Annotated in this window: 47 protein-coding genes; 31 read left to right on the top strand and 16 right to left on the bottom strand. The window is 45.9% G+C overall.

Annotated features, from left to right (window positions below; translation table 11 throughout):
* From F8H35_RS06775 to F8H35_RS06740, 8 genes are all read left to right on the top strand, one after another.
* On the top strand, positions 1-1,187 hold a 1,187-nt coding region (locus F8H35_RS06775; RefSeq protein ID WP_472572786.1), incomplete at its 5' end, for an ankyrin repeat domain-containing protein.
* Between the two features lie 211 nt (positions 1,188-1,398).
* Entirely contained in the window at positions 1,399-1,605 is a 207-nt protein-coding gene (locus F8H35_RS06770; protein ID WP_472572785.1) for a hypothetical protein, read from the top strand.
* Between the two features lie 10 nt (positions 1,606-1,615).
* A complete protein-coding gene (locus F8H35_RS06765; protein ID WP_472572784.1) occupies positions 1,616-2,485 on the top strand; it encodes a hypothetical protein in 870 nt (289 codons plus the stop codon).
* Positions 2,467-3,141 carry a hypothetical protein gene (locus tag F8H35_RS06760; RefSeq protein ID WP_472572783.1) on the top strand — a complete coding sequence of 225 codons (675 nt, stop codon included), beginning with the start codon at positions 2,467-2,469 and terminating at the stop codon, positions 3,139-3,141. Before F8H35_RS06765 ends, F8H35_RS06760 begins: the two co-directional genes overlap by 19 nt.
* A 29-nt stretch (positions 3,142-3,170) precedes the next feature.
* Entirely contained in the window at positions 3,171-3,566 is a 396-nt protein-coding gene (locus F8H35_RS06755; protein ID WP_472572782.1) for a gamma-glutamylcyclotransferase family protein, read from the top strand.
* 18 nt (positions 3,567-3,584) lie between these two features.
* Positions 3,585-3,875, top strand: coding sequence for a hypothetical protein (locus F8H35_RS06750; protein WP_472572781.1), 291 nt, complete (start codon positions 3,585-3,587; stop codon positions 3,873-3,875).
* Positions 3,863-5,845, top strand: coding sequence for a helicase HerA domain-containing protein (locus F8H35_RS06745; protein WP_472572780.1), 1,983 nt, complete (start codon positions 3,863-3,865; stop codon positions 5,843-5,845). The genes F8H35_RS06750 and F8H35_RS06745 overlap by 13 nt, the downstream gene beginning before the upstream one ends.
* A gap of 11 nt (positions 5,846-5,856) precedes the next feature.
* On the top strand, positions 5,857-6,402 hold the full coding sequence (locus F8H35_RS06740) for a hypothetical protein (RefSeq protein WP_472572779.1): 546 nt from the start codon (positions 5,857-5,859) through the stop codon (positions 6,400-6,402).
* 12 nt (positions 6,403-6,414) lie between these two features.
* Here the strand turns inward: F8H35_RS06740 and F8H35_RS06735 are convergent, their stop codons facing one another.
* Positions 6,415-8,118 carry a proline--tRNA ligase gene (locus F8H35_RS06735; protein ID WP_472572778.1) on the bottom strand — a complete coding sequence of 568 codons (1,704 nt, stop codon included), beginning with the start codon at positions 8,116-8,118 and terminating at the stop codon, positions 6,415-6,417.
* Positions 8,119-8,168: 50 nt separating this feature from the next.
* Here F8H35_RS06735 and F8H35_RS06730 point away from each other — a divergent pair, with 50 nt between their 5' ends.
* The 7 genes from F8H35_RS06730 (at position 8,169) to dxs (ending at position 15,908) form a co-directional block, all read left to right on the top strand.
* A complete protein-coding gene (locus F8H35_RS06730; RefSeq protein WP_472572777.1) occupies positions 8,169-9,242 on the top strand; it encodes a glycosyltransferase family 4 protein in 1,074 nt (357 codons plus the stop codon).
* Positions 9,235-10,659: a chromosomal replication initiator protein DnaA gene (gene dnaA, locus F8H35_RS06725; protein ID WP_472572776.1), complete on the top strand. Its 1,425-nt coding sequence runs from the start codon at positions 9,235-9,237 to the stop codon at positions 10,657-10,659. Before F8H35_RS06730 ends, dnaA begins: the two co-directional genes overlap by 8 nt.
* A 237-nt stretch (positions 10,660-10,896) precedes the next feature.
* Positions 10,897-11,991, top strand: coding sequence for a DNA polymerase III subunit beta (gene dnaN, locus F8H35_RS06720; RefSeq protein ID WP_472572775.1), 1,095 nt, complete (start codon positions 10,897-10,899; stop codon positions 11,989-11,991).
* Positions 11,991-12,512: a CDP-diacylglycerol--glycerol-3-phosphate 3-phosphatidyltransferase gene (gene pgsA / locus F8H35_RS06715; protein WP_472572774.1), complete on the top strand. Its 522-nt coding sequence runs from the start codon at positions 11,991-11,993 to the stop codon at positions 12,510-12,512. The genes dnaN and pgsA overlap by 1 nt, the downstream gene beginning before the upstream one ends.
* A 1-nt stretch (position 12,513) precedes the next feature.
* Positions 12,514-13,104 (top strand): glycerol-3-phosphate 1-O-acyltransferase PlsY, encoded by a 591-nt coding sequence (gene plsY, locus F8H35_RS06710; protein ID WP_472572773.1) that lies wholly within the window; start codon positions 12,514-12,516, stop codon positions 13,102-13,104.
* A gap of 9 nt (positions 13,105-13,113) precedes the next feature.
* A complete protein-coding gene (locus F8H35_RS06705) occupies positions 13,114-13,998 on the top strand; it encodes a polyprenyl synthetase family protein (protein WP_472572772.1) in 885 nt (294 codons plus the stop codon).
* Positions 13,999-14,042: 44 nt separating this feature from the next.
* Positions 14,043-15,908, top strand: coding sequence for a 1-deoxy-D-xylulose-5-phosphate synthase (dxs, locus tag F8H35_RS06700; RefSeq protein ID WP_472572771.1), 1,866 nt, complete (start codon positions 14,043-14,045; stop codon positions 15,906-15,908).
* An 80-nt stretch (positions 15,909-15,988) separates the two neighbouring features.
* Here the strand turns inward: dxs and F8H35_RS06695 are convergent, their stop codons facing one another.
* From F8H35_RS06695 to F8H35_RS06685, 3 genes are read right to left on the bottom strand one after another with little or no spacing between them, the layout of a single operon-like run.
* The gene (locus F8H35_RS06695; RefSeq protein WP_472572770.1) at positions 15,989-19,102 is read right to left on the bottom strand and encodes an efflux RND transporter permease subunit; all 3,114 of its coding nucleotides are present in this window, start codon (positions 19,100-19,102) and stop codon (positions 15,989-15,991) included.
* Entirely contained in the window at positions 19,095-20,282 is a 1,188-nt protein-coding gene (locus tag F8H35_RS06690) for an efflux RND transporter periplasmic adaptor subunit (RefSeq protein ID WP_472572769.1), read from the bottom strand. Before F8H35_RS06690 ends, F8H35_RS06695 begins: the two co-directional genes overlap by 8 nt.
* Positions 20,266-21,558 carry a TolC family protein gene (locus tag F8H35_RS06685; RefSeq protein WP_472572768.1) on the bottom strand — a complete coding sequence of 431 codons (1,293 nt, stop codon included), beginning with the start codon at positions 21,556-21,558 and terminating at the stop codon, positions 20,266-20,268. Before F8H35_RS06685 ends, F8H35_RS06690 begins: the two co-directional genes overlap by 17 nt.
* A 105-nt stretch (positions 21,559-21,663) precedes the next feature.
* Here F8H35_RS06685 and F8H35_RS06680 point away from each other — a divergent pair, with 105 nt between their 5' ends.
* The 6 genes from F8H35_RS06680 (at position 21,664) to mazF (ending at position 24,695) form a co-directional block, all read left to right on the top strand.
* On the top strand, positions 21,664-22,440 hold the full coding sequence (locus tag F8H35_RS06680; RefSeq protein WP_472572767.1) for a sulfite exporter TauE/SafE family protein: 777 nt from the start codon (positions 21,664-21,666) through the stop codon (positions 22,438-22,440).
* 12 nt (positions 22,441-22,452) lie between these two features.
* The gene (locus F8H35_RS06675) at positions 22,453-22,833 is read left to right on the top strand and encodes a rhodanese-like domain-containing protein (RefSeq protein ID WP_472572766.1); all 381 of its coding nucleotides are present in this window, start codon (positions 22,453-22,455) and stop codon (positions 22,831-22,833) included.
* Positions 22,833-23,183 carry an ArsR/SmtB family transcription factor gene (locus F8H35_RS06670; protein ID WP_472572765.1) on the top strand — a complete coding sequence of 117 codons (351 nt, stop codon included), beginning with the start codon at positions 22,833-22,835 and terminating at the stop codon, positions 23,181-23,183. Before F8H35_RS06675 ends, F8H35_RS06670 begins: the two co-directional genes overlap by 1 nt.
* Before the next feature lie 32 nt (positions 23,184-23,215).
* Complete coding sequence (locus tag F8H35_RS06665) at positions 23,216-23,884, top strand: carbonic anhydrase (RefSeq protein ID WP_472572764.1); 669 nt, start codon at positions 23,216-23,218, stop codon at positions 23,882-23,884.
* A 243-nt stretch (positions 23,885-24,127) separates the two neighbouring features.
* Positions 24,128-24,364: an AbrB/MazE/SpoVT family DNA-binding domain-containing protein gene (locus F8H35_RS06660; protein WP_472572763.1), complete on the top strand. Its 237-nt coding sequence runs from the start codon at positions 24,128-24,130 to the stop codon at positions 24,362-24,364.
* On the top strand, positions 24,345-24,695 hold the full coding sequence (gene mazF / locus F8H35_RS06655; protein ID WP_472572762.1) for an endoribonuclease MazF: 351 nt from the start codon (positions 24,345-24,347) through the stop codon (positions 24,693-24,695). Before F8H35_RS06660 ends, mazF begins: the two co-directional genes overlap by 20 nt.
* Before the next feature lie 40 nt (positions 24,696-24,735).
* Here mazF and F8H35_RS06650 read toward each other — a convergent pair whose 3' ends face one another.
* On the bottom strand, positions 24,736-25,710 hold the full coding sequence (locus tag F8H35_RS06650; protein ID WP_472572761.1) for an SDR family NAD(P)-dependent oxidoreductase: 975 nt from the start codon (positions 25,708-25,710) through the stop codon (positions 24,736-24,738).
* Positions 25,711-25,786: 76 nt separating this feature from the next.
* Between F8H35_RS06650 and smc the strand changes: the two genes are divergently transcribed.
* The 3 genes from smc to F8H35_RS06635 all read left to right on the top strand — a co-directional run bounded on the left by smc (position 25,787) and on the right by F8H35_RS06635 (position 32,719).
* Positions 25,787-29,281, top strand: coding sequence for a chromosome segregation protein SMC (smc, locus tag F8H35_RS06645; protein ID WP_472572760.1), 3,495 nt, complete (start codon positions 25,787-25,789; stop codon positions 29,279-29,281).
* 81 nt (positions 29,282-29,362) lie between these two features.
* Positions 29,363-31,483: a catalase/peroxidase HPI gene (gene katG, locus F8H35_RS06640; RefSeq protein WP_472572759.1), complete on the top strand. Its 2,121-nt coding sequence runs from the start codon at positions 29,363-29,365 to the stop codon at positions 31,481-31,483.
* Positions 31,484-31,498: 15 nt separating this feature from the next.
* Complete coding sequence (locus F8H35_RS06635; RefSeq protein WP_472572758.1) at positions 31,499-32,719, top strand: Nramp family divalent metal transporter; 1,221 nt, start codon at positions 31,499-31,501, stop codon at positions 32,717-32,719.
* On the opposite strand, the gene F8H35_RS06630 is transcribed toward F8H35_RS06635, so the two are convergent.
* The 5 genes from F8H35_RS06630 to F8H35_RS06610 form a co-directional block, all read right to left on the bottom strand.
* Positions 32,704-33,234, bottom strand: a complete 531-nt coding sequence (locus tag F8H35_RS06630; RefSeq protein ID WP_472572757.1) for a 2-oxoacid:acceptor oxidoreductase family protein — start codon at positions 33,232-33,234, stop codon at positions 32,704-32,706. The two genes, F8H35_RS06635 and F8H35_RS06630, sit on opposite strands and share 16 nt — an antisense overlap.
* The gene (locus F8H35_RS06625; protein ID WP_472572756.1) at positions 33,231-35,021 is read right to left on the bottom strand and encodes a thiamine pyrophosphate-dependent enzyme; all 1,791 of its coding nucleotides are present in this window, start codon (positions 35,019-35,021) and stop codon (positions 33,231-33,233) included. Before F8H35_RS06625 ends, F8H35_RS06630 begins: the two co-directional genes overlap by 4 nt.
* Before the next feature lie 63 nt (positions 35,022-35,084).
* On the bottom strand, positions 35,085-35,669 hold the full coding sequence (gene hisB / locus F8H35_RS06620) for an imidazoleglycerol-phosphate dehydratase HisB (RefSeq protein ID WP_472572755.1): 585 nt from the start codon (positions 35,667-35,669) through the stop codon (positions 35,085-35,087).
* 3 nt (positions 35,670-35,672) lie between these two features.
* Positions 35,673-36,749 carry a prephenate dehydratase gene (gene pheA / locus F8H35_RS06615; RefSeq protein WP_472572754.1) on the bottom strand — a complete coding sequence of 359 codons (1,077 nt, stop codon included), beginning with the start codon at positions 36,747-36,749 and terminating at the stop codon, positions 35,673-35,675.
* Positions 36,703-36,852 carry a hypothetical protein gene (locus F8H35_RS06610; protein ID WP_472572753.1) on the bottom strand — a complete coding sequence of 50 codons (150 nt, stop codon included), beginning with the start codon at positions 36,850-36,852 and terminating at the stop codon, positions 36,703-36,705. Before F8H35_RS06610 ends, pheA begins: the two co-directional genes overlap by 47 nt.
* Before the next feature lie 81 nt (positions 36,853-36,933).
* On the opposite strand from F8H35_RS06610, the gene F8H35_RS06605 reads away from it, so the two are divergent.
* Genes F8H35_RS06605 through F8H35_RS06590 form a run of 4 tightly spaced genes read left to right on the top strand, consistent with a single transcriptional unit; the run spans position 36,934 to position 38,011 of the window.
* Positions 36,934-37,218, top strand: coding sequence for a type II toxin-antitoxin system RelE/ParE family toxin (locus F8H35_RS06605; RefSeq protein WP_472572752.1), 285 nt, complete (start codon positions 36,934-36,936; stop codon positions 37,216-37,218).
* A 17-nt stretch (positions 37,219-37,235) separates the two neighbouring features.
* Complete coding sequence (locus F8H35_RS06600; protein WP_472572751.1) at positions 37,236-37,550, top strand: HigA family addiction module antitoxin; 315 nt, start codon at positions 37,236-37,238, stop codon at positions 37,548-37,550.
* Between the two features lie 47 nt (positions 37,551-37,597).
* Positions 37,598-37,792 carry an FmdB family zinc ribbon protein gene (locus tag F8H35_RS06595; protein ID WP_472572750.1) on the top strand — a complete coding sequence of 65 codons (195 nt, stop codon included), beginning with the start codon at positions 37,598-37,600 and terminating at the stop codon, positions 37,790-37,792.
* A gap of 54 nt (positions 37,793-37,846) precedes the next feature.
* Positions 37,847-38,011, top strand: coding sequence for a bacterioferritin-associated ferredoxin (locus tag F8H35_RS06590; protein ID WP_472572749.1), 165 nt, complete (start codon positions 37,847-37,849; stop codon positions 38,009-38,011).
* A 37-nt stretch (positions 38,012-38,048) separates the two neighbouring features.
* Here the strand turns inward: F8H35_RS06590 and F8H35_RS06585 are convergent, their stop codons facing one another.
* Genes F8H35_RS06585 through F8H35_RS06565 form a run of 5 tightly spaced genes read right to left on the bottom strand, consistent with a single transcriptional unit; the run spans position 38,049 to position 40,357 of the window.
* On the bottom strand, positions 38,049-38,285 hold the full coding sequence (locus F8H35_RS06585; RefSeq protein ID WP_472572748.1) for a hypothetical protein: 237 nt from the start codon (positions 38,283-38,285) through the stop codon (positions 38,049-38,051).
* Positions 38,275-39,030, bottom strand: a complete 756-nt coding sequence (gene trmD / locus F8H35_RS06580) for a tRNA (guanosine(37)-N1)-methyltransferase TrmD (RefSeq protein WP_472572747.1) — start codon at positions 39,028-39,030, stop codon at positions 38,275-38,277. The genes F8H35_RS06585 and trmD overlap by 11 nt, the downstream gene beginning before the upstream one ends.
* Positions 39,031-39,603, bottom strand: coding sequence for a ribosome maturation factor RimM (gene rimM, locus F8H35_RS06575; RefSeq protein WP_472572746.1), 573 nt, complete (start codon positions 39,601-39,603; stop codon positions 39,031-39,033).
* Complete coding sequence (gene ruvX, locus F8H35_RS06570; RefSeq protein ID WP_472572745.1) at positions 39,600-40,148, bottom strand: Holliday junction resolvase RuvX; 549 nt, start codon at positions 40,146-40,148, stop codon at positions 39,600-39,602. The genes rimM and ruvX overlap by 4 nt, the downstream gene beginning before the upstream one ends.
* A 2-nt stretch (positions 40,149-40,150) precedes the next feature.
* On the bottom strand, positions 40,151-40,357 hold the full coding sequence (locus tag F8H35_RS06565) for a ubiquitin family protein (protein ID WP_472572744.1): 207 nt from the start codon (positions 40,355-40,357) through the stop codon (positions 40,151-40,153).
* Positions 40,358-40,377: 20 nt separating this feature from the next.
* Here F8H35_RS06565 and F8H35_RS06560 point away from each other — a divergent pair, with 20 nt between their 5' ends.
* Genes F8H35_RS06560 through gatA form a run of 3 tightly spaced genes read left to right on the top strand, consistent with a single transcriptional unit; the run spans position 40,378 to position 42,461 of the window.
* On the top strand, positions 40,378-40,701 hold the full coding sequence (locus F8H35_RS06560) for a cyclic-phosphate processing receiver domain-containing protein (RefSeq protein ID WP_472572743.1): 324 nt from the start codon (positions 40,378-40,380) through the stop codon (positions 40,699-40,701).
* Positions 40,698-40,988, top strand: coding sequence for an Asp-tRNA(Asn)/Glu-tRNA(Gln) amidotransferase subunit GatC (gene gatC, locus F8H35_RS06555; RefSeq protein WP_472572742.1), 291 nt, complete (start codon positions 40,698-40,700; stop codon positions 40,986-40,988). Before F8H35_RS06560 ends, gatC begins: the two co-directional genes overlap by 4 nt.
* A 9-nt stretch (positions 40,989-40,997) precedes the next feature.
* Positions 40,998-42,461: an Asp-tRNA(Asn)/Glu-tRNA(Gln) amidotransferase subunit GatA gene (gene gatA, locus F8H35_RS06550; protein WP_472572741.1), complete on the top strand. Its 1,464-nt coding sequence runs from the start codon at positions 40,998-41,000 to the stop codon at positions 42,459-42,461.
* On the opposite strand, the gene F8H35_RS06545 is transcribed toward gatA, so the two are convergent.
* Positions 42,458-42,631: a hypothetical protein gene (locus F8H35_RS06545; RefSeq protein ID WP_472572740.1), complete on the bottom strand. Its 174-nt coding sequence runs from the start codon at positions 42,629-42,631 to the stop codon at positions 42,458-42,460. The two genes, gatA and F8H35_RS06545, sit on opposite strands and share 4 nt — an antisense overlap.
* Positions 42,632-42,709: the final 78 nt, after the last annotated feature.

Genomic DNA, 42,709 nt, shown 5'->3' with positions numbered 1-42,709 from the left:
TTTCTGAAGTATTAAAAAGGGCTGTTGTTTCAGGAGATATTTCAACAGTCAAAAAGTTAACTGAAAATGGAAGGTATACAACGGTCAAAAATTCAAACGGAAACTCTCTCCTACACATTGCTGCCCTCTGTGGAAATTACGAAGTATCTGTTGAAATCATCAAAAACTTTCAGGAAAAAGTTTCAAATGGAAAAATTGACCGGAAAAGGCTTATGAGCATTCTTAAAAACAGGAACGGAAAAACTCCCCTTCACCTTGCCGCTGAAAGAGGAAACGTAGCTTTCATAAAAGCTCTGAAAGAAACCGATGAGAAGCTGTGGGAGCTCCTCAAAAAAATCGGCGATAATTTCGGAAATCTCCCGGTTCACACCGCTGCTGCAGAAGGGCAGGTTCAAGTCCTTGAGCTTTTCAAAGACCAGATAAACGAGAAAAACGGAGAGGGAAATACTCCGCTCCACAAAGCTGTAGAGAGAAACAGAAAAGAAGCTGTTGAGTTCCTGCTCCTCTCTGGAGCCAACCCTGATGTTGAAAACGAGCATGGCCTCAAACCGATAGACCTCGCCCGTTTTTTAGGGTTTGAGGAAATCACCGATTTTTTTCTAAACCACGAAAACAATTGGTTGGAAGAGGTCTTAAAAGGGCTCGTTGAGATGGCTACAGCAAGGGACGAACTCTGGGTTCCCTGTGGAACCTGTATTCCGAAAGAGGGAGAGATAAGAAGAACAGAGCTGATAGTTAAGAAAATCCTTGAAAAAGAGGAATTAACACCTGAAGATTGGGAAGATATTACAGGAACTCTCTATCACCTTCTCCTTAAATGCTCCGGCGGAGACGCTTTAAAGGAAGAAGATCCGGAAATTGAAGGAATTTTAGAACTTATAGCTCCAAAACTTGATGAAGCCGATGCAGTACCCTCAGAACTTCCCCTTGTCTTAACCCTGCTATTCCCTGGAAAGTTTGAAGAGCTTATGAGAGAAGACTTTAACTACCTCTACAGTGAATCGGAAGACGAGGACTTTAGAAAAGAAGCCCTGAGGATACTGAGGGAGCTCCTCATCCACGGGAAGCTGGAGCTATCAGCGGAGCTCTACAGACTCCCTGAAGAAAGAATAGAGAGACTTCCCGCCGAAATCATTTTAGGAGGAGTAGAAAGGCTAAAAAGAATCCAGATTTCCGGAAGAGATTGAGCCCTTAAGAGAGCTAATAACAGAAGCCCTGAGGGAGTTCCTGCTATCTGAAAAGGGAGTTCTTCTTGAGGAGAACCTTAAAAGGCTGATTCACGGGCTTGTTGAACTACCTCTACTTTTAGAACCCTCTAAAGAAAACTTTGAAGTAGGACTTCTCCTGAAAGAGCTCTTCCTCAAATACAGAGACCAGATAACCGCTTACTTTGAAAGGGTGGTTGACCCGGAGCTCCCCGAAAACGCAAGACCGCAGCTCCTCTATGTTGTAAGGGCCCTCGTCAGATTCTTAGAAGGGTGCGGAAAAGGGTTTGAAGGAATCTACAGTGAAATCTCGTTTGTTCCTGAAAAGTACGGATTGAGTAAGGATGAGTTCAAAGAACTTTTTACCGAAACTGCCGAAAGATACATCCCGTTTGAGTAAGGAGGTAAAGATGCCACTTGACGAATATGAGAAGTTTTTGCTCAATCAGGTAAAAAAAGAGCTTAAGAAAACGCCAAACTGGGTTTCATTTAAAGCTTTAGATCTTCTAAAACAAATAACATGGAGGTTGATAACAGGCGATATAACTATTGACGACGAAGACTCAATCAGAAGGTTTGAAGAGGTTGCCCTTGAGCTGATCAAGAAACAGCAGAACAGAAATAGGTTTGTGAAACACGGCGGTTTCTGGCAGGAGGGCTACAACACTGAAGAAGGTGTAGGTGGTGGCGAGGAGTTCTTCTACGCAGTGAGAATCCCAACTGCCCAGATAACCTCTTTCCTCTCAACTGTTTACCTTCTATCACCGAAGCCAAACGAGAAGATAAAAGAGGCAATCAACAGAGGTTTCAGGTTCAACGGGATAATCTACATAAGTTACGGCTGCAGGCCGGGAATAGCAGAAGGGTGGTATTCCTCTGGAGATGAGAGGCTGAGAGACCTCTTTAGAGTCTTAACAGAAGAAACACTTGCTCCGCAATACCTATCAACGTTTTACAGGGAAGACGAGAGGTTACTCCCTCTCTTCTCTTTCATCGTAAAAACCTACCTCATCTACAAGAACAGATACCTGGTAAACAGGTTTATTAGGGAAGGGGAGCTCCCGCCGGAAATCTCCCAACTTGTAAAGAACAGAAAGCTCAAAGAGTTTATCTACGAGTTGAGAAATCAGTCAGTTTCCATAGATGAAGATAAGTGGTTTGACCTTAAAAGGCTTTACAGGGAACTAACGGAACAGTTCAAAAAAGCCGGTTTTGACCCGGAAGAGTTTAAAGAACCAGACTTTTTAAAGGAGGAAGAGAAATGGTTGGCGGAAGATTAAAAGAAACCCGTTTCCACGACGTTTACCTGCCACTGAGGAAAGACTTAAAGGTGGTCTTCTGGGCTCCCCACGCCGCAGCACCAAAGAGGGAGTTCTACACGGGAACGATAGTGAGGGAGCTCCACAGGAGAGTAGGAACTGCCGGTATAGTTGCACAGGTTTCAAGGGCTGTTGCAGACCTTAACAGACCGGCAGACCACACGGGAGTTGACTGCAGCTGCCCTGAAAACTACCAGAGAGAGGCCGTAGAAGAGTTCTTCAACCAGCTGAAAGGAGTTCTAAAAGAGCTCGGAGTTTTGGGAGAGGACGGAAAAGTCATGGAAAAGACGCTCCTCTTTGGGATTCACGGCGTTAAAGACGAAAAAGGCTATGGGATGATACTTGGGACGAGGCACGGAACCCTCTGCCCCGTAGAGCTGAGAGACAGAATTAAGAGAAAGTTGGAAGTTCTCCTTGAAGCCGGAGGTATAGACCTTAATCAGAACCCTATCGGCTGCGAAGTTCCCGGATATCAGGGACATCCGTTCTTAGAGGAAGTGAAAGAGCGGTTCGGAGAGAAGTTAAACGTTATCCAACTGGAAATATCTAAAACCCTCAGAACGAAATACACAGACCAGGTAATAACAGCCCTCTCAATGGTTTCCCTGGCCCTTTAGGGCCGGGACTTTTTAAAAGGAGGGAGAGGATGAAAACCTTTACAGTAGCCGTTTACGGAACTCTAAAGAGAGGTTTTTACAACCACAGCTTTTTAAAAAACTCTCAGTTTTTGGGAACGGGAATTTCCCACAAAAAATTTATCTTAGGACACTACAGCTACCCGGCAGTTGTTCCGGGAGAGGAGGGAGCTCCCGTAGAAGTTGAAATCTACCGGGTAGATGAGAAGACGCTGAAAAACTTAGACTACTTAGAAGGGTATCCGAGCTTTTACACAAGGTCTTTAGAGAAGTTCAGACTGAATGGAGAGGAGATTGAGGCCTTTATCTATCACCTGCCCCGTGAGAGGGAGTTTTTCATCTGGAAAAGGCCAGAGAGCGACACGCCCTACCGCTGGACCGAGAAGGGCTGGGTTCCAGTTGAATAAAATTTAAGGGAAGAGGAAATGGCAAAGAGGAAGAAAAAGGAGAGACTTGAGGAGGGAGCTCCCGCCGCAGTAAGGATAGAAGGAGGCTTCACTTACGAAGAGCTTGAAAAGATAGTTAATAGCCCCCCGCCGAAAAAGGTCATAGAGGCGTATGAGAAGTATATAAAACCTGTCCAGGAAAAATTTGCAGAATCAGACAGAAAGATGATGATGAAAATGTTTGGAGCAAAGAGTATGGAAGAACTTGAAAAGAAACTGGCCAAATTGAGAGAACAGATTAAAGACCTAAGGGAGGAATGGGAAGAATGAGAACCCTCAACGGAGACAACATCTACACAGAAGTAGAGAGAATTGTAGGAGAGGCGGAAAAGAGCATAAAGATAGCCTCTGCGTGGCTTAAAGGCTCACTTGTAAGAAGGCTCCTTGAGAACGTTGACACAGAAAAAGGAATAGAGATTGAGGTTATCTTAAGAGGGTCGGAGCTCCGCGATCTCCTCATAACAGACGAAATTGTCTTCAAAACGATAAGGGAAAAGGGAGGAAGAATTTATCTCAACAACCGTCTCCACGCAAAGTTCATAGTTGTAGACGATCAAAAGGCCGTTGTAGGCTCTGCCAACTTCACAGAGGCCGGAATGTCTGAATACTCAAAGGGAAACATAGAAGTAGCCGTCTACTACGACACATCAGACGGAGAGGAGGTAAAAGAGCTTACAGACTACTTTGAGAAGATAAAAGAAGACCCTGGAACTGTTATCTTCTCAGACGACCTCATCGGCTTTGCGCTGAACCCTGTAAAGTCAAACTCCTTTGAGTTTATCCTTTTAGACCCTGAAATCACAGAACAGAGTTACGTTGAGGTAAGGGACGGAGAAAGGAAAATCTTAGGAAAGATAGAGAGCATCTACTCATACGACATGGGATTCTTTGCAAACCCCTTTTCTGGAAGTGAGTCTCAGGTATTTGGATCTTTAGACCAGTTTAAACTCCTATTCTCAGGAAGGAAGGATAACAGCTGGAAAAAGGCCGCTACCTACTCATACCTCAACGAGAACGGAGATAGGGTAAGGATAGCAGTTGCTCAGGTTGTTGGAGAGATAAACGGCCAGAAGCTCCAGACACCTCTAAAACCCTTTGACGTTGGAAACGGAATATACAGAGCTTCAAAAGAGACTCTAAGTAACGTAATGAAAAAGGACTTCTCAGGAAAAGAGATGAAAACACCAATAGAAATTGGAAATTTAGAGGGAAACAGCAACATAACGGTTTTTATAGACCTTGAAGAAGTAATCACAAAACACATGGCAGTTCTCGGAACAACAGGCTCTGGAAAGAGCCACTTCACAAAACTCTTCATAAAGAGAGCCGTTGAAACAGAAAATCCGCCGGAAGTTTTCATCTTAGACCCCCACGGCGAGTATAAACAGGGATTAATAGACTTAGGAGTAAACCCGAAACTCATTAAAGAAGTAGAAATTTCAGACATCCTCTTCCCCATTTACCCTGAAGAAGTTGAGGAGCTGATAAAAGAGCTGGGATACAGCCATTTAATCTCCGGCAACAGCAGAACAGCCAAGAAAAACAGAAACATAATAACCAAGTGGGTAAAGCCCGATATAGGGAGCTCCGGCTTTAAAACAGGAGACCTTAAAGGACTTCTCTCTCAGATAGAAGACGAAGATGGGAACAACCCGCTAACCTCAGACACCTACGTTACCAAAACCCTATCAGGAAAGTGGGAAAATCAGGAAGACGTTGCCAAAGATTTAGAGGAGCTTCTTAACCCCAACGAAGAACCGAAGCCCTTAATTTTCATACTGAACCTGAATAAAATAACAGACCCGCAGACAAGGGTAAACCTTGCAGGCCTTTTCATGCAGGAGCTCTTCTTCAAAAACAGAAAAGACAGAAAGAGAAGGCTCTTAATCCTTGAGGAAGCCCACAACTTCGCCCCTGAAAAGAGCTACGGAGATGTTTCAGCAGACAAAAAGAACTTAGCCCTTAACACCGCAAGGAAAATCGCAGCAGAGGGAAGGAAGTTCAACTTAGGCCTCGTAGTAATAACACAGAGACCGGCCCAGGTCAGCAAATACGTTCTGGCCCAAACAAACACACAGGCAATGTTCAGAATAATCAACGTCAACGATCTGCAGGCAGTAGAAACCTTTGTAGAGTTTGCCGGCAGAGACATAACCTCTCTACTGCCAACGCTCCAGACCGGCAGCGGAGTAATCAGCGGCTTAGCAGTTCCATTTCCCGTTTTAACAGAAATAAACTAAGGAGGAAAAGCATGAGAGAGTCAGAATTCAGGAGAGAAATTGCTGAGTTTTTAGAGAAGGAACTCCCAAACTACAGAGTTAGAGAACATCAGAATTTACTCTATCAGGTAGTGGTAAATGAGAGATTTGAGTTTGAACCAAACACACCGTTAAACCCGAGAAGAGGAAATCACGCATTCCAGGCAGATATAGTAATTGTTAGAGAAAACAACAATCTTCCTTTAGTTGTTCTTGAAACAAAATATAAAAGCTTGAGTTCTCACGAGGTCATAACCTATTCTACAAAGGCGATTAAACATAAAGAGATATACCCGTATATCAGATACGGCCTGGTCCTCGGAGGAAAGGAGTTCATAGACAAAAGGTTCTTTACACACAACATAGGTTTTGATTTCGCCATAGCAATAAGCGAGTTGTCTGAAAAAGAACTTAACAAACTGATTTCAGCTGTAAAAGACCAGATTGAAAGCGCAGAAACTCTAATAAAAATTTTCTCAAGGAGACAACCTGAAGTCAGATTTTTCAACTCAAAACTGATTGTAGAGACGGTCCGGTAGGTGGGCCGCTTTTTATCTATTTAACAACCCTTTAAGCTCTGAAACGGTATCTTCAATCTTGACTTCTTTCCTCTTGCCGGTCTTTCTCTCTTTCAGCTCAACAAGGCCGTCTTTAACGCCTTTGCCGACGATTATCTGGTATGGAATACCTATCAGGTCTGCATCTTTGAACTTAAAGCCGGGGCGGGCGTTTCTGTCGTCTATAAGAACGTCAAAGCCAGCCTCTTTCAGTTCTTCATAAATCCTCTCGGCAACTTCTCTAATCTCGTCGTTTTTAACGTTTACAGGGATAACGATAACCTCAAAGGGAGCTATCTCAACAGGCCAGATTATTCCGTTTTCGTCGTGGTTCTGCTCAACTGCTGCGGCCATAACTCTGGTTACGCCTATCCCGTAGCAACCCATAATCATAGGTTTTTCCTGGCCGTTCTCATCAACAAAGAGAGCCCCCATCGCCTCGCTGTATTTCGTTCCGAGCTTGAAGATGTGACCAACCTCAATGCCTCTTTTTTCAATGAGGGGAGCTCCACACTTCGGGCATGGGTCTCCACCCCTCACCTCTGCAACGTCTATAAACTCCTTAACTTCAAAGTCTCTTCCCCAATTAACGTTCTTCAGGTGGTAGTCCTTTTCTCCCGCTCCAGCTACGAAATTAACCATTGGGATAACGGAGTAATCTGCGTAAACAGGAATCTTCAAGCCGATTGGAGAGAGGAAACCTTTAGGCTGGCCGGTGAACCTCTCTATCTCCTCGTCTGTTGCAAGGCGAACCTCTTTACCTCTGAAAAACTGCTTCAGCTTTGTCTCCTCAACTTCCCTATCTCCCCTTATTGCAACTGCAACGGGCTGGCCGTCAACTATGTAAACAAGGAGTTTTAAAATGTTTTCCGGGGGAGCTCCCAAGAACCCTGAAACCTCCTCAATCCTCTTAACGTTTGGGGTGTGAACCTTCTCAACAGGCTTAAAGAGCTCCTCTCTATTTTTAGGAACTTCAGGTTTTAACTGCTCGGCCTTCTCTGTACTTGCAGCGTATCCGCACTTCTCGCAGTAGACCAGCTTTCCCTCTCCCGTATCTGCTATAACCATAAACTCGTGGGAGAACTTTCCGCCAATTTCTCCAGTGTCTGCCTCAACGGCCTTAAACTCAAGCCCCATTCTCTTAAATATCCGGGAGTAGGTCTCATACATGTTCCAGTATTCTCTCTCTGCGTCCTCGTCTGTTGCGTGGAATGAGTAAGCGTCTTTCATTATGAACTCCCTGGCCCTCATAAGGCCGAAACGGGGTCTTATCTCGTCCCTGAATTTCCTCCCAATCTGGTAGAGGTTCAGCGGAAGGTCTTTGTAGGAGCGAACCTCTTTCCTAACAAGGTCTGTTATTACCTCTTCTGCCGTTGGAGCTAAGGAGTAGTCCCTCTCGTGGCGGTCTTTAAACTTTATCATCTCTTTGCCGTAAACGTCCCACCTTCCGCTCTCAAGCCACAGCTCCGCCGGGTGCATAATGGGGAGGATCACTTCCTGAGCTCCGGCCCTGTCCATCTCTTCCCTGATAATCCTCTCTATCTTTCTTATAACAAGAGCTCCAAGTGGAAGAATATCGTAAAGTCCAGAGGCAACTTTCCTTATAAACCCAGCCCTTATTAAGAGCTTGTGGCTGGGAATTTCCGCATCTGCAGGGCTCTCTTTCTTCGTAGGTATAAATGCCCTTGAAAACCTCATGGCTCCTCCAAAATTTTGACTCTGCGGAAAATTAAGTTAACCGGTGAGTCATGAGAATTCTACACGTTGACACAGAGAGAGGATGGCGGGGAGGAGAGCAACAGCTCTTCTACCTGGTTAAGGGCCTGAAAAAGAAGGGATTTAAACAGGCAGTAGCCTGCAGAACTGGAGACGAGCTTGAAAAGAGGTGTAGAGAAGCGGGAGTAGAAGTTATACCTCTCAAAGGGAACCAGTCATCAGACTGTTTAAGAGTTGCCGCTGTTGGAAAGAATTTTGACATTATCCACGCCCACTCTGCAAAGGCACACACAATTTCGGCACTCTCTAAAAAGTTCAACAGGAAACCGGTTGTCTACACGAGGAGAGTTGACTACCTGCCGAAGAAAAACCCAATTACAAAGCTCAAATACAGGCTCACAGACAGGGTTGTTGCAATTTCTGAAGCCGTCAGGGAAATTTTAGAGAGGGAGCTCCCCTTTTTGAATGGAAAAGTCTCGGTAATCCATTCCGCTGTAGATGTTGAAGAGATAAACAGAGGGCTTAACCTGAAAAAAGTTAGAGAAATCAAGGAAGAACTTGGTGGAAAGCCTCTAATTGGAACACTTGCAGCCTTAACAGAACAGAAGGACATTCCGAATCTCATTGGCGCAGCAGAAACAATTTTAAGGGAGCTCCCGTCTGCAAAGTTCGTAGTTTTCGGAGAGGGAAAGTTAAGGAAACAGTTAGAGAAGCTGATTGAAGAAAGGAGATTAAAAGGGAAGCTCATCCTCTACGGATTCGTTAAAGACGTTCCAAACTACACAAAGGCTTTAGACCTGTTTGTTCTACCCTCAAGGAACGAGGGATTGGGGAGCTCCCTTCTCATAGCAATGGCCTTAAAAATTCCGGTAGTTGCAACTGCCGTTGGTGGAACGGTAGAGGCTGTAAAGGACGGAGAAACGGGAATTTTAGTCCCCCCAGAAAACCCAAAAGCCCTGTCTGAGGGAATCTTAAAGCTCATAAAAGACAGAGAGCTGAGAGAGAGGTTAACTGAAAACGCATTCTCTCTTATCCTTAAGAAGTTTTCAGTTTCTGCAATGGTAGACTCTTACGTAGAGCTCTACCGGGAGGTAAAGGGTGGCTGAAGCTTTCAAGGCCTTTTTGGGGGAGATAAAGAAGAGGGTAAAGCCGGGGCTCTACAAAAACCTCTTTAAAGACCTGAAGCTGATAGAACTCACCGGCGAAAACCTGAAGCTCAAAACCAGAGATAAAGTTGTTAAGAGCCTTCTTGAGAAGCAGTATCTGAAACTCCTTGAAGAGGCGGCAGAGAAGACCTTTAAGAAAAAGCTGAAGGTGGAGCTCCTCTCCCCCGAAGAGGCAGAAACTCCCAAACAGCCAGACCTCTTCCAGCTGTTAGAGAAGAAAAAGAGAGAACTCCCTCAGGAAACTCCAAAGATAAACTCAAACCTCAACCCGAAATACACCTTTGAAAACTTCGTTGTGGGCTCAAGCAACCAGTTTGCCCATGCTGCCGCTTTAGCAGTGGCAGAGAACCCCGGAAAGGCCTACAACCCTTTATTTATCTACGGTGGCGTAGGACTTGGAAAGACCCACCTGATGCAGGCAATAGGAAACTACATTCTGAAGAAAGACCCAAACAGAAAAGTTGTCTACACAACAACGGAAACATTCATGAATCAGCTGATAGAGGCGTTAAAATCCGACAACATCCACAAGTTCAGAGAGCAGTATAGAAGCGTTGACGTTCTCCTCATAGACGACATCCAGTTCATAGGTGGTAAGGAGAGAACACAGATTGAGTTCTTCCACACATTCAACGCCCTCTACGATGCAGGAAAGCAGGTTGTTCTAACCAGCGATAGACCTCCAAAGGACATACCAACCCTTACAGAGAGGCTCAGAAGCCGTTTTGAGTGGGGGCTCATAGCAGACATCCAGCCGCCGGACTTTGAAACGAGGGTAGCAATTCTGAAGAGAAAGGCAGAAGAGGAGGGAATAGAGGTAAGCGACAAGGTCATAAAGCTCCTTGCAACGATGATAAAGTCAAACATAAGGCAGCTTGAGGGAGCTCTGGTAAAGCTTAAGGCAAAAGCCACTTTAGAGGGAAGACCTATAAATGAGAAACTTGTAAAGGAGCTCTTCCTTCCTGAAGACGACAGGGAGAGAAAAGAGAGAAAAATTAAAGAGATTTCGCTGAAAATCATAAAAGAGATGGTTGGAAAGGAGTTTGAAGTAAGTGTGGAGCTCTTAGACAGCCCCAGCCGGAAAAAGCAGGTAGCCCTTGCAAGGCAGGTGGCAATGTTTATGGCCAAGAAGGTGGGAAACTACCCCTACACACAGATAGCAGCCGCCTTTAAGAGGGACGACCACACAACAGTCATCCACGCTGTAAGGAAGGTTGAGGAGCTCCTCAAAGAGGACGAGGAGCTGAAGAAGAGGTTAGACAGGTTAGAACTTGAGATAAAAGAAGCGGTAGATAGGTCAACCCGAGTTATCCACACCGGTGTGGATAACTATGTGGATAATTATGTGGATAACTGAAAAGGTGTGGATAACTCACGGGAACGTTGAAAAGTTATCCACAGGAAAAAGTTATCCACACCAGTTATCCACAGGAAAATCGGCAAGTTATCCACACTATGTGGATAACTTTTTGGGCTTAAGCCAAAGAGAGGCAAGAACTTTTATCTTAAGTGCACAAAAAAAGTGCACTCTTATTATTACTACGGTATATATAGTAATTACTGTATATATACTCTATATAGGGAGGAGTAAATAATGAAAATTAGGGTCAGCAAATTGAAAGCTCGGGATGCGGTCAAACTGGCTTCATCTGCCGCCGACAGGAGGGGAACCATCCCCATTCTCTCTAACATCCTTTTTGAGGCTGAGGATAATACTTTAAGGCTGACTGCCACGAACCTTGAGATAGGAGTTTCCACAGTTATAGACTGTGAAGTTGAAGAGGGAGGGAAAGTAACAGTCAACGCTAACAAGGCAGCAAAGCTCTTTTCTTCACTTACAGGAGATGAGATAGACATTGAGACTTCCGACTCTAAACTTACTGTGAAATCTGCCAACTCAAGGTTTTCACTTGCCACCCTTCCACCAGATGAGTTTCCCGAGATAGAGCTCCCCTCTTCCTACCCAATAACCCTTCCCTCAGAGGAGATAGACAGGGCGATTAAGAAAGTCTCCTACGCAGCCAGCAGGGATGAAACCAGATACGTTTTAACAGGAGTTCTTCTCCGCTCCCTCGGAGACCGTCTCCACGCAGTTGCCACCGACGGCCACAGATTGGCCCTCTACGAGGTTTTAGTTCCTTCTGAAGGGTTCAGTGCCATTATTCCGAAAAAATCTCTCAGCGAGCTTAAGAAGGTCCTCAGAGAGGGTGAGGAGGTCTCTGTTGCGGAGCAGGGAAACAAGCTCTACTTCAACAGTGGAGATACGGTTATGTGGACATCCCTCATAGAGGGGGAGTATCCCGACTACACTGTGGTTATTCCAGAGGATAATCCCATTACAATGTCTGCCGATAGGGAGGAGCTCCTCTCAGCCCTGAAAGAGGTTTCAATCATCTTTGACAAAGATGAGATTATGGCTGTTCGTTTTAATCTTGAAGATGGAAGGCTCACCCTTCAGGCGAGGAACGTTGAGGGAGAATCCCCTGAAGAGGCAGAAGTAACAATTCCCGTTGACTATTCAGGGGAGTCCTTCTCCATCAACTTCAACATTATCCACATGATTGAGTCCATCAGCTCCTTTGACGGAGAAACCATTACAATGAAGTTCGGCGAAGAGCTAACGCCCGTTCTTATAGCCAGTGAAGATGAGCCTCAGCTCAAAAACGTTGTGATGCCGATGAAGGTCTGATGGGAAGGGTAAAGACGGTTCCAAACTTCCTCACCCTTTTAAGAATTCTTCTGTTGCCGTTTATCGTTGTTTTCATAGTTAAGGGCCATTTCCTTCTGGCCCTGTTGCTTTTCATAGTTTCGGCCGTTACAGACTTTTTAGACGGCTACATAGCCAGAAAACAGAGGTCTGTGACAAGCCTTGGAATTCTCTTAGATCCGGTTGCAGACAAGCTCCTTACCTCTTCAACTCTCATCTCACTTGCCTACGTGAAGCTCTGCGATCCCTACTCCGTTATAACCATAGTTGGGCGGGAGGAGGCCGTTACGGGAATGAGGGCTATTGCAGCTTCCCGGGGGCTTGTTATTCCGGCCTCTAAAGGAGGGAAGCTGAAAACCGTTCTCATAATGGCTTCTGTTATTCTGCTCCTTTCCGGGTTTAAGAGTATTGGGGAGCTCCTTCTGATACTTTCTGCCTTTGTTGCCCTATATACGGGCTTTGACTACTTCGTTAAGTTCCTGAAAGAGCTTAAGGAGCAGTAGTATGGATGTGAGCTTTATTCTTCTAACAACAGTTCTTCCATTCCTCTTCGGTTCAATTCCCTTCGGTTACGTTATTGGAAAGCTGAAAGGGGTTGACGTTCGGCAGCACGGAAGTGGAAATATAGGGGCTACAAACGTTTCAAGGGTTCTGGGAAAAAAGTATGGGGCTCTGGTTCTTCTTTTAGATGCGCTGAAGGGAGCTTTCCCCGTTCTAACGGTTAAACTTGCCGGTCTGCCTGAAGAGTATCAGGTTCTTTCAGGGCTTTTTGCCGTTTTAGGTCACTGTTTTTCACCCTTTCTTAAGTTTAGAGGTGGAAAAGGAGTTGCAACAGGCCTTGGCGCTTTTATCGTAATCTCTCCAAAAATTACACTTCTTGCCTTTTTTATATTCCTTGTGGTTTTCTTTCTTACCCGCTACGTTTCACTCTCATCAATAACTGCAGCCCTAACATACCCTCTCCTCTACAGGTTCCTTGAGAAACCTTCGGAGCTCTCCTTCATACTGGTTTCCCTAACAGCTCTTGTTATAGTTGTGAAACACCACTCAAACATAAAAAGGCTTTTAAAGGGAGAGGAGAAGAAATACAGGTAGAGGTTAAAAATGGAGCTTAAGAGCTACCTGAAAGAGAGGAAAGAACTGATAGACAGGGAGATTCTCAAGTTCCTTCCGCCGGAGCCAGAGTTTGGAAAGAAGCTCTACGAGGCGGTTAGATACTCCTTAACCGTTGGAGGTAAAAGGTTAAGGCCAATCCTCTGTATGGCAGGGTGTGAAATAGTTGGAGGAAAAGTAGAAGATGCCGTTACTCCTGCCTGCGCCATAGAGATGATACACACCTACTCACTCATCCACGACGACCTTCCTGCAATGGACAACGACACATTAAGGCGTGGCCACCCTACAACCTGGGTCAAGTTTGGAGAGGCAGTTGCAATTCTTGCCGGAGATGCACTTTTAAACAGGGCTTTTGAAGTTCTATCCGAATGGGACTTTAACTGTGAGAGAAAAGTTCAGGTTATCTCTGAAATAGCTAAGGCTTCCGGAATGCTGGGAATGGTCTTAGGCCAGCAGTGTGATTTAGACGCAGAGGGAAGGAGCGACGTTACTTTAGAGGAGCTCCTCTTCATCCACAGACACAAAACGGGGAGGCTCATAACGGCTTCCGTCGTTTCTGGTGGAATTACAGGTGGAGGAAGTGGAGAAGAGATTGAGGCCTTAAGGAGGTATGGAAACCACATAGGCCTTGCCTTCCAGATAGTAGACGACGTTTTAGACGTTGTGGGAGATCAGGAAAAGCTCGGAAAGAACGTTGGCTCAGACGTTGAAAAGGGAAAAGTTACCTTTGTTACATTCTTCGGTGTAGAGGGAGCAAGGAAGAGGGCTGAAGAAGAGATAGAGAGAGCCGTCGGCTCCCTTAAAATCTTTCCCGAAGATAAGAGGGAGCCTTTAGAGGCCATAGCCCGTTTTATCGTTGAGAGGAAGTATTAAATTAAGTTTATTAAGGAGCTTAAGAAAAGCCGGAGGGAAACTTTTTGATTTTAGATAGAGTAAACACGCCGGAAGACGTTAAGAAGCTCTCTGAGGAGGAACTTAAACAGCTGGCCGAGGAGCTCCGCCGGTTCATCATATCTGTGGTTGAGAAGACCGGAGGCCACCTCGCCTCATCTTTAGGTGTTGTTGAGCTTACCTTAGCCCTTCTAAAGGTTTTCAGCCCACCGAAAGACGAGATAGTCTGGGACGTTGGCCACCAGTCCTACCCTTACAAAATCTTAACGGGGAGAAAGGAGAAGTTCCACACGTTAAGACAGCTTGGAGGGATTGCCGGCTTTCCGTCAATAAAGGAGAGCCCATACGACGCCTTTGGAACGGGCCACAGCTCAACTTCCATCTCTGCAGCCCTCGGCATAAAGGTTGGAAAAAGGCTAAAGGGAGAAGAAGGCCACGTAATAGCGGTTATCGGAGACGGAGCTCTCACTGCAGGAGAGGCTTACGAGGGGCTCAACAACGCCGGCCAGCTGAAAGAAGACCTTATAGTAATCCTCAATGACAACGAGATGTCTATCTCAAAAAACATTGGAGCCATCTCAAACTACCTGACAAAGCTGACAACGGGAGAGAACCTGAGGAAGGCAAAGGAAAGGTTAGAAGAAGTAACAAAGAGGATATTTGGAGAGAAAGTTTATAAAGGTTTAAAGAGGGTTGAAGACCTGATAGTTAAAGGCCTCTTTCCCCCTGGAATGCTCTTTGAGGAACTGGGTTTTAGATACATTGGCCCGATAGACGGCCACGACATTCCAACCCTCATAACAACCTTGCAGAACGTCTCAAAAATGAAAGGGCCAACGCTGGTTCACGTTTTAACCAAAAAGGGGAAAGGCTACAAACCGGCAGAGGAGAGGCCAGATAAGTTCCACGGAGTTTCACCTAAAAAGGCAAAAGCTGAAGAGAAAAAAGTTCCAACCTATACTGAAATCTTCTCAAAAACGTTAATAGAGATAGCTGAAAAAGATGAAAGGGTTATCGGAATAACGGCTGCAATGCCCTCTGGAACCGGCCTTGATAGGTTCAAGGAGAGGTTTCCGGAGAGATACTTTGACGTTGGAATTGCTGAGCAGCACGCAGTTACATTTGCAGCTGGCCTTGCCAGAAAGGGTTTAAAGCCCGTTGTTGCAATCTACTCAACCTTCCTCCAGAGGGCTTACGACCAGATAATCCACGATGTTGCTCTACAGGAGCTCCCCGTAGTATTCGCCATAGACAGGGCAGGCCTTGTTGGAGAGGACGGAGCCACCCACCACGGCCTCTTTGACCTTTCATACCTGAGGGCTGTTCCAAATATGGTAGTTGCAGCTCCAAAAGATGAAGAGGAGCTCCGCCACCTTCTTTATACAGCTATAAGATCCAATAAACCTTTTGCAGTTCGCTACCCACGTGGAAAGGGCTACGGTGTTCCGATAAGGGAGCCCTTAAAAGAGATACCCGTGGGAAGCTGGGAGGTCTTAAAAGAGGGAAAAGACGCTGTAATCCTTGCAGTCGGCTGGCCTGTCTATCAGGCATTAAAAGCTGCTGAAGAGCTTGAAAAGGAGGGAATAAGCGTTTCAGTAGTTAACGCCCGGTTTATTAAGCCGATAGATGGGGAGCTCCTCAAAAAACTTGCCCAGAAATTCAAAATAATTTTTACCGTTGAAGAGAACACAGTTAAAGGCGGTTTCGGTTCAGCAGTAGATGAGTTATTAGCTCCCTGGTATGGGGGGAAAGTTATAAACATCGGAATTCCAGACAGATTTATAGAGCACGGAAAACAGGAAGAGCTTAGAAAACTTGTTGGCCTGGATGCCGAAAGTTTATACAGAAAGGTAAAAGATTTCCTGATTAAGAGAGAGAAGAATCCAGTTTAAGCGTTAACTTTTTTTAGAGTTCTCTTCAATAAAAATTGATTACCCACCGGGAAAGCCGGTTCCGGTGGGTGAACTTTCTTTTATTCTTGTGTAGTGTCTCCTCTGAACCAGTCTTTTATGTCTTCAATTAATGAGACCAGAACGGGAACGAAGAATAGGGTCATAAAGGTTCCAAAGATTAGACCACCTATTGCTACAACGGCCAGTGGTGCTAACCTTTCAAGTCCTAATGCCCACTGGAGGGCAATTGGAATCATTCCTACGGCAGTTCCAAAGGCTGTCATGAGAACAGGCCTTGTCCTGATTCTGATTGCATTGAGGATTGCCTCTTTTGTCTCCTGACCTTCCTCTTTTGCCCACTTGAAGAAGTCTATGAGGAGGATTGAGTTCTTAACGATGATTCCTGCAAGTAGAATCATTCCCATAAATGAGGGCATACACTGGGGCTTGTGAGCTAAGAGCATTGAGAATGCTGCTCCAATGAGGGCTAAAGGTATGGCTGAAATTATGGAAATTGGGTAGATAAACGATTCAAAGGCCGGAACCAACGAGAAGTAGAGGATGATTATTCCAATCATGAGGGAATGAAAGAGACGCTTAAAGCTCTCCATCATCTGCTTTATCTCACCTTCATGTGAGATGCCGTAACCGGCAGGGAGTTTGAGGAACTTCTTCTCTAACATGTTCGTCTGCATCTGAACGAACGTTGTTGGAGCAGTTGCCCTGTAGCCGTAAACGTCAAGTGTGTTGAGTAAGTCCTGGTGGGTTATTACAGTTTGGGTCAGGTGCTCTTTAATTGAGACGAAGTAGGAGAGTGGAATAAACCCTTTCTTTGTCGGAATTGGAATGTCCTTCAACTTATCAACGTAGTCCCTTTTGTTGTTTGGAAGAATTACCCTGATTAGAAGTCCGTTCTCCATTGGAACAACAAAGGAAGAGGCTGGAATTCCCCTTACGTAACCACCTATATACTGGGCTATCTGGAGGGGAGTTAAACCGTAGAGAGAGGCTTTGTTAGCATCTACTTTTAGAACAATCTCTTTTTTGTCTAAATACCAGTTCCTTGAGATATCCGTAATTCCTCTGACTTTATGCATGAGCTGAACTAACTTTTCACCAATCTGGTTGAGGATTTTCGGGTCTCTTCCGTATATCATTTCATCAACTGTTGCCTTGATTGAGGAGAGGGGGGTTGCTCCAAAGTCCATTATCGTTACGTAGCGGAGGTCTGGTATTTTGTGGAACTTTTCTCTCAGCTCCTCCTCAATCTGCCAGATTGTCTTCTTTCTGTGGAAACGGTCTATGAACTGGATTTTCATCTCTATCTGTTGCGGCGGTTTACCGCTTCCGAATGAGAGGACTCCCGGCTCAGAGCCTATTGTTGATGAGACCCTTATCACTCCCGGCATTGAATAGACAATCTTTTCCATCTTTGAAAGGACATTTTCCGTTTTCTGAAGAGATGTATTTGAGTCTGTTTCTGCCCTAACAATCACTATTCCCGTATCCATTGGGGGCATAAGGTCTCTGCCCAATACTGGAATGACGTTTTTCATCGTTATTACAAAGAGGAAGAAGCCGAAGATAATTACTCCTAACTTCAGCCAGAAGCTCTTTAACATTCCATCTGTTAGCCAGACGTAGAAGTCCCTCAGCCTGTAGACTATTGCTACCACAAAGTAGTCATAGATTTTCCTTTCCAGCCAGTTCTTATCCGGCGTTTTCTTCAGGATGTAGGGAGCCGTTATTGGAATTGCCGTTACTGCAACGAAGTATGAGACAACAAGGGCGATTATGAGGGTTAGTGAGAGCGGGCGGAGGATGTGCTGGACGTATCCGCCGATAAAAACGATAGGAATGAGCATTGCAACTGTTGTATAAGTTCCACTCAGAACGGCGAGCATTACCTCTTTTGTTCCGTCTATCGTTGCCCGCCAGATGTCCTTTTTCAGCTCAAAGTAGTGCCTCTCTATGTTCTCAAGGACGACAACTGCGTCGTCTGTAAGCATACCCAGGGCTAAAATTACTGCCGTTAGTGTAACGATGTTGAAGTTAAAACCAAAGAGCCACATAAGGCCGATTGTTATTGTGTATGTGATTGGAACGGAAAAGAACGAAACAATGAGCATTCGAACGTTTGCAAGGAAGAGGAAGATTACAAGGAGGGTGAAGATTACAGCGTCTCTTAGAGATTCAAGCATGTTTTTGTTGGAGAGCTCTATCAGCCACTTCTGAGTATCGGCAATTACAAAGTTGAGCTGAGGGTATTCCTTTTTCAGTTTTGGCAGGTAGGCCATTACAGAGTTTATTGCAGGAAGCTCGTATCCCTTTATTGACCTTAAGATTGAAATTCCTATAGCCTTATGGCCGTTTCCGTGGTAGGCAGAGAGCCTGTCTTTGTATCCCCACTCAACCTTTGCAACGTCTTTAACCTGAACGTTCGGTTTTATGTAGATATCTTTTATCTCCTCAATTCTTTCAGCTTCATCCCTTATTTTCAGAACTACCAGTCCATTCTTGCTTATTATGAGGCCGACAGGGGCGTTTTTGTTGTTTGTTCTTATTGCGTTAACCAGCTGAAAGAGGGATATGTGGTATTTTGCAAGTGCCTGATAGTCTGGATAGACTCTGATTTCCCTCTGGTATCCTCCGAAAACTTCTACATCTGAAACGTGGGGGAGGTTTAAAAGCTCATCCTTTATTTCGTTCTCTGCAAGTTCTCTTACCTGTGCAAGGGATAGGTGGGATCCCTTTTTGGGATAGACGGCTAAGACCATTACAGGCCTTGTTGCATCTGTAACTTTGTAAACCTGAGGAGGGAGAATGTCTTTGGGCAGGAAAGGAAGAACCTTTGAGAGTTCATTTGAAACGTCTGTTGCCGCTGCGTCTATTCCCTTTTTATACTCAAATTCAACTGTAACTACCGAAACTTCGTCCTTTGAGACTGAACGGATCGTTCTTACAAGGTCTAACGTTTTAAGCCTCTGTTCTATCGGCCTTGTTACGTGGGAGGCGATGTCTGCAGCTGAAGCTCCCGGCTCTATCGTAACAACGGCAATCTGGGGCCTGTTTGCGTCTGGGAAGAACTTTCTCGGTATTTTGAAGTAGCCGATTATTCCAATTACGCAGAAGAACAGGAGAACTGCCAGAACTCCGTGGGGTTTTCTGACGTACCAGTCAACGATCCTACCCATTGAATGCCTCCGCAGGAACGGCGCTCTTTCTCCTTAAAACTTCAAGGAGCTTGCTCTCCCTTCCTACAACAACTTTATCGCCAGGTTTTACGTTTCCAGAGATAACAACCCACTGGTTAACCCGTTTTAGAATTTTTACGGGAGTTGGGATAACCTCTCTTCCTTTGAGTTTAAGAACCATATTGGTATTCTTCATATGAAGAACTGACAGGTAAGGAAGAACGATTCCTGAGTAGGCTTTTCCTTTAAGATCTGCCCTTACTGTTTGGGCAGGTTTTAGGCCGTCAAGGTTTTTTAGTTTTACCTCTACCGTGTAGAGGCCGCTCTTTGGGTCTGCTGCAGGGTAGATTTTTGAGACAACTCCTATCGGCTTTCCTTCAATATTAACGGGAACTCCCACCTCTATCTCTCTTGCCTCTTTGGGAGGAACGTTCAGGAGAACTCTGAAGCCGTCTGAGTCGTAGAAGACCCTCATTATGGGTTTTCCGGGAACTGCAACGTCCCCCGGGTAGAGGAGGACTTTTGCAACGGTTCCGTCTTTAACTGCTCTTACCTCTGTATACTGGAGCTGTGAAGCTACAGCCCTTTTCTTCTCCTCAATTGACTTAACGGCAAGCTTCAGCTCTCCAATCTTTGACTTTAGGGATTTTACCTGGGAAAGAGCTCTGTGGTATGCGTTTTCATACTTTTCAACGGCTTCCTTTGGAACTGCTCCCCTCTCGTAGAGGAACTTCTCCCTCTCGTACTCCTTCTTGGCGTTCTCTGCAACAACTTCTGCAGCTTTTAGCTGGGCTTTAAGGCCCGATAGGAGCTCCTCTTTTGCCCTCTTCTCACTTTCCAGAGCGAGAACTGTATTTTCAATCTGGGAGGAGTCTATCTTTGCAAGGAGCTCCCCCTTCTTAAAGTGCTCCCCTTCCCTCTTGTAGACCTTTAGAACCGTTCCGGCAACCTTCGTTGAGACGTTTGCATAGGTGTATGGAAGAATCTCTCCAACGTAGTGGAACGTATCCCTTACACTTCCCTCTTTTGCAACTGCATACTCAACCGGGATAGGGTAGACCTTTGGGGTTGGGTAGGAGAGGAGCTCCGCCCTTCTCTTCTTTATCAGAATTTTCCCGATTACCACTCCAATAATTGTGATTATCAGGATTACAATGATTGCCTTAATTGTTCTGCTCATCTTCTGCCTCCAGTAGAGCTTCAATTCTCCTCTTCTCTATCTCCCAGCTGTAGTAGGCTCCCTTAAGCTGGGCTTCCGTTAAAAACCTGTGAGCTTCAGCAAGTAAAAGGTGATCCATGTCTCCCTTGCCGCTCTCGTACTTGAGCCTCTCTATCCTTTCAACCTCTTTTGCGTAGGCAAGCTTTGTTTTGTAGGCCTCAATGTCAGACTGGATTGACTCAAGGGAGTTGATGGCTTTAGAGAGCTCCCTCTTCAGCTCTAATTCTGTCTCTTTTAACTCCTTCTCCTTTGATATCTTGAGGAGCTCCTTTGACAGAACCTCTTTTCCCTTCCTTCCCCACTCAAATATTGGGTAGGCAACCTTTACTGAAACTGAGCCTATCCCTGTATTCTCTCCGGAATCAAACCCGTAGTTCCTTGCGTAGTTTCCATCTAAGAGGAGTTTTAAGCCGTATTTCCCCTTTACAAGTTCAACGCCTTTCTGGGCAATTGAAACCTGTTTTCTCTTTGACTTAATCAGGCTGTTTGACGAGAGGGCTTCTGAGTAGAGCTCCTCAAGGCTGTAGTTTTTGGGGAAGTAGCTTACTCTGTAGGGTTCAATACTGTCTATTTTCTTTCCCGTAAGGGTTTCAAGAACTGTTTTAAGGGTTTCCTGGTTTTTCTCAACCTCTTTTATCTTTGCCCTTACATCCTGGAGGGAGTAGTCAACCTTTAAAAGGTCAACCTTTGCAAACTTTCCGGCCTTAACTCCGAACTCAACATCCGATTTCAGCTTCAACAGGCTCTTTTCGTAATCTTTTAGTGCTTTTTTTATCTCCTCTAACCTTAAGTAGCTTAGGTATGCTGAATCAACGTTAAACTTTATCTGCCACTTTGCCTTTTCCTTAAGGTTCTTAAAGAGCTCCGATTTTAGCTTCTCTATTTCAACCCTCTTTCCTATCGTTCCGCCAAGGTATAGGGGAACTGTAAAGTCTATCCCGTAAACGGCCTTTCGGCTGTCAAAGGGAGGAGGATTCTTAGGGCTGGGCATGTAGTAGAGGGGAGTTAGAACCAAGTTTTTATTGAAAGAAGTGTATGAGGAGAAGATGTTTAGGGTTCCGAACCGCTCTCTTTTTATTGCCTTGGCCTGCTCTTTGGAGCTCTCTGAGAGTGCCTGGAGCTCCCTCAGTTTCGGGTAGTTTTTAACGGCAAGCTCCTCTGCCTGTTTGAGGGTTATACCGTAGGCGGCAGTTCCGGAGAGGAGAACTCCTGCTAAGAGGCCTATTATTTTCTTCAAGTCAGCCTCCTTTAGGCTATTGGCTAAATTCCTTATTTCCTATATTACTACTATCTCAAATTTTTTCAAGTCTCCTTGTTTGCCGATTCTTTTTAAAGTATACTAATGTTCTTGAAAATTTCGTTAATAACAGAAATTGAGGTGAAAATGGTCAGCGGCGTTGAAATTGGGTTAATCTCCTTTATCGTATCGTTTATTTTTGCCCTTGGTGGAATAGGGGCTGCAGTCATTCTCATTCCTATTCTGGTTTTCTTGGGAGTTCCCTTTTCCGTTGCAAGACCTGCAGGCCTATTTACCAATTTCCTTTCAACTTCTGCAGCCTCTTATCACAACCTGAAGAAAGGACTTGTTGATTTCAGAATTGCAGTTCCTTTAATAGCTGCTTCAGTTATCTTGTCTCCCTTTGGGGCATATGCTTCTCACCTTGTTCCTGAGAAGATTGTGGGTATTGTCTTTACCCTTTTCCTCTTTTTTGCCGGAATAATGGTCTACATTCCGAAAAAGGAGGTTTTTGAGGAGAGGAGCTCCGTTGTTTACCCGGCCTTTGTGGGAGCTCTCGCAGGCTTCCTTTCAGGCTTTTTAGGAGTTGGTGGTGGAGGTTTGATGTCTCCCCTTCTCATAGTTGCCGGATATAACCCGAAAAAAGTTGTTGCTGTAACACCTTTTGCGGTTCTCTTCTCCTCGTTTACAGGGTTCCTTGCCTACTGGAAAATGGGAAGTGTTGACTGGTATGTAACCCTCTGGGCGGCCATTCCTGCCATATTTGCCGGATACCTCGGTGCCCACATAACCCACAAATACTTCAGCCCAAAACAGGTAAAGAGGCTTTTGGGAGTTATCTTTTTCATTCTTGGAATAAAATTCCTGCTAAAATTCATTTAGAGGAGGTTCTGAATGACGCTGAAAGAGTTGGTTTCTCAGTTAGACCTGAAAGGTCTTCTTTCTAACGAACCAAAAATTACCCTTGATGCCTTTTTGGAGAAGTGGAAAGCTGGAGAGGCCATTCTCCTTGACGTTAGAACAAAAGAGGAGCAGGCTTTAACTCCGTTAACTGCCTTTGGAATCCACATTCCACTCAACGAGCTTCCGGAGAGGCTCAACGAGATTCCAAAGGATAAGCTCGTCTGCACTCTCTGCCCCGGGAAAATCAGAGGAACTATTGCGATGTGCTACCTGTTAACAGAGGGCTTTGACAACGTTAGGGTTCTTGCATCCTCTCCGTCTGAGATTGTTGACAGGGTTAAACCGCCTTTTGTTGCCAAGTTAGGGGAGTAATGGAGAGCCAGGAGTTTGTAGAGGCATTAAAGGTTCTCTCAGATGAGACCAGAATAAGAATTCTGAAAATTTTGGAGGAGAAGCCATCTTACCTGTGCCAAATTACGGCCATTCTGGGCTTCTCCCCCTCCACCGTTTCAACCCACCTTTCAAAGCTGAAGCAGTTTGGGTTTGTAAAAGATAAAAGAGAGGGAGCTAAAGTTCTCTTTTCTCTCTCTGAGCCGGAAAGCGGGGAGCTCCGCCGCATCCTCTCTGAAATCCTGAAAGTTGCAGACGGCTGGCAGGTTGTTAAAAAAGATCTGGAAAAGCTGAAAAAATCCTCTTTGAAGGAGGTCTGCCCCTACGAGTGATAGAATGGGTAAAAAGAAAAAGGGGGCAGGCAATGAAAAGGGAAAAGCCGGAAAAAGTTGTTGCTGAAATCTTCAGAGACAATGACTCTTTTGTTTCAGGTAAAGGAGAGGAGTTCTTTAAATCCCACCTTGAGGCCCAGAACCCTGTTATTACCCTCATAACCTGTTCAGACTCAAGGGTTCACCCAACGGTTTTCTCCGAGGAATTGATAGACAGGGTTTTCGTTATCAGGAATATCGGAAACCAGATAGAGAACTGCGTTGGCTCTGTTGACTACGGTATTTACCACCTTCAAACCCCTGTTCTTCTTATTCTCGGCCACGTTAACTGCGGTGCTGTCAAGGCATTTCTGAAAGGCTACTCGGATGAAACTGCAGACATCAGAAAGGAGCTTGACCACCTCTGTATTCCCGTTTCTAAGATTGAGAAAACGGGAAATTTTGAGAAGGACTGGCTCACCGCTGTTGAGGAGAACGTCCACTGGCAGGTGAGGGTTGCCCTTGAGAGGTACGGTCTCCTTGTAACGAGGGGACTCCTTGCCATTTTGGGAGCCGTTTACGACTTCGGTAACTACTACGGCAGAGGCTACGGAAGGATTGTTTTAATAAACCTGAATGGAATAAAGGATAGAGAGAAGATACTCTCCCACAGGGCTATGTCTTTAGTTCCGGGGGAGCTCCTTGATAAGGTGGTTATCTAACGGCTGTTTTCTCTTTCTTCTCCTCTGGTTTACTCTGGGAGCTCTGGGGCCTCTCCTCTCTTTTTTCAGTCTTCAGGATGCCGGCTTTTCAGAGGGGAGAGCTCTTCTTTCTCAACGGCCTCACTGCGGAACTTATCGCCTCAAGCCCTCTTTTTTCGGAAATTGTGAGTTCAATTTCCTTGGGTCCTTGCTTGCCGTAACGTGTCTACATAGTTTAGACATAAATCAATGTGGAGAGGCAAGATGCTTACTAAAGTTCAAAAATGGGGAAACAGTCTGGCTGTAAGAATTCCGTCAGCTTTTGCCAAAGAAGTAGGACTTTATCCTGATGCGGAAGTGGAGTTGAGACTTGAAGATAACAGGCTGGTAATTATTCCTAACAAGAAAAAGCAGTTAGAAAAGTTATTAGAGCAAATAACTCCTGAGAATCTCCATAGTGAAATTGACTGGGGTGAAAAGAGTGGAAAAGAAGAGTGGTAAGTATGTTCCTGAAAGAGGAGATATCCTGTGGCTACAGTTCTCACCACAGGCGGGTCATGAGCAAGCCGGGAAAAGACCTGCTTTATGTTTGTCTCCAAAACTTTATAATGAGAAGACAAACTTAGGTTTATTCTGCCCGATAACGTCTAAACAGAAAGGTTATCCTTTTGAGGTTTCTCTTCCTGATAACTTTCCTGTAAAAGGTGTTATTCTTGCAGACCAGATTCGTAACTTAGATTGGAATGTCAGGAAAGCATCGTTTATAGCAAAAGTTTCTGAAGATACTTTAAAAGAAGTTCTGGAAAAAATTCACTTACTTCTGTTCTACTAAATAGCAAATAAAGAGATTTCCACTCTGCTGAATTTTGGATTTATGGCAGAGGGATTGTTTTCACAAAATCCCTGTTTTTAATGTGCCAGTCAACTGTTCTCTTTAAGCCCTCTTTTAGGGAAGCTTTCGGCTCCCAGCCAAGGAGTTTTTTTGCCTTTGTTATGTCTGCCCAGGTGGCCTTAAGGTCTGCCTTGTGGAACGGTTTGTAGATAATTTCCGCCTTTTTGCCTAAGTATTTCTCTATCAGCTCAATTACCTCTTTAAGCTGGTGGGGGTGGTTTCCGCCAAGGTTTATGATTTCGTAGCCCGTTTCTGTCTCGTAAGCCCTTACAGTTCCCTCTGCTATGTCTTCAACAAAGGTAAAGTCCCTGCTCTGGGTTCCGTCTCCGTAAACTGTAATTGGTGTACCCTCGTCTATCCACTTAATAAATCGGAAGATGCACATGTCGGGTCTTCCAGCTGGCCCATAGACTGTGAAATACCTGACAACCGTTACGTCAAAACCGTATAGGTAGTGGTAGGTGTAAGACATAACCTCTGCAGCCTTTTTGCTGGCTGCGTAAGGGGAGATGGGGGTGTTAACGGGCAGATCTTCCTTGAATGGCATCGGCTGGCCGGCGTAGAGTGAAGATGTTGACGCCAGAACAAATTTTTTGAGTCCAAACTCCCTCATAAGTTCTAAAAGGTTCAGCGTTCCGAGAGAGTTTGTCGTTTCATAAACAAACGGATTAACAAGGCTGTATCTAACTCCAGCCCTTGCTGCAAGGTTTATAACGCCGTCTGGCTTTGTGTCCTGAAAGATCACCCTCAGGGCTTCTCTGTTCTCTATGTCAACTCTGTAGAAGGTGAAGTTTGGGTTTTCTGAGAGTTTTTTGAGCCTGAACTTCTTTAGCCTCGGATCGTAGTAGTCGTTTAAGTTATCAACTCCAATAACTCTGTATCCCTTTTCAAGGAGCCTCTTTGCAACGTAGCTCCCTATAAAACCTGCCGCACCTGTAAGGAGAACCGTTTTCATTGAACCCTCTCCGTTTTTAAATTTTGACAGGTAGTTTAACATTACAGAGTGAAACTTCCTACGGAGTAGACGGCAGATGATAAAGAGCCTGAAGCTTAAAGGTTTTAAGTCTTTTGCAGATGAAACGGAGATAAGGTTTACAGACGGTATTAACTGTATTGTTGGGCCAAACGGCTGTGGAAAGAGCAACATCGTTGATGCCCTTAAGTGGGTTGTTGGGGTTACATCTGCCAGGGGAATGAGGGCAGATTCAATAAAGGACGTTGTTTTTAAGGGGGCAGAGGGGAGAAGGCCTGCAAGGAGCGCAGAGGTTTCCGTTGTTGTAGCCTCAGAGGATTTGACCTTTCCTGAAACTGAGATAACAAGGCGGGTTAAGGCAGACGGTGAGAGCGAGTTCTTAATAAACGGAAGGAAGGTGAGGCTCAAGGACATTCAGGAGGTTTTCTTAAAGTTAGGCCTTTCAAACAGGGACTACGCCTTCTTTGAGCAGGGGCAGATTGAGAAAGTTCTCAGGATGAAACCTGCTGAGAGGAGAGCTCTCATAGACGAGGCCGCCGGTATTACTCCTTTTAAGGTAAAAAGGGAGGAGACCTTAAGGCAGTTAGAGGAAGCCCAGCAGAACCTTGAGAACACAAGAAACGTTATTGACGAGGTTGCAAAGAACTTAAGGGCTCTCAAAAACCAGGCTGAAAAGGCCAAACGGTTTAAGGAGCTCCGCTCAAAGGAGAGGGAGCTTGAGCTGAAACTCCTCGGCTACCAGCTGAAAAAGGTTCAGGAGGAGAGGGCAAAGTTAGAGGGAAGCATTAGGGTTTTACAGGAAGATAGGGCCTCTTTAGAGAGGGAGGTCTCCCGCCTTACGGTTGAGATTGAGGAGCTCCGCTCGGAACTTGACCGTTTAAACAGAGAGGTAGAGGATACTGCAAAAGAGCTTGCCGAAGTTGAAAAGAGCAAAAAAGAGGCCTCTGTAAAGAGGGAGTTCCTGACGAAAGAGATAGAGAGGCTGAAGGGAGAGATAGAAGAGCGGGAAAAGGAGAAAGAGTTAAAACTGAAAAGGCTTTCAGCCCTTGCTTCCGAGATAGAGGAGCTGAAAGGGAAAGAGAGGGAGCTCCTCAAGTCCCTCTCTGAGCTTGAGAGAGAAGAGAAGGCTGTAAAAGAAAAGATTGAGGAGTTGAAGAAAAAGAGAGAGAAGCTTGAGGAGAGGGAGCTTTCCCTATCAAGGAAAATCTCCGGAGTTGATGCCCAGATAAACAAGCTCCAGATGGACCTGGCAAGGGAGGAGGAGAGGTTTAAGTCCCAGAGGAACCTCTTAGAGAGAATTCCTGCCGAAATTTCCCAGTTTGAAAAGGAGAAAGGCTACTACACCTCTCAGGTTGAGAGGGTTGAAAGAGAAGTTGAAAAGATAAAGGGCGAAATCGGGAAGTTGGAAGGGGAGCTCTCTTTAAAAAGGGAGGAGCTTTCTGAGGCGAGGGAGAGGTTGGAGGAGGCCGAAGCTGACCTTGAGGAGAAGAGGAGAGAGGCCTTAAAGGTAAAGACCGAAATTGAGAACACAGAGAGGATTCTCTCTTCAATAAACCTTAAGAAAGTTGAGCAGAAGATCGTTGAGAGCGGACAGAAAGGGAAAGTTAAGGGCTATGTAGGTCTTCTTCTGAACCTGATTGAGGTTGAGCCGGGGTGGGAGAAGGTTGTTGAGAATTACCTCTCAACTTTTGGAGCCGGAATTGTTCTGAAAACTCCTGAAGACGTTGTATGGGTTAAGGAGAAGCTGAAAGGAAAGGGAAGGGTAAATCTTCTCTTTACAGATGTTCCAGAGCTCCCTGATAGCCCTGAAATTGACGGAGCTCTCCCTGTAGAAAAATATGTTAAACCCAGAGATTCACGGGTTAAGAATCTGATAAAGGCCGTTTTCCACAGGGTTTACTACGCTCCAGAGGGAGCTCCCTCTCTATCAGCAAAACATCCCGATGCCGTTTTCATTGATGAGGATTTCAACCTCTTCTCGGCAAAGGGCTGCGTTGTTGGTAAGTTCAAAGAGTCTTCACTCTTAGAGCTTGAGAGGGAAGTTCGCCGGAAGAGGGAAAAACTCTCTGAGATTGAGTCTGAAATTGAAGAACTGAAAGAGAAATTAACTCCTTACAGAGAAGAGGTTGAGGCCTTAGAGGAGAGGGTTGAGGAGATAAAGGAGGAGATTCAGAAGAAAAAGATGGCCCTCTTTGAGGCTGAATCAAAACTGAAAGAGCTGAAGAGGAAGCTCTCTGAGGTTGAGGTGAGAAAGGAGGAGCTCCTTGAGAGGGAAAAGAGGGCTAAGGAGAACGTTGAGTCCTTTGAGAGGCGTTCAGGGATACTGAAAAACAAGATAGAGGAGCTTAAAAAGGAGAAAGAGGAGCTCCTTTCAAAACTTACCGGTTTAAAAAGGGAAAAGGAAGAACTTGAGATACTCTACGAAGAGGTGAAGGAGGAGCTCTCTAAGGTTTCCTCTGAGCGTTCGGTTCTCATTGAGAAGCTCTCATCTTTGAGGGAGAAGATAAGGGCAAAGGAGGGAGCTCTCAGGTCTTTAAGGCGTGAGGTTGAGGAGTCTGAAAAAAGGGTTGAGAAGGCAAAGAAAGAGCTTGAAAGGGCAAAGTCTGAGCTTGAGAGGGCTGAGGAGATACTCTCAGGAGTTGACGAGACAATTGAGGATATAACGGAAGAGCTGAAGAACTTAGAGGAAAAGAGAAAGGAACTCTCCTCTCTCATCAAGAACAAAGAGGAGGCCTTGAAGCAGAGGAACGTTCACCTCTCAGAGGTCTCAAAGAAGCTGAAGTCTTCAGAGATTGAGCTTGCCAAACTGACTGTTCAGGAGGAGGAGCTCCTCAAGAAAATCGTTGACGCAGAGGGCTCCGTTTCAGAAGCTCTCCAGCTTGCCGAGTCTGTTGAAGATGAGGAGGAGCTAAAGAGGGAGCTGATAAACCTTAAGGAGAGAATCAGCAGGTTGGGTGCCGTTAACATGCTGGCAATAGAGGAGTATGAGAAGATTAAGGAACGTTACAGCTTCATCTTAGAGCAAGAGAGGGACTTAATTGAGTCAATCAAGAATTTAAAAGAGGCCATAAAGCGTTTAGATGAAGAGATTGAGAAGAGGTTTTACGAGACCTTTAAAGCCGTAAACAGGGAGTTCAAGCGCTCCGTTAAGGCGGTTTTCGGAGGAGGAACAGGGAGACTCATTCTTACGTCTGAAAACCTCTCTGAAGCCGGTTTAGAGATAGAGGTTAAACCACCGGGAAAACGACACTCAAACCTAAATCTCCTCTCTGGAGGAGAGAGAACACTTGTAGCACTTACGTTCCTCTACGCCCTCTACTCCGTAAGGCCAGCTCCTTTCATCGTTTTGGATGAGGTTGACGCCGCCTTAGACGATGCGAACACCGTGAGGTTTACGGAGCTCCTTAAGCAGATGGCTCTAAACACTCAGGTGATAATCATCACACACAACAAACTGACTATGGAAGTTGCCGACGCCATCTTCGGAGTAACTATGGAAACCCCTGGAGTTTCAAAAGTTATCGGCGTTTCGTTTGAAGCTGTAGCTGTTTGATAACTTATTGTTATTGAAAATAACTTGCAATTGCTCTCCGGTGGCACTAATTTAGAGTTAAACCAGCCACCGGAGGGTACCATGGGAAGAAAGAGGAAAAAGCTACCTGTCAGGTTCCTCAACCAGAGGAACGAGAAGTCAAACCCGCTGAGGAACGTCAACTACAGAGAGCTCTTTGAGGAGCTCAACATCAACGAGGTCAAAGAGGAGATAAGAAAAGTCCTCAGGGACTCAAAAGATTGGTGGCCTGCAGACTTTGGCCACTACGGACCTCTCTTCGTTCGCCTTGCCTGGCACAGCGCAGGAACCTACAGGGTTAAAGACGGAAGAAGGGGAGCAAACAGCGGCCTCATAAGGCTCTATCCCATCCTTGACTGGCCCGACAACACAAACCTTGATAAAGCTCTAAGGCTTCTCTGGCCTGTAAAGAGGAAGTTTGGAGAGAAAATCTCCTGGGGAGACCTTGTTATTTTGGCAGGGAACGTTGCTCTTGAGGACATGGGCTTTAAGACTTTAGGTTTTGCAGGCGGAAGGGTTGACACCTTCTACTTTGAGGAGGACGTCTACTACCAGAAAGAGCTTGAGGTTATGGCGGAGGAGAAGAGGCTGAAGGAGGAGAAGCCTGAGGAGCTCCCCGCCGCAGCCTCAACAATGGGGCTCATCTACGTTAACCCTGAAGGGCCTAAGGGAAACCCGGATCCGGTAGAGTCTGCAAAGGAGATAAGGGAGTCTTTCAGGCTGATGGGGATGGACGACGAGGAAACCGTTGCCCTCATAGCCGGAGGCCACTCCTTTGGTAAGTGCCATGGTGCAGGCCCTATCTCCTGTTTGGGAGAGCCGCCGGACGAAGCCCCGGTTGAGGAAGCGGGTTTCGGCTGGAAGAATAACTGCGGAACGGGGAAGGGGCCCGATGCTATAACCAGCGGTTTTGAGCTCACCTGGACCAGAACCCCTGTAAAGTGGAGCCTTGACTTCTTAAGGAACCTCTTTGCCTACGACTACGAGCTGACCAAGAGCCCTGCAGGACTTTACCAGTGGGTTGCAAAAGGAGCTCCTGCGGAAATTCCAGACGCCTTTGACCCAAATAAGAAACATAAACCGATGATGCTCACAACAGACCTTGCCTTAAAGTTTGATCCCGTTTACAGGGAGATTGCCCTCAGGTTCCTTGAAAACCCTGAGGAGTTTGAGAAGGCTTTTGCAAGGGCCTGGTTCAAACTGACACACAGAGATCTGGGGCCCCTTTCAAGGTATATCTGGAAGGAAAAGCCCGAAGAGGTCTTCCCCTGGCAGGATCCGCTCCCTGAGCCTGAGGGTGAGCCAATAAACGACGATGACGTAAAAGTTCTTAAAGAAAAAATCCTTGAAACTGGCGTTCCCCTGAGGGACTACCTCTACGTTGCCTGGTCTGCAGCCTCTTCATACAGGGACTCAGACAAGAGGGGCGGAGTGAACGGCGGAAAGATCTTCCTTGAGCCGATGAAAAGCTGGGAGGTGAATGAACCTAAAACTGTTGAGAGAGTTCTCAAAACCCTTAGGAAGGTTAAGGAGGAGTTTAACTCAGAGAGTGAAAGGAAAGTTTCTCTTTCAGACCTTCTGGTCATTGCTGGAAACCTTGCAGTAGAAGTTGCAGCAAAGAACGCAGGGTTTGACGTTGAAGTTCCATTCTACCCAGGAAGGGTTGACGCAGAGCAGGAGCAGATAGATGTGGAGTTCTACAGAGAACTTGAGCCAAAAGTTGACGGCTTCAGGAACTACCTGCCTCAGGACACTGAGCTCTTTCTCCCGGAGGAGCTTTTCTTAGATAAGGCACAACTCTTAACTCTTACTCCGCCGGAAATGGTCGTCCTGACAGGAGGACTTAGAGTTCTGGGTGGAAACTACGGAAAAAGCCGAGAAGGAGTTCTTACGGATAAGGAGTTTTCACTGACAAACGACTACTTCGTAAACCTCTTAGACCCTGAAGTTAAGTGGAAGGCTGTTGATGATGAGGAGCTCCACTTTATCAGCTTTGACAGGAGAACCGGAGAGCCAAAGTGGAGAGCTACGAGGTTTGACCTGATACTGGCTGCAGATACGGAGCTCCGGGCGGTTTCAGAGGTCTACGCCTTTGAGAGTTCTTTAGAGAGGTTCGTCAGAGACTTCATTTCAGCCTGGAGTAAGGTCGTTAACCTTGACAGGTTTGACCTCTTCTGGAGGTAGGTTTAAACTCTCTCTATGGAGGTTGGCAAATCTCGTTCAACGTTTAAGGAGAACCTTAAGAAGTTTGGACCTGGAATAATTACCGGTGGGGCTGGAGACGACCCTGCCGGTATTCTCACCTATACTGTTGTTGGGGCAACAACCGGTTTTTCACAGCTCTGGCTTCTTCTCCTCTCAACACCCATGATGGCTGCTGTTCAGAACACTGCTGCAAAGGTGGCAACTGTTACCGGAAAGAGCCTTCCAGAAGTTCTCAACGAGCATTTCTCCAGGAAAGCTACCTACTTTATTGTTTTACTTCTCTTTATCGCAAATCTTCTAACAATTGGTGCCGATATAGATGCAATCGCCTCAATTCTTGAAGTTCTTACAGGAATTAACTCGGCCTATTTTCTGGTTCCAATTGTTGCCCTTATCTCCTATTTGGTTCTCTTTAAGAGTTACAGGGTGATAAAGAGGGTTTTAATCGGTTTCTCATCTCTCCTATTTGTTTACGTTGTCTCTGCTGTTTACCTGAAGCCCTCTGTGGGGGAGCTCCTCTACAGCACTCTAATTCCAAGAATTGACTTCAATCTCGCATTTGTCCTTTCAGCTTTAGGACTTTTAGGGACAACTATCTCTCCCTACATGGTTTTCTGGCAGGCATCTGAGGAGAAAGAGGAGCACGCAACGGTCGTTCAGGCAAAGGAGGTTGAGCTGGATACCATTTTAGGTATGGTCTACTCAAACGTTATAGCCTACTCAATCATCGTCTCTTCTGCCCTTACCCTTTACGGTCACAGAGTTGAAACAGTAAGAGACGCAGCCCTTGCACTGAAGCCAGTTGCAGGAGAGTATGCCTTTCTGCTCTTCAGCCTTGGAGTTATCGTTTCTGGCCTTCTTGCAGTTCCGGTTCTTGCAGGTTCCTCTGCCTACGCCGTTGCAGATACCTTTGGCTGGAGAGAGGGGCTTGAGAACAGAGTAAGCGACGCAAAGGGATTCTACTTGGTTTTTCTTGGCTCTCTGCTCCTTGGAGACCTTATAGATCTCTCTCCCGTTACGGCTGTTGAAGCCCTCTTCTACAGTCAGGTCTTTGACGGAGTCCTCCTTCCAGTTATCAGTGCTCTTCTTTTTGTTCTTGGGAACAGCTCTATTCTTGGAGATTACAGAAACAGCCTGGGAACAAACATTCTCCTTGCCCTTACGTTTCTGATTTCTCTCATTTCAACTGTTTACCTTTTCTACTCACTGCTGTAGTCGTATCCCTTTTCAAGGGCTTTAATGTTTGCCTCTGAAAACCTCGGGTTAACTTCTGTTATCGCTTTTTCTATTTCCTCTTTTGTGAACGGGAAGTCTGGAACGGTTTTTAGAGTAACTCCTAACATAAAGACGTTCAGGGATTTGGGGTTTATCTTTCCATCAACGGCTAACTGAGAGGCTGGAGCTTTTACAATGTTAAAGCCGGGGAGCTCCGGGAAATCCCCTTCAATATTCGTAACAACGTAGCCGTTCGGTTTCAGGTAGTAGAGGAACCTTAAAGTTTCTGTTGGGTAGAGGCCTAACAAGAGGTCAGCCTGACCTTCTCCAACAAGGGGAGCCTTGAAGTTTCCAATCTTTATGTAGGAGATAACAGTTCCCCCTTTCTGCGCCATTCCGTGGGTTTCTGTTCCTATAAAGTCAACTCCTCTGTTCATTGCACACCGGGATAAAACCTTTACCAGGAATATCGTTCCCTGACCGCCGACTCCCGTAAGGACTATCTGGTATCTCATCTCTTATCCTCCACAAAGGCGTCAAATGGGCACAGGTCTTCTAAACAGACGCCGCAGCCAACGCAGAAGTATGGGTTTACCTCAACTTTTCCTTCATCGTTCCACTCAAAGGCGGGGCAGCCGAAGTCGTTTATACAGTGGCCGCAGCCTGTGCACTTCTCCTGATCAACCTTTGCAAACTTCCCGGGAAGTTCTGCCTTTTCTTTGTCAAATGTGCAGAACTCGTTGACTACTGCAACAACGGGACCGTTTGCCCTCTCGTAGGTCTCCTTTACTTTTTTAAAGAACTCAACGGTTGTCTTAATTGTCCCGTCGTAGTTAAGGATTAACGGTTTAACTCCGCACCCTTCAACTATTTTTGGAATGCTAACATTTCCAATCCTTTCAGGGGTTGGCTGGAGTCCTGTCATAGCAACTGTGCTGTTGTCCATTATTACCAAGATGAACTTGTGTCTGTTTGCCACTGCATCTATGAGAGGAGGAATTCCTGCATGGAGGAAGGTTGAGTCTCCAATCGTTGCAACTATCGGCTTTTCCGTATCTGCTTTTGAGAAACCGCAGGAGAGACCTGCAGACGCTCCCATACATAGGACTGTATCAACGGCCTTCTGGTTAAGTCCTAAAGTGTAACAGCCGATATCTGACGGATAAATTGCCCTGTTCTTGAAAACCCTTTTTATTCCGTAGAAAACCGTTCTGTGAGGACATCCCGGACAGAGGGCTGGAACCCTCGGAGGAACTTCTCCCTCGTAGCTCTTTCCAACGTATATGTTCTCCTTGAGAGCTCCCACCTTCTTTAGTGCCTCTGCAACCCTTGAGTGGGTAGCCTCGTCTATTCTGTAAACGTCTCCCGTTAGCTTTCCTCTGACGTTTCCGGCGTGTCTTATCTGCTCCTCAATCAGCGGGTAGGTCTCCTCAAGGACTAAAACGGTTCTGTATTTCCTGAGGTGTGGAACCATCTTTTCCGCTGGCAGTGGAGTTGGCATGTCAACCTTAACAACGTCTGCCTTCAGTCCTGTATCTTCCAGAACTTCCTGTGCGTAGCCGTAGAGGGTTCCTGAGGTGATGAGGAGGAGTTCCCCACCTTCCAAGCTCTCAAACTGCTCTTTTAAGAACTCATCCCAGTTGAACTGTGCAATTCTCTCAAGTTTTTCTAAGAGCTCGTATCCCTGCTTCAGCCTCGGATTCCTGGGAACTGCAGCCCACCTCTCAATGTTCCTCTCAAAACTCCCTTTCCTTCCCTTAAACTCAAACACAGGTATGTCAACTATCTGCCTCCCGTGGCAGACTCTTAAAACAGGTCTTAACAGAACGGGAATCTCAAACTTCTCAGAGATGTTTACTCCTAAAACGGCAAGCCTGAATGCGTCTTTCGGGTCGGACGGATCTAAGGCAGGAATCCGTGCAAACTTTGCAAAATAGCGGGAGTCCTGCTCCGTCTGTGAGCTGTAAAAGCCCGGGTCGTCTGCAGAGATTATCAGGAATCCCCCTTTGTTCCCTATGTATGCAGCGCTCATCATGGCGTCTGAGGCCACGTTAAGGCCAACCATCTTCATTGCGCAGGCGGTTCTCTTTCCGGTAATTGCCCCTGCGTAGGCCGTTTCAAAGGCAACCTTCTCGTTTGTTGACCACTCCGCGTACGCCGGCAGGTTTTTCTCCTTAACGATTTTTTGATAGGTCTCAAGTATCTCGGAGCTGGGAGTTCCCGGGTATGCTGCCATCATATCAACGCCGGCGTATAAAAGCCCCCAGGCTATCGCTTCATTTCCAAGGAGTGTCCTCTTCATTTCTATCTCCAGAGGTGGAAATTAAGAAGATTTTATATGATGAATCTTAAAACGGTGTAAACGTTAGAGCTCCCCCTTGGTTGACGGAACTCCCTTTACCCTCGGGTCAACTTCTACCGCCATTCTGAGGGCTCTGGCAACGCACTTAAACGTTCCCTCTGCCATGTGGTGGAGGTTCTTACCGTAGTGACAGTTTATGTGGAGGTTGCACCTTAAGGAGTTTGCAAAGGACTTCCAGAACTCCCTGAAGAGGTCAAACTCAATTCCCATTAAGCTCGTAAATTCCGGAAAACCGTTATAGACAAAGTAAGGCCTATCGGAGAGGTCTATGGCGGCAGAGATAAGTGTCTCGTCCATCGGTAGAGTAAAGAAGCCGTATCGGTTTATTCCTTTCTTATCCCTTAGAGCTCTCCTTATTGCCTCTCCTAAAACGATTCCTACGTCCTCAATCAGGTGGTGGTGGTCAACTTCGGTGTCTCCCGTTGCAACAACTTTCAGGTCTATGAATGAGTGTTTTGAAAAGAGCTCCAACATGTGGGAGAGAAATGGGATGTCTGTTTTAACTGAGTAAGAGCCTGTTCCGTCAAGGTTCAGGCTGATGTAAACGTTTGTTTCCTTAGTTTCCCTGCTTACCTCTGCCTCTCTCATAACTCACTCCTTAAACCCAGCCGGGTAGGAACCTAAGATTTTGAAGAAGCTGCAGCCCTTCTCAAGTTCCGATAGGGCTTTTGCAACCCGCTCTTCCTTCCTATGTCCTTCAATATCAACGAAAAAGACGTATTCCCAGGGCTTTTTCTTCGTTGGGCGGGATTCTATTTTAGAGAGGTTCACGTCGTAAACTGCAAAAGGTTGGAGGGCTTTAAAGAGAGCTCCCGCCTCGTGCCGTGTGCTGAACATGATTGATGTCTTGTCCCTTCCAGATGGGAACTCTGAGTCCGATTTTCCGATTATCAGGAAACGGGTGAAATTTTTGGAGAGCTCCTGAATGTTCTTCGCAAGTATGTTCAGGTCGTAGAGGAGTGCGGCAGCCTCGCTTGCAATTGCGGCGGCTCCCAGCTCCCTGCTTGCTATCTCTGCAGCTTTTGCAGTGCTTGAAACCTCCTCTACCTCAACGTTTGGCAGGTTCTCCGAGAGCCACTTCCTTGCCTGGGCTATTGCATGCCTGTGGGAGTAGACCTTTTTAATAGCAGAGAGCTCCCCTTCTTTGCTCATAAGGTGTAGGTTAACGGGAACGAAGACCTCCCCGCTGATTTTAAGGTCTGTGTCTAAGAACATGTCTATCGTGTAGTTGACGATTCCCTCAATTGAGTTCTCTATCGGGACGACTCCGTAGTCAACCCGCCCCTTCTCAACTTCGTCAAAGACCTCGTCTATTGAGTCTTTAGCCCTTAAATCCGATGAGGTTCCAAAGTGTTTAAGTGCGGCCAAGTGTGTAAAGGTTGCCTGCGGCCCAAGGAAAGCTACTTTTGTGGGTTCTTCTAAAGCTCTGCATGCTGAAATTATCTCCCTGAAAATTGCCCTTATACTCTCAGGAGGAAGCGGTCCCTGGTTGAGCTCCTCAAGTTTTGCAAGGATCTTTGCTTCCCTTCCGGGAACGTAAAAGGGAAGCCCCTTCTTCCTCTTTATCTCCCCAACTTTCTGGGCCAATTTCGCCCGGCGGTTTAAAAGTGTGAGGAGTTCCCTATCTATCCTGTCTATCTCCTCTCTCAGTTCCGAAAGGCTCTTCATTTCCAACCTCTAACGTGCACGAGTCTTCGCACTCGTTTCTCTTTAAGATTCTGATTAGAATGTAGACTGAAACGGCTAAAAGAATCAAAACGTAAACGGCCATAACAACTCCTGAATTTTCAAATTATACTTTACAGCCTCTTTCTGCTGTTATGATGCATAAATTCATAACAGGTGGCCAATTTTGATACGCTCCTTTGGAGATAGAGAGACCAGAGAGCTTTTTAAAACAGGCCGGTGCAGGAAACTACCGCCGGATATCTGGAGGAGAGCTCTCAGGAAACTTGAAATGGTTGATAAAGCTGAGTCCTTAAGCGACTTAAAGGTTCCTCCGGGAAACCGTCTTGAGCCCCTTAAAGGAGACAGGGCAGGTTACTACAGCATAAGGATTAACGACCAGTGGAGGATTACCTTTAAGTTTGAAGATGGCGATGCCTTTGAAGTAAAAGTGGAAGACTACCACGGCTAACCGTTTAGGAGAGTATTATGGCTAAGACTTATCCTTACGTTCCTCTGTTTGAAAGGGAAGTTCCTCCCGTCCATCCGGGGGAGATACTTCTTGAGGAGTTTTTAAAACCGATGAACCTTACCCAGTCTGAGCTTGCAAGGAGATTGGGAGTCAACTTCAGAACAGTCCACGACATAGTTAACTGTAAGAGAGGCATATCTCCTGAAATGGCTATAAAGCTCTCTGAGTTCTTTGGAACAACTCCCCAGTTCTGGCTGAACCTTCAGAGGGATTACGACCTCTGGCGTGCCTACAGGAAGCTGAGAAAGGGAGAGAGCTCCCTCAAACCGTAGGAGTGTTCTTATATTAGAACCCTGCAAAATCCTTCAGGGAGGTTGTAATGCCCATCTACGAGTTTAAGTGCTCTGAGTGTGGAGAGGAGTTTGAGAAGTTTGTCATATCTGCCTCTCAGGTAAATCAGGTAAAGTGTCCTAAGTGTGGAAGCGATAAGGTTGTTAAGAAGATTTCAGCCTGTGCAATCGGTGGAAGCGACTCGTCAGGTTCTTCAGGTGGTTCCTGCACGGCCTTTGGCTGAGGTATCTAACGGCGGGAGTTTCCCGCCAATTCACAAAACTTAAGGAGGCAGACCTTGTTCAAGCCGGAAGACAAAATCTGCTACTGCTTCAACCATACCTATCAGGATATTAAAGAAGACTTCTTAAAACATGGCCGCTCAACAATTCTGAGCTCCATTTTAAAGGCAAAAAAAGAGGGAACCTGTAAGTGTGAGATCTACCACCCTGAGAAGAGGTGATGTTTGGGAGACCTCCAGCGTGCTCTGGAGCAGGTAATTAAGGAGACAAAAGGTTAATCTCCCTTCCGCAGACAACAACCTTTCCAATTTCGTTTATAACCATGTTGGGGGTCAGCTCAACCCCCGTTTCTTCTTTTAGGGCAACGGCTATCCCTGTTGCTATTTCAAACAGGAGGGTGTTGTTGTCAAGCTGGCTGAACTTTTCACAGCTTTCCTCATCAACTTCCCACCCTGCAATCAGGTTGTTTCCCTTGTCGTAGATTTCAACTCTCACCTTTTCTCTCCTTCTCTATTCTCTCAAGGATTTCAAGTTCCTCTTCTGTTAGTTTCCCTTCTCTTTTAAGTTTCTCAAGGAGCTCCGGTTTTCTCTCTAACGTTTTCCTTAGGCTCTGTTCCTTCCTCCAGAGCTCTATCCTCTTATGGTGGCCAGAGAGTAGGACTTCAGGAACTTTCATCCCTCTGAACTCTGCAGGCCTTGTGTAGTTTGGGTAGCCAAGAAGCCCCCTGTCCATAAATGAGTCTACCCGCAAACTCTCCTCGTTCCCAAGGACTCCTGGAATGAGCCTTATCACTGCATCCATTATGACCATTGCAGGGAGCTCCCCTCCAGTAAGAACGTAATCTCCTATAGAGACCTCCCTGTCAACTAGTGCCTTTACCCTCTCGTCAACTCCTTCATATCGGCCGCAGATTATCATAAGGCGGTTTTTCTTAGAGAGCTCCACAGCCATCTCCTGATTAAACCGCTCACCCCAGGGCTCTGTCAGAATTACAAAGGGCTTCTCCCCTTCTGATGTTAGGTGGTCGTAAGCTCTAAAAATTGGTTCTGGCTTTAGAACCATTCCCGGCCCGCCGCCGTAAGGGACGTCGTCAACAACCCTGTGCTTATCTGTAGCAAAGTCCCTTATGTTAACAACGTTTACCTCTACCTTCCCCGAAGAAACGGCCTTTCCGATTATTCCTTCCCTTAAGAAACATTCAAAGAGGCCGGGAAGAACGGTGAGAACGTCTATCCTCAATTACTCCTCCATCCCCTCAATGAGGGAGACGACTATCTTACCTTCTTTAAGGTCAACTTCCTTTACAAACTGGTCAATAAAAGGAATGAGGATTGTTTTCCCTTTGGGAGTTTTAACTTCTAAAATGTGGCTCGCAGGCTGTTCAAAGATAGACTTTACGGTTCCAACCTCCCTTCCGCTCTCGTCAAGAACTTTAAGTCCGATGAGCTGGTGGTAGTAGAACTCCCCCTCCTCTAAGGGAACCTGCTCCTCTTTCTTTATGTAGATTTCCCCGCCCATCCGCTCTTCGGCGGAGCTCCTGTCCTCAATTCCCTTGAACTTTATAAGGTATATGTCTTTGTAGGGTCTGATATCTTCAATCTCAAGCCTTTCGTGTTTTGTTCCCCTGTAGAGGGAGATTTCAGGCGTCGCCTCAATCTGCCTCTCAAAGATGTCCGATTCAGACTTTACCTTCACCTCTCCCTTTATTCCGTGAACTCCAACAACTTTTCCTATTAAAACCTCGTTGCTGTGGTCAAAGGCTCTCCTCTTTCTCCTTTCCAGAATCTCCTTAACGCTCCTTTTCTTCCTCATCTCTCCCTCTCAAGCCACTCTTTCAAAATCAGGGCAGCTGCAACGTCATCTACGATTTCTCTTTCTTTCCCTAAAGACCTAATGAGCTCCTTAGCCTCAAGGGTTGAGTAGGACTCATCTACAAAGTGAAATTTAACTTCTACCCCTTCATCTTCAAGGAACTTCTTAAACTTCTCTGCAAACTTCTCTATCTTTTCTCCAATCTTTGTCCTTTTCCCTTCACTGTTTACTGGAATGCCGACAACTACGTCTGAAACAGATTTCTCCCTGATTATTGAGAGGAGCTCTCCAAAGGTCTCCCTGTTGCTTTTCCTCTCAATTACTCTGTATGGAGAGGCCGTGAGCCTTAAAGGGTCTGAGAGGGCAACTCCAATCCTCTTAAATCCAACATCTAAAGCCATTACCCTTCTCATGAATTTCCTCTCTCTTTCCGTCAGGCCTTCCTCTATCGCCTTTTCTTCAAGTTTTGATATTTCACTGTAAGGTTTGTCCTTTATGGCGTATTTGTGGAAAACTCCTGCAAGTTTTGAAATACTCTGTTCCATCTTTACCCCTTAGAGGTTGCAACGACAACTTTAACCTTTTCTCCGTCTTCAAGGAGCTCATCGTCGCAGAGGAGTTCCCCCTCTTTCACAACAACGGCCGTTTCGGGAAATATCCCCATAGACTCCAAGAGTCTATCTACTCTGATTCTTTTCCCTTTAAACTCAACTTCCCTTTCCTTCCCGTCAATAAGGACTACAATTTTTCCCAAAGTTTCCTCCGGAGGCCGTTTTGAAAGTCTACCTTGACGACTGGAGAGATCCGCCGTCTGAAGATTATATCGTTGTAAGAACCGTTAACGACCTGAAAGATCTTGTTAGAAAGCACGGGAAAGAGATAGAGGTTTTAGACCTTGACAACTACATGGAGGAGTTTGCTCCCTTTGGTGGAAACGGGATAGACTTTATAAAGTGGTTGGAAGAGGCCGTTTTTACAGGAGAGGTAGAGCTCAACCCTGATGTTAAAATAGTTTCCCACTCGTCAGACCCCTACATGAAGCGGCTCATTGAGGAGATTGGAAGAGGAATAAAAGCCTATTTGAGGAGTAAGAGATGAAGCTGAGCAGAGAGGAAGTTCTCCACATAGCAAAGCTTGCAAGGATAGAGCTCCGAGAAGAGGAGATTGAGAAGTTCAGAGAGCAGCTCTCAGAAATTCTGAACTTCGTTGAGAAGTTAAACGAGCTTGATACTGAGGGAATTGATCCCAAGTTCTCCGTTGTTCCACCTGAGAACGTTTTGAGGGAAGACATCCCCGGGCTCAGCCTTCCCAGGGAGAAGACCTTTATGAACGCCCCTGAAACCGACGGAGAGTTCTTCATCGTTCCAAAAGTGGTTAAGAAGTAGGAGGAGGAGATGGAACTGGTTAATAAGAGCTTGAGGGAGCTCCACACCCTCATAAAGAGAAAAGAGCTGAAACCCTCTGAACTTGTAGAGGCCGTTTTAAAGAGGATAGAGGAGACTGAAAGTAAGCTCAACGCCTACATAACGGTTACGGATGAAAAGGCAAGGAGAAAGGCAAAGATTGCAGATGAGGAGCTCACAAAACTCTCTGAGGATGAAATTCCGGAGCTCTTTGGAATCCCTCTCTCAATTAAGGACAACATAAACGTTGAAAATGTAAGGATGACCTGTGCATCTAAAATCCTTGAAAACTTTGTCTCCCCCTACGACGCAACAGTTATAAAGAGGCTCAGGGAGAAAGGAGCCATCTTTGTCGGGAAGAACAACTTAGACGAGTTCGCAATGGGCTCATCAACGGAAACTTCCTACTTCGGCCCAACCAAGAACCCGTGGGACTTAGAGAGGGTTCCCGGAGGCTCCTCTGGAGGTTCGGCAGCAGCTGTTTCTGCCCGTTCAGCCCTTGCATCTTTAGGCTCAGATACCGGCGGTTCAATCCGCCAGCCTGCGGCGTTCTGCGGTGTTGTTGGGCTTAAACCTACATACGGCAGAGTCTCAAGGTACGGCTTAACGGCCTTTGCCTCCTCTTTAGACCAGATTGGCCCCATAACGAAAACTGTAGAAGATGCTGCCTACCTTTTAAATGTTATCTCAGGCCAGGACTCAAAAGACGCAACCAGCGCAAAGATTCCGGTTCCGAACTTCTTAGAAGCTCTCAACGGAGAGGTTAAAGGGTTAAAGGCCGGCCTTCCAAAGGAGTATTTCGTTGAGGGAGTTGACCCGGAAGTTAAGGAAAACGTTTTAAAGGTTGCGGAGCTCCTTGAGAAAAACGGCGTCTCCGTTGAGGAGGTTTCACTTCCAAACACGAAATACGCCGTTGAGACCTACTACATCATAGCTCCAGCAGAGGCCTCATCAAACCTTGGCCGTTACGACGGAGTCCGCTACACCTACAGGGCTGAAAACTATAGAGACCTGATTGACATGTACTGCAAAACAAGGGCTGAGGGCTTTGGAGACGAGGTTAAAAGGCGTATCATGATTGGAACCTACACGTTAAGCGCCGGCTACTACGACGCCTACTACCTGAAAGCCCAGAAAGTCAGGACTCTTATCTATCAAGGATTCCAGAACGCCTTTGAGAAAGTTGACTTCCTCATCACTCCCGTTACACCTGAAACGGCCTTTAAGATTGGAGAGAAGACAGACGACCCGATAAAGATGTATCTCTCAGACATCTTCACAATTGCCGTTAACCTTGCAGGTCTTCCGGGAATCTCTGTCCCTTGCGGCTTTGACAGCAAAGGCCTTCCCGTTGGCGTTCAGTTTATTGGAAGAGCCTTTGATGAGGAGACAATCCTGAAAGTTGCAGACTTTGTTGAAAAAGAGCTGAAACTCAATACTGTGCCGGAGCTCTAAGCTCCGGCCTTTACTATGAACTCCCGGAGCATTTTCTTTATTTCCCTTTTAATCTCACTTTTAGTAAACGGAGCCGTTTTTGGTTTTTTCATCCACTTCAACCTCTCAAAACCCAAGGAAACCTCAACTATAAACATCTCTTTTGAATCAAGTTCATCACATAAACCCATTAAATCACTAAAACCAGTAGAGAGAACCTCTCTTCATAAGAGAGTAGAGGAAAAAAAGCAATTAAAAATAGAAAAACA

Source organism: Thermovibrio sp. (assembly GCA_015488335.1).
Classification (GTDB): Bacteria; Aquificota; Aquificia; order Desulfurobacteriales; family Desulfurobacteriaceae; genus Balnearium.
This window is presented reverse-complemented; position numbering and strand designations above follow the sequence as displayed.

Excerpts from the sequence above, each read along its gene's own strand:
- F8H35_RS06765 (WP_472572784.1), top strand. The coding sequence starts at position 1,616 with ATGCCACTTGACGAATATGAGAAGTTTTTGCTCAATCAGGTAAAAAAA.
- F8H35_RS06760 (WP_472572783.1), top strand. The coding sequence starts at position 2,467 with ATGGTTGGCGGAAGATTAAAAGAAACCCGTTTCCACGACGTTTACCTG.
- F8H35_RS06755 (WP_472572782.1), top strand. The coding sequence starts at position 3,171 with ATGAAAACCTTTACAGTAGCCGTTTACGGAACTCTAAAGAGAGGTTTT.
- F8H35_RS06750 (WP_472572781.1), top strand. The coding sequence starts at position 3,585 with ATGGCAAAGAGGAAGAAAAAGGAGAGACTTGAGGAGGGAGCTCCCGCC.
- F8H35_RS06745 (WP_472572780.1), top strand. The coding sequence starts at position 3,863 with ATGGGAAGAATGAGAACCCTCAACGGAGACAACATCTACACAGAAGTA.
- F8H35_RS06740 (WP_472572779.1), top strand. The coding sequence starts at position 5,857 with ATGAGAGAGTCAGAATTCAGGAGAGAAATTGCTGAGTTTTTAGAGAAG.
- F8H35_RS06735 (WP_472572778.1), bottom strand. The coding sequence starts at position 8,118 with ATGAGGTTTTCAAGGGCATTTATACCTACGAAGAAAGAGAGCCCTGCA.
- F8H35_RS06730 (WP_472572777.1), top strand. The coding sequence starts at position 8,169 with ATGAGAATTCTACACGTTGACACAGAGAGAGGATGGCGGGGAGGAGAG.
- dnaN (WP_472572775.1), top strand. The coding sequence starts at position 10,897 with ATGAAAATTAGGGTCAGCAAATTGAAAGCTCGGGATGCGGTCAAACTG.
- pgsA (WP_472572774.1), top strand. The coding sequence starts at position 11,991 with ATGGGAAGGGTAAAGACGGTTCCAAACTTCCTCACCCTTTTAAGAATT.
- plsY (WP_472572773.1), top strand. The coding sequence starts at position 12,514 with ATGGATGTGAGCTTTATTCTTCTAACAACAGTTCTTCCATTCCTCTTC.
- F8H35_RS06705 (WP_472572772.1), top strand. The coding sequence starts at position 13,114 with ATGGAGCTTAAGAGCTACCTGAAAGAGAGGAAAGAACTGATAGACAGG.
- F8H35_RS06695 (WP_472572770.1), bottom strand. The coding sequence starts at position 19,102 with ATGGGTAGGATCGTTGACTGGTACGTCAGAAAACCCCACGGAGTTCTG.
- F8H35_RS06690 (WP_472572769.1), bottom strand. The coding sequence starts at position 20,282 with ATGAGCAGAACAATTAAGGCAATCATTGTAATCCTGATAATCACAATT.
- F8H35_RS06680 (WP_472572767.1), top strand. The coding sequence starts at position 21,664 with ATGTTCTTGAAAATTTCGTTAATAACAGAAATTGAGGTGAAAATGGTC.
- F8H35_RS06675 (WP_472572766.1), top strand. The coding sequence starts at position 22,453 with ATGACGCTGAAAGAGTTGGTTTCTCAGTTAGACCTGAAAGGTCTTCTT.
- F8H35_RS06670 (WP_472572765.1), top strand. The coding sequence starts at position 22,833 with ATGGAGAGCCAGGAGTTTGTAGAGGCATTAAAGGTTCTCTCAGATGAG.
- F8H35_RS06665 (WP_472572764.1), top strand. The coding sequence starts at position 23,216 with ATGAAAAGGGAAAAGCCGGAAAAAGTTGTTGCTGAAATCTTCAGAGAC.
- F8H35_RS06660 (WP_472572763.1), top strand. The coding sequence starts at position 24,128 with ATGCTTACTAAAGTTCAAAAATGGGGAAACAGTCTGGCTGTAAGAATT.
- F8H35_RS06650 (WP_472572761.1), bottom strand. The coding sequence starts at position 25,710 with ATGAAAACGGTTCTCCTTACAGGTGCGGCAGGTTTTATAGGGAGCTAC.
- smc (WP_472572760.1), top strand. The coding sequence starts at position 25,787 with ATGATAAAGAGCCTGAAGCTTAAAGGTTTTAAGTCTTTTGCAGATGAA.
- katG (WP_472572759.1), top strand. The coding sequence starts at position 29,363 with ATGGGAAGAAAGAGGAAAAAGCTACCTGTCAGGTTCCTCAACCAGAGG.
- F8H35_RS06635 (WP_472572758.1), top strand. The coding sequence starts at position 31,499 with ATGGAGGTTGGCAAATCTCGTTCAACGTTTAAGGAGAACCTTAAGAAG.
- F8H35_RS06630 (WP_472572757.1), bottom strand. The coding sequence starts at position 33,234 with ATGAGATACCAGATAGTCCTTACGGGAGTCGGCGGTCAGGGAACGATA.
- F8H35_RS06625 (WP_472572756.1), bottom strand. The coding sequence starts at position 35,021 with ATGAAGAGGACACTCCTTGGAAATGAAGCGATAGCCTGGGGGCTTTTA.
- hisB (WP_472572755.1), bottom strand. The coding sequence starts at position 35,669 with ATGAGAGAGGCAGAGGTAAGCAGGGAAACTAAGGAAACAAACGTTTAC.
- pheA (WP_472572754.1), bottom strand. The coding sequence starts at position 36,749 with ATGAAGAGCCTTTCGGAACTGAGAGAGGAGATAGACAGGATAGATAGG.
- F8H35_RS06610 (WP_472572753.1), bottom strand. The coding sequence starts at position 36,852 with ATGGCCGTTTACGTTTTGATTCTTTTAGCCGTTTCAGTCTACATTCTA.
- F8H35_RS06600 (WP_472572751.1), top strand. The coding sequence starts at position 37,236 with ATGGCTAAGACTTATCCTTACGTTCCTCTGTTTGAAAGGGAAGTTCCT.
- F8H35_RS06595 (WP_472572750.1), top strand. The coding sequence starts at position 37,598 with ATGCCCATCTACGAGTTTAAGTGCTCTGAGTGTGGAGAGGAGTTTGAG.
- rimM (WP_472572746.1), bottom strand. The coding sequence starts at position 39,603 with ATGAGGAAGAAAAGGAGCGTTAAGGAGATTCTGGAAAGGAGAAAGAGG.
- ruvX (WP_472572745.1), bottom strand. The coding sequence starts at position 40,148 with ATGGAACAGAGTATTTCAAAACTTGCAGGAGTTTTCCACAAATACGCC.
- gatC (WP_472572742.1), top strand. The coding sequence starts at position 40,698 with ATGAAGCTGAGCAGAGAGGAAGTTCTCCACATAGCAAAGCTTGCAAGG.
- gatA (WP_472572741.1), top strand. The coding sequence starts at position 40,998 with ATGGAACTGGTTAATAAGAGCTTGAGGGAGCTCCACACCCTCATAAAG.
- F8H35_RS06545 (WP_472572740.1), bottom strand. The coding sequence starts at position 42,631 with ATGGGTTTATGTGATGAACTTGATTCAAAAGAGATGTTTATAGTTGAG.